The sequence below is a fragment of the uncultured Psychroserpens sp. genome, assembly GCF_947500255.1.
Lineage (GTDB): Bacteria > Bacteroidota > Bacteroidia > Flavobacteriales > Flavobacteriaceae > Psychroserpens.
This window is the reverse complement of sequence record NZ_CANMRL010000001.1, coordinates 980,418-1,038,088: the sequence shown is the minus strand read 5'-3', so window position 1 is coordinate 1,038,088 and position 57,671 is coordinate 980,418. Positions and strand designations below refer to the sequence as shown.

The 57,671-nt window shown below is 32.7% G+C and carries 60 protein-coding genes (2 of these 60 cut by a window edge); 55 read left to right on the top strand and 5 right to left on the bottom strand.

Translation table 11 applies throughout. From position 1 onward, the window contains the following. The 30 genes from rfbB to Q0783_RS04325 all read left to right on the top strand — a co-directional run. Positions 1-595: the 3' portion of a dTDP-glucose 4,6-dehydratase gene (gene rfbB, locus Q0783_RS04470; protein ID WP_298893593.1), read on the top strand. Its footprint begins 434 nt before the window's first position; 595 of the gene's 1,029 nt are visible here — the last part of the coding sequence; its start codon lies beyond the left edge, outside the window; it ends in the stop codon at positions 593-595. Then, positions 595-1,449 carry a glucose-1-phosphate thymidylyltransferase RfbA gene (gene rfbA, locus Q0783_RS04465; protein ID WP_298755443.1) on the top strand — a complete coding sequence of 285 codons (855 nt, stop codon included), beginning with the start codon at positions 595-597 and terminating at the stop codon, positions 1,447-1,449. The genes rfbB and rfbA overlap by 1 nt, the downstream gene beginning before the upstream one ends. 5 nt (positions 1,450-1,454) lie before the next feature. Beyond that, the gene (gene rfbC / locus Q0783_RS04460; RefSeq protein WP_298893592.1) at positions 1,455-2,006 is read left to right on the top strand and encodes a dTDP-4-dehydrorhamnose 3,5-epimerase; all 552 of its coding nucleotides are present in this window, start codon (positions 1,455-1,457) and stop codon (positions 2,004-2,006) included. Beyond that, positions 1,996-2,850 carry a dTDP-4-dehydrorhamnose reductase gene (gene rfbD, locus Q0783_RS04455; RefSeq protein WP_298893591.1) on the top strand — a complete coding sequence of 285 codons (855 nt, stop codon included), beginning with the start codon at positions 1,996-1,998 and terminating at the stop codon, positions 2,848-2,850. The genes rfbC and rfbD overlap by 11 nt, the downstream gene beginning before the upstream one ends. Positions 2,851-2,956: 106 nt before the next feature. Beyond that, on the top strand, positions 2,957-4,075 hold the full coding sequence (gene gmd / locus Q0783_RS04450) for a GDP-mannose 4,6-dehydratase (RefSeq protein ID WP_298893590.1): 1,119 nt from the start codon (positions 2,957-2,959) through the stop codon (positions 4,073-4,075). After that, on the top strand, positions 4,075-5,448 hold the full coding sequence (locus Q0783_RS04445; RefSeq protein WP_298893589.1) for an SGNH/GDSL hydrolase family protein: 1,374 nt from the start codon (positions 4,075-4,077) through the stop codon (positions 5,446-5,448). Before gmd ends, Q0783_RS04445 begins: the two co-directional genes overlap by 1 nt. Continuing rightward, entirely contained in the window at positions 5,441-6,487 is a 1,047-nt protein-coding gene (locus tag Q0783_RS04440) for a GDP-L-fucose synthase (protein WP_298893587.1), read from the top strand. The genes Q0783_RS04445 and Q0783_RS04440 overlap by 8 nt, the downstream gene beginning before the upstream one ends. 7 nt (positions 6,488-6,494) lie before the next feature. After that, the gene (locus tag Q0783_RS04435; protein WP_298893585.1) at positions 6,495-7,094 is read left to right on the top strand and encodes an inorganic diphosphatase; all 600 of its coding nucleotides are present in this window, start codon (positions 6,495-6,497) and stop codon (positions 7,092-7,094) included. Then, on the top strand, positions 7,094-7,957 hold the full coding sequence (locus tag Q0783_RS04430) for a metallophosphoesterase (RefSeq protein ID WP_298893583.1): 864 nt from the start codon (positions 7,094-7,096) through the stop codon (positions 7,955-7,957). The genes Q0783_RS04435 and Q0783_RS04430 overlap by 1 nt, the downstream gene beginning before the upstream one ends. Positions 7,958-7,973: 16 nt before the next feature. Further along, positions 7,974-10,532 (top strand): right-handed parallel beta-helix repeat-containing protein, encoded by a 2,559-nt coding sequence (locus Q0783_RS04425; protein ID WP_298893581.1) that lies wholly within the window; start codon positions 7,974-7,976, stop codon positions 10,530-10,532. Beyond that, positions 10,532-11,290 carry a VTC domain-containing protein gene (locus tag Q0783_RS04420; protein WP_298893578.1) on the top strand — a complete coding sequence of 253 codons (759 nt, stop codon included), beginning with the start codon at positions 10,532-10,534 and terminating at the stop codon, positions 11,288-11,290. Before Q0783_RS04425 ends, Q0783_RS04420 begins: the two co-directional genes overlap by 1 nt. 20 nt (positions 11,291-11,310) lie before the next feature. Next, positions 11,311-11,988, top strand: a complete 678-nt coding sequence (locus Q0783_RS04415; protein ID WP_298755420.1) for a DUF4956 domain-containing protein — start codon at positions 11,311-11,313, stop codon at positions 11,986-11,988. 4 nt (positions 11,989-11,992) lie between these two features. Then, on the top strand, positions 11,993-13,828 hold the full coding sequence (locus Q0783_RS04410) for a hypothetical protein (RefSeq protein WP_298893577.1): 1,836 nt from the start codon (positions 11,993-11,995) through the stop codon (positions 13,826-13,828). 1 nt (position 13,829) lies between these two features. After that, positions 13,830-14,633, top strand: coding sequence for a 3'(2'),5'-bisphosphate nucleotidase CysQ (gene cysQ, locus Q0783_RS04405; protein ID WP_298894163.1), 804 nt, complete (start codon positions 13,830-13,832; stop codon positions 14,631-14,633). A gap of 6 nt (positions 14,634-14,639) precedes the next feature. Further along, a complete protein-coding gene (locus Q0783_RS04400) occupies positions 14,640-15,095 on the top strand; it encodes a DUF2061 domain-containing protein (protein WP_298893576.1) in 456 nt (151 codons plus the stop codon). Position 15,096: 1 nt separating this feature from the next. Beyond that, positions 15,097-15,699, top strand: a complete 603-nt coding sequence (gene cysC, locus Q0783_RS04395; protein ID WP_298755412.1) for an adenylyl-sulfate kinase — start codon at positions 15,097-15,099, stop codon at positions 15,697-15,699. After that, positions 15,692-16,597: a sulfate adenylyltransferase subunit CysD gene (gene cysD / locus Q0783_RS04390; RefSeq protein WP_298893575.1), complete on the top strand. Its 906-nt coding sequence runs from the start codon at positions 15,692-15,694 to the stop codon at positions 16,595-16,597. The genes cysC and cysD overlap by 8 nt, the downstream gene beginning before the upstream one ends. A 15-nt stretch (positions 16,598-16,612) precedes the next feature. Continuing rightward, positions 16,613-17,866 carry a GTP-binding protein gene (locus Q0783_RS04385; protein ID WP_298893574.1) on the top strand — a complete coding sequence of 418 codons (1,254 nt, stop codon included), beginning with the start codon at positions 16,613-16,615 and terminating at the stop codon, positions 17,864-17,866. Positions 17,867-17,887: 21 nt separating this feature from the next. Beyond that, complete coding sequence (locus Q0783_RS04380; protein WP_298893573.1) at positions 17,888-18,790, top strand: DUF4296 domain-containing protein; 903 nt, start codon at positions 17,888-17,890, stop codon at positions 18,788-18,790. Positions 18,791-18,908: 118 nt separating this feature from the next. Continuing rightward, positions 18,909-19,808: a sulfotransferase gene (locus Q0783_RS04375; RefSeq protein WP_298893571.1), complete on the top strand. Its 900-nt coding sequence runs from the start codon at positions 18,909-18,911 to the stop codon at positions 19,806-19,808. A gap of 15 nt (positions 19,809-19,823) precedes the next feature. Beyond that, positions 19,824-21,131, top strand: coding sequence for an MATE family efflux transporter (locus Q0783_RS04370; RefSeq protein WP_298893569.1), 1,308 nt, complete (start codon positions 19,824-19,826; stop codon positions 21,129-21,131). 220 nt (positions 21,132-21,351) lie between these two features. After that, positions 21,352-22,785 (top strand): O-antigen polysaccharide polymerase Wzy, encoded by a 1,434-nt coding sequence (locus Q0783_RS04365; protein WP_298893567.1) that lies wholly within the window; start codon positions 21,352-21,354, stop codon positions 22,783-22,785. Then, positions 22,775-24,025: an O-antigen ligase family protein gene (locus Q0783_RS04360; protein ID WP_298893565.1), complete on the top strand. Its 1,251-nt coding sequence runs from the start codon at positions 22,775-22,777 to the stop codon at positions 24,023-24,025. Before Q0783_RS04365 ends, Q0783_RS04360 begins: the two co-directional genes overlap by 11 nt. 27 nt (positions 24,026-24,052) lie before the next feature. Then, a complete protein-coding gene (locus tag Q0783_RS04355; RefSeq protein ID WP_298893564.1) occupies positions 24,053-25,135 on the top strand; it encodes a glycosyltransferase in 1,083 nt (360 codons plus the stop codon). A gap of 99 nt (positions 25,136-25,234) precedes the next feature. After that, positions 25,235-26,197 carry an NAD(P)-dependent oxidoreductase gene (locus Q0783_RS04350; RefSeq protein WP_298893562.1) on the top strand — a complete coding sequence of 321 codons (963 nt, stop codon included), beginning with the start codon at positions 25,235-25,237 and terminating at the stop codon, positions 26,195-26,197. Continuing rightward, positions 26,197-26,751 (top strand): WcaF family extracellular polysaccharide biosynthesis acetyltransferase, encoded by a 555-nt coding sequence (locus Q0783_RS04345; RefSeq protein ID WP_298893560.1) that lies wholly within the window; start codon positions 26,197-26,199, stop codon positions 26,749-26,751. The genes Q0783_RS04350 and Q0783_RS04345 overlap by 1 nt, the downstream gene beginning before the upstream one ends. After that, positions 26,738-27,952: a WcaI family glycosyltransferase gene (locus Q0783_RS04340; protein ID WP_298893558.1), complete on the top strand. Its 1,215-nt coding sequence runs from the start codon at positions 26,738-26,740 to the stop codon at positions 27,950-27,952. The genes Q0783_RS04345 and Q0783_RS04340 overlap by 14 nt, the downstream gene beginning before the upstream one ends. A gap of 74 nt (positions 27,953-28,026) precedes the next feature. Further along, the gene (locus tag Q0783_RS04335; protein ID WP_298893556.1) at positions 28,027-29,337 is read left to right on the top strand and encodes a UDP-glucose/GDP-mannose dehydrogenase family protein; all 1,311 of its coding nucleotides are present in this window, start codon (positions 28,027-28,029) and stop codon (positions 29,335-29,337) included. Next, a complete protein-coding gene (locus tag Q0783_RS04330; protein WP_298893554.1) occupies positions 29,337-30,323 on the top strand; it encodes a UDP-glucuronic acid decarboxylase family protein in 987 nt (328 codons plus the stop codon). Before Q0783_RS04335 ends, Q0783_RS04330 begins: the two co-directional genes overlap by 1 nt. A gap of 1 nt (position 30,324) precedes the next feature. Next, a complete protein-coding gene (locus tag Q0783_RS04325; RefSeq protein WP_298893553.1) occupies positions 30,325-31,680 on the top strand; it encodes an undecaprenyl-phosphate glucose phosphotransferase in 1,356 nt (451 codons plus the stop codon). Here Q0783_RS04325 and Q0783_RS04320 read toward each other — a convergent pair. Further along, positions 31,677-32,831, bottom strand: coding sequence for a glycosyltransferase family 4 protein (locus Q0783_RS04320; RefSeq protein ID WP_298893552.1), 1,155 nt, complete (start codon positions 32,829-32,831; stop codon positions 31,677-31,679). The genes Q0783_RS04325 and Q0783_RS04320 overlap by 4 nt on opposite strands. A gap of 52 nt (positions 32,832-32,883) precedes the next feature. After that, positions 32,884-34,206, bottom strand: coding sequence for an AMP-binding protein (locus tag Q0783_RS04315; RefSeq protein ID WP_298893549.1), 1,323 nt, complete (start codon positions 34,204-34,206; stop codon positions 32,884-32,886). Positions 34,207-34,277: 71 nt separating this feature from the next. On the opposite strand from Q0783_RS04315, the gene purD reads away from it, so the two are divergent. Continuing rightward, the gene (gene purD, locus Q0783_RS04310) at positions 34,278-35,549 is read left to right on the top strand and encodes a phosphoribosylamine--glycine ligase (RefSeq protein WP_298893548.1); all 1,272 of its coding nucleotides are present in this window, start codon (positions 34,278-34,280) and stop codon (positions 35,547-35,549) included. A gap of 1 nt (position 35,550) precedes the next feature. Here the strand turns inward: purD and Q0783_RS04305 are convergent, their stop codons facing one another. After that, positions 35,551-35,778, bottom strand: a complete 228-nt coding sequence (locus Q0783_RS04305; RefSeq protein ID WP_298755374.1) for a uracil phosphoribosyltransferase — start codon at positions 35,776-35,778, stop codon at positions 35,551-35,553. 98 nt (positions 35,779-35,876) lie between these two features. Here Q0783_RS04305 and Q0783_RS04300 point away from each other — a divergent pair, with 98 nt between their 5' ends. After that, positions 35,877-36,800, top strand: coding sequence for a DUF6427 family protein (locus Q0783_RS04300; protein WP_298893545.1), 924 nt, complete (start codon positions 35,877-35,879; stop codon positions 36,798-36,800). Here the strand turns inward: Q0783_RS04300 and upp are convergent. Then, on the bottom strand, positions 36,789-37,448 hold the full coding sequence (gene upp / locus Q0783_RS04295) for a uracil phosphoribosyltransferase (protein ID WP_298893544.1): 660 nt from the start codon (positions 37,446-37,448) through the stop codon (positions 36,789-36,791). The two genes, Q0783_RS04300 and upp, sit on opposite strands and share 12 nt — an antisense overlap. Positions 37,449-37,519: 71 nt before the next feature. On the opposite strand from upp, the gene Q0783_RS04290 reads away from it, so the two are divergent. Both Q0783_RS04290 and Q0783_RS04285 read left to right on the top strand, forming a co-directional pair. Further along, entirely contained in the window at positions 37,520-38,128 is a 609-nt protein-coding gene (locus tag Q0783_RS04290; protein WP_298893542.1) for a DUF4254 domain-containing protein, read from the top strand. Between the two features lie 48 nt (positions 38,129-38,176). Then, positions 38,177-39,196, top strand: a complete 1,020-nt coding sequence (locus tag Q0783_RS04285; protein WP_298893540.1) for a glycosyltransferase family 9 protein — start codon at positions 38,177-38,179, stop codon at positions 39,194-39,196. A gap of 189 nt (positions 39,197-39,385) precedes the next feature. Here the strand turns inward: Q0783_RS04285 and Q0783_RS04280 are convergent, their stop codons facing one another. Continuing rightward, entirely contained in the window at positions 39,386-40,441 is a 1,056-nt protein-coding gene (locus Q0783_RS04280; protein WP_298893538.1) for a ferredoxin--NADP reductase, read from the bottom strand. 112 nt (positions 40,442-40,553) lie between these two features. Between Q0783_RS04280 and Q0783_RS04275 the strand changes: the two genes are divergently transcribed. From Q0783_RS04275 to Q0783_RS04180, 21 genes are all read left to right on the top strand, one after another. After that, positions 40,554-40,958 carry a DUF2059 domain-containing protein gene (locus Q0783_RS04275; protein WP_298893536.1) on the top strand — a complete coding sequence of 135 codons (405 nt, stop codon included), beginning with the start codon at positions 40,554-40,556 and terminating at the stop codon, positions 40,956-40,958. 27 nt (positions 40,959-40,985) lie between these two features. Next, the gene (locus tag Q0783_RS04270; RefSeq protein WP_298893534.1) at positions 40,986-42,467 is read left to right on the top strand and encodes a DUF5687 family protein; all 1,482 of its coding nucleotides are present in this window, start codon (positions 40,986-40,988) and stop codon (positions 42,465-42,467) included. 16 nt (positions 42,468-42,483) lie between these two features. After that, entirely contained in the window at positions 42,484-43,191 is a 708-nt protein-coding gene (locus Q0783_RS04265; protein ID WP_230934557.1) for an ABC transporter ATP-binding protein, read from the top strand. A 125-nt stretch (positions 43,192-43,316) separates the two neighbouring features. Next, positions 43,317-45,875: a tetratricopeptide repeat protein gene (locus Q0783_RS04260; RefSeq protein ID WP_298893532.1), complete on the top strand. Its 2,559-nt coding sequence runs from the start codon at positions 43,317-43,319 to the stop codon at positions 45,873-45,875. 10 nt (positions 45,876-45,885) lie between these two features. Then, positions 45,886-46,347, top strand: a complete 462-nt coding sequence (locus Q0783_RS04255; RefSeq protein WP_298893531.1) for a polymer-forming cytoskeletal protein — start codon at positions 45,886-45,888, stop codon at positions 46,345-46,347. Continuing rightward, positions 46,262-46,546 (top strand): AtpZ/AtpI family protein, encoded by a 285-nt coding sequence (locus Q0783_RS18365; protein WP_366915431.1) that lies wholly within the window; start codon positions 46,262-46,264, stop codon positions 46,544-46,546. The genes Q0783_RS04255 and Q0783_RS18365 overlap by 86 nt, the downstream gene beginning before the upstream one ends. Then, entirely contained in the window at positions 46,547-46,945 is a 399-nt protein-coding gene (locus Q0783_RS04250) for a hypothetical protein (RefSeq protein WP_230934554.1), read from the top strand. Positions 46,946-47,108: 163 nt separating this feature from the next. Next, a complete protein-coding gene (gene atpB, locus Q0783_RS04245; protein ID WP_298893530.1) occupies positions 47,109-48,158 on the top strand; it encodes a F0F1 ATP synthase subunit A in 1,050 nt (349 codons plus the stop codon). A gap of 19 nt (positions 48,159-48,177) precedes the next feature. Beyond that, the gene (gene atpE / locus Q0783_RS04240; RefSeq protein ID WP_230934552.1) at positions 48,178-48,387 is read left to right on the top strand and encodes an ATP synthase F0 subunit C; all 210 of its coding nucleotides are present in this window, start codon (positions 48,178-48,180) and stop codon (positions 48,385-48,387) included. A 77-nt stretch (positions 48,388-48,464) separates the two neighbouring features. Next, positions 48,465-48,959: a F0F1 ATP synthase subunit B gene (locus tag Q0783_RS04235; protein WP_230934551.1), complete on the top strand. Its 495-nt coding sequence runs from the start codon at positions 48,465-48,467 to the stop codon at positions 48,957-48,959. A 6-nt stretch (positions 48,960-48,965) separates the two neighbouring features. Next, positions 48,966-49,502, top strand: coding sequence for an ATP synthase F1 subunit delta (gene atpH, locus Q0783_RS04230; protein WP_298893529.1), 537 nt, complete (start codon positions 48,966-48,968; stop codon positions 49,500-49,502). Between the two features lie 39 nt (positions 49,503-49,541). After that, on the top strand, positions 49,542-51,122 hold the full coding sequence (gene atpA, locus Q0783_RS04225) for a F0F1 ATP synthase subunit alpha (RefSeq protein WP_298893528.1): 1,581 nt from the start codon (positions 49,542-49,544) through the stop codon (positions 51,120-51,122). 51 nt (positions 51,123-51,173) lie between these two features. After that, on the top strand, positions 51,174-52,034 hold the full coding sequence (gene atpG / locus Q0783_RS04220) for an ATP synthase F1 subunit gamma (protein WP_230934548.1): 861 nt from the start codon (positions 51,174-51,176) through the stop codon (positions 52,032-52,034). A gap of 149 nt (positions 52,035-52,183) precedes the next feature. Next, the gene (locus Q0783_RS04215; RefSeq protein ID WP_298893527.1) at positions 52,184-53,029 is read left to right on the top strand and encodes an alpha/beta hydrolase; all 846 of its coding nucleotides are present in this window, start codon (positions 52,184-52,186) and stop codon (positions 53,027-53,029) included. Next, positions 53,030-53,518 carry an RNA polymerase sigma factor gene (locus Q0783_RS04210; RefSeq protein WP_298893526.1) on the top strand — a complete coding sequence of 163 codons (489 nt, stop codon included), beginning with the start codon at positions 53,030-53,032 and terminating at the stop codon, positions 53,516-53,518. Next, positions 53,515-54,069 carry a hypothetical protein gene (locus tag Q0783_RS04205; protein WP_298893524.1) on the top strand — a complete coding sequence of 185 codons (555 nt, stop codon included), beginning with the start codon at positions 53,515-53,517 and terminating at the stop codon, positions 54,067-54,069. The genes Q0783_RS04210 and Q0783_RS04205 overlap by 4 nt, the downstream gene beginning before the upstream one ends. 143 nt (positions 54,070-54,212) lie before the next feature. Further along, positions 54,213-54,671: a hypothetical protein gene (locus Q0783_RS04200; protein WP_298893522.1), complete on the top strand. Its 459-nt coding sequence runs from the start codon at positions 54,213-54,215 to the stop codon at positions 54,669-54,671. Positions 54,672-54,698: 27 nt separating this feature from the next. Then, positions 54,699-55,160: a hypothetical protein gene (locus tag Q0783_RS04195; protein ID WP_298755338.1), complete on the top strand. Its 462-nt coding sequence runs from the start codon at positions 54,699-54,701 to the stop codon at positions 55,158-55,160. Between the two features lie 57 nt (positions 55,161-55,217). Further along, a complete protein-coding gene (locus Q0783_RS04190) occupies positions 55,218-56,648 on the top strand; it encodes an oligosaccharide flippase family protein (protein ID WP_298893521.1) in 1,431 nt (476 codons plus the stop codon). 26 nt (positions 56,649-56,674) lie between these two features. Beyond that, entirely contained in the window at positions 56,675-57,109 is a 435-nt protein-coding gene (gene dut / locus Q0783_RS04185) for a dUTP diphosphatase (RefSeq protein ID WP_298893518.1), read from the top strand. Positions 57,110-57,128: 19 nt separating this feature from the next. Beyond that, positions 57,129-57,671 carry the 5' portion of a sugar phosphate nucleotidyltransferase gene (locus Q0783_RS04180; protein ID WP_298893516.1) on the top strand. It continues 477 nt past the right edge of the window, so only the first 543 of its 1,020 coding nucleotides appear in the window; it begins with the start codon at positions 57,129-57,131; its stop codon lies beyond the right edge, outside the window.

The window sequence follows — 57,671 nt, the reverse complement described above, 5'->3', positions numbered from 1 at the left end:
TGAGGTTTATGGTACTTTAGGCGAAACAGGTTTATTTACTGAAGAAACATCATATGCTCCTAATAGTCCGTATAGTGCTTCTAAAGCGTCTTCTGATTTCATTGTAAGGAGTTATTTTCACACCTACGGAATGAATGTAGTTACCACTAATTGCTCTAACAATTATGGACCAAAACAACACAATGAAAAACTGATACCAACCATAATTAGAAAAGCTATAAGTGGAGAGCAAATTCCAATATATGGTGATGGAAAAAACATTAGAGATTGGTTGTATGTGCTTGATCATTGTAAAGGAATAGATTTAGTATTTCAAAAAGGGACTTCTGGAGAGACTTACAATATAGGAGGTCGTAACGAAAGAGATAATTTATATATCGCTCATAAAATATGTGAGATTCTAGATGAGTTACAGCCTAAAGAGCAATCTTACAAAGAGCAAATAGCATTTGTTAAAGATAGACCTGGACACGACTTTAGATATGCTATAGACGCATCTAAAATTGAAGATGAATTAGGATGGAAAGCCGATGAAAATTTTGAAACAGGAATCAAAAAAACAATTGATTGGTATCTAGATAAATACAACAACTAATGAAAGGAATTATTTTAGCAGGAGGTTCTGGTACACGATTACATCCATTAACAAGGGTCGTAAGCAAACAATTAATGCCAGTATATGATAAGCCAATGATTTACTATCCATTAACAACATTAATGTCGGCTGGTATTAGGGAGATTTTAATTATTTCAACATCAAAAGACACACCGAGATTTAAAGAATTACTTGGTAATGGAGAAGACTATGGTTGTGTTTTTAAATATGAGGTTCAAGAAAACCCAAATGGTCTTGCAGAAGCCTTTATTATTGGTGAGTCATTTGTAGGCGATGATAAAGTAGCACTAATTTTAGGAGACAATATTTTTTATGGCTCAGGATTAGAAGAAAAACTAAGACAACTCAACAATATTGATGGAGGTATTATTTTCGCCTACCATGTTCAAGACCCTCAACGTTATGGTGTGGTAGATTTTGATGAAAACAATAAAGCACTTTCAATAGAAGAAAAACCTACTCAACCTAAATCAAATTATGCAGTTCCAGGTATTTATTTTTACGATAATTCTGTGATTGAAATAGCTAAAAACATAAAACCAAGTGCACGAGGCGAATTAGAAATCACCGATGTAAATAAAACCTATCTAGAACAAGGAAATTTGAATGTTCAAATTTTAGATAAAGGTACTGCCTGGTTAGACACAGGAACATTTAACTCCTTGATGCAAGCATCTCAATTTGTACAGGTTATTGAAGAGCGACAAGGATTAAAAATAGGGTGTATCGAAGAAACTGCCTATAAAATGGGATTTATTGATAGGGCTCAACTTACTAAATTAGCCGAACCATTACTTAAAAGTGGTTATGGAGAATATTTACAAAATTTATAGCTGTAATGGTAGTAGAAGAAACACATCTGAAAGACTGTTATGTTATAAAACCTCAAGTATTTGAAGATAATAGAGGTTATTTTTTTGAAAGTTTTAATGCAAAAAAATTCCAAAAAGAAACAGGAATGACTATAGATTTTGTTCAAGATAATGAATCTAAATCATCTAAAAATGTCCTAAGAGGTCTGCATTTTCAGGTTGGGAATTATGAACAATCAAAACTTGTGCGTGTTGTTCAAGGAGCAGTCATTGATGTTTGCGTAGACCTTCGAGAAGAGTCACCAACTTTTGGTCAATCTTTTTCAATAGAATTAAACCAAGACAACAAAAAGCAATTATTCGTGCCTAAAGGTTTTGCTCATGGTTTTGTAGTATTGAAAGACAACACGATTATTAATTACAAATGTGATAATTTTTACCACCAACCTTCAGAAAGAGGACTTATATTTAATGATAAAGATTTAAATATTGACTGGGGAATTTCTGAAGACGATGCCATCCTCTCGGAAAAAGATAAAGAATTACCATCACTTTCAGAGTATTTAAATGAAAAGTAAAGTTTTAGTTACTGGTGCTAATGGTCAATTAGGTAAAACGATTAGAGATCTCTCAACTAATTTTACCAAATTAATTGACTTTGTTTTTGTTGAAAAGTCTGAATTAGATATTACTAACAGCAAAAGTCTAACGCTTTTTTTTGAAACGAATGACTTTGACTATTGTATTAATTGTGCAGCATATACAAATGTAGATCTAGCAGAAAGCGAAACGGAAATAGCAATAGATATTAATGCCAATGCAGTAAAAAGTTTGGCAGAGAATTGTAAAACCTATAACATAATACTCATTCATATATCTACAGATTATGTTTTTGATGGTCAAAGTACACGTCCTTATAATGAAGATGACCCAACGCACCCAATAAATAATTATGGTGCATCAAAACTTTTTGGAGAAGAGCATATCAGAAAACAGCTAGACAACCATTTTATTATCAGAACGTCTTGGCTGTATTCAAAATTCAACAAGAACTTTGTAAAGACAATTTTTAATAAGCTTAAAAACGATGAGAAGCTAACAGTGATCACTTCTCAAAAAGGGACACCTACTAGTTGTGTTGATTTATCAAATTTTATAACGTTTTTAATCATTAATAGAGTGAGCAATTTTGGAACCTATCATTTTTCTGCCGAAGGTGAAACAACATGGTATGGTCTTGCATTGCATATAGCGCAACTTTTAGATAAAACGTCAAATGTCTCTCCTATAAAAGATTATCCCTCTAAAGCTAAAAGGCCATTGTATAGTGTGCTTAGCACAAAAAAAGTAGAACAGGTCACTAAAAAACCACTTAATCACTGGAAAGTAAGTGTTGATGAGGTCATTAAAAGCTTATCTTAGGATTAAGCGTAGTTTATGGTGTGATAAATAGCAACAAAAATCATACATTTGCAGATTATTAAACCTATCCAAAAAAAGGATTAATTTAATGTTTTAAATAGAAGAAATGCAGAAAAAAATAGCATTAATTACAGGCGTAACAGGTCAAGATGGGGCTTATTTAAGTGAGTTCCTATTAAAGAAAGGATATATTGTTCATGGCGTTAAAAGAAGGTCATCTTTATTCAATACAGCTAGAATTGATCACTTGTATCAAGATCCTCATGAGGAAGATCAGAACTTTTTCTTACACTATGGTGATCTAACCGATAGTACAAACCTCATTAGAATCATTCAAGATGTAAAACCTGATGAGATATATAATTTAGCCGCAATGAGCCATGTTCATGTGTCTTTCGAAACACCAGAATATACAGCAAACGCCGATGGTTTAGGAACCCTTAGACTTTTAGAAGCGATTAGAATACTCGGTTTAGAGAAGTCGACAAGAATTTATCAGGCCTCTACGTCTGAACTATACGGTAAAGTTCAAGAAGTACCTCAAACAGAGACCACACCGTTTTACCCAAGGAGCCCATATGCAGTTGCAAAAATGTATGCGTATTGGATTACGGTTAACTATAGAGAAGCTTATGGTATTTATGCTTGTAATGGTATTTTGTTTAATCACGAATCTCCAATTAGAGGAGAAACATTTGTGACCCGAAAAATCACAAGAGCAACCTCAAGAATAGCTTTAGGCTTACAAGACAAAATTTACCTCGGAAACTTAAATGCTCAAAGAGATTGGGGACATGCTAAAGATTACATCAGAATGATGTGGATGATATTACAATCTGATACTCCAGAAGATTGGGTAATCGCTACAGGTAAAACCACTTCTGTAAGAGACTTTGTTAGAATGTGTTTTGATCACGTTGGAATCGAACTAGAATTTAAAGGAGAAGGATCAAACGAAAAAGGTTATATCAAAACATGTAATCATCCAGACTATCAAATAGAAATTGGTAAAGAAGTTATTGCAGTTGATGAAAAGTACTACAGACCAACAGAGGTTGACCTACTTGTAGGTGATGCAACAAAAGCTAGAGAAAAACTAGGATGGATTCCTAAATATGATCTTCCAGCTTTAGTAGAAGATATGATGTCTAGCGATATCAAATTAATGCAAAAACAACAGTACCTAAAAGACGGCGGTTACAGAATTAAAAATTACTTTGAGTAATGGGCTTTAAGCAACTTACATTTTGTTTTTCTATTGTGTTTTTTGTTGCTTTCTATTCTTATGGTTTTCAAAAAGAAAATGAAATAAGATATAAGGGAATTGAGAGAACGCTTGGTATTTTGCACAGTAGTTCTAAAGAAAACCCAAAAGAACTTAGTGTGCTTTTTTATGGTCAGTCGATTATAGGCGGAATGAAACCAGCTATTTTGATTGATTCCTTAGAGAAAACTTATCCATACACGACAATTAATTTTAAACAAAAAGCAATTGGAGGTTTTACGGTTCCTCTACTTATTAAAACAGCAGAACATGATCTTTTTCATGAAAACCCAGATTTGATCATATTCCATGCTTATGAAGGAATTAAAGATGGTTTACTCGATTCATTAGTGAGAAGAATTAGAGAGAAAATGACTTCTGAAATACTCTTACTTAATCATCATTATGTTTGGAGTACTCCTAGATCGCATTTAAAATTTGTTAATGAATCCCATGACCAAGATTCTAAAGAAATTGAGAAGATTGCTGAAAAATATCAATGTGGTTTCTTAGATGTAAGACGTTATTGGAGAGCATATTTAAAGCACAATAATATCAAAGCAAATAAGCTTGTTGGAAATACGGTTAAACCAGATGTGCATCCTAATGCTAAAGGAAATAAACTTTTAAGACAAATTATTTTATCTAAATTAAGAAGTAAACCTAAGTCTATATATAATCAGGAAAATGACGAGTTGAGAACAGACATATTGATTGACGATGAGTCAAAACAAATCAAAACAGAATTTGTTGGTAATAGGCTTGAACTGTTCATGGATGAACAAGAAGAAAAGACACCAATAGTTGTAGAAGTGCTAATAGATAAAAAGAAACCCTCAACATTTCGTGAGTTTTATTACGTCACAAGACCGTCAAAGGGGTTTAAAAGTCATATGCCTGCCATAAAAAGAGTGTCTTTAGGGCCTACTTTGCCTAGAGAAGAAGATTGGACCATTACTATTACTGATATTGACAGAGTCAATAAAACGTTTATCTATAGTTTATATGGAAGCCTTACAGGATTTGATGGGTCTGGACATTCAGATCTAAATTTTGTGTCCAATTCAAATCGTATTCATATTGAAAAGGGAGACTTTCATATTTTTAATATTGAAGACATCATCAAAAAACATACACCTCAAAATTTCAAAATAAAATTTTCGGTAAAAACACATACTAAAGATACCATTGTAATACCACATTATAAATCTAAATGTGTGTTATATCAGAGCAGATTAGTTGGTAACCACCAATTGGAATTAAACATATTGAAAGGTGATAGAAAAATTAAAAAATTAATTGCATTTAAACCCTTTTTAAGCAATAATGAATAAAGATTCAAAAATTTATATCGCAGGACACAGGGGACTTGTAGGTAGTGCTTTATTGGAAAACCTTCAACATAAAGGATATTCTAATATTATTACTAGAACTCATAAGGAGTTAGACCTTACAGATCAGCAAAAAGTTGCTGAGTTTTTTAAAATCGAAAAACCAGAATATGTATTCCTAGCTGCTGCTAAAGTTGGTGGTATCATTGCTAATAATGTTTATAGAGCAGATTTTATCTATGACAATATGATGATTCAAAATAATGTGATTCATCAAAGTTATGTCAATAAGGTCAAGAAGTTGTTATTTTTAGGTAGCACTTGTATATATCCTAAAATGGCTCCTCAGCCAATGAAAGAAGATTACCTTCTTACAGATACTTTAGAATACACAAATGAACCTTACGCTATTGCTAAGATAGCTGGAATTAAAATGTGTGAAAGCTATAATTTACAGTATAACACAAATTTTATTTCTGTTATGCCAACTAATCTCTATGGACCTAACGATAATTTCGATTTAGAAAAATCACATGTTCTTCCTGCGTTAATTAGAAAGATCCATCTGTCAAAATTACTAAGCGAAGGATGTTATGATGAGGTGTTAGCAGATACTGGATTATCAAACATAGAAGAAGCTAAAACGTATTTATCTTCTTTTGGAGTGTCTGAAACCAGTGTTGAAATTTGGGGAACAGGACAACCTCGAAGAGAGTTCCTGTGGTCTAAAGATATGGCAGATGCCTGCGTGTTTATTATGGAAAACAGAGACTTTAAAGACACGTTTTCCGAAAACCAAAAAGAAATTCGAAATACACATATTAACATAGGTACAGGGCAAGATATCTCTATAAAAGAACTGGCTGAATTGATAAAAGGTATTATTGGATATAAAGGAGAATTAGTTTTTAATACAAATAAACCAGATGGAACTTTAAGAAAACTAACCGATGTATCAAAGCTCAATGGTTTAGGATGGAAGCATAAAATGGAATTAAAAGAAGGAGTACAAACGATGTATAACTGGTATGTAAATCAATAAGTTGACTATGTTGGGAAGAACGTTAATTATTTTTTGTGCTGCTGTGCTTTTTATATCTTGTGAAGAACAAATAGATTATTATAATTTAGCTACATTCTCAGGCAATAATAAATTGAATGCAGTTATCGAAATCCCAGCAGGAACCAACAAAAAGTTTGAGTATAATAAGGAGACCAAATCTTTTGAAATAGATAAAAAAAATGGAAAGGATAGAGTCATTACATTTTTACCTTACTTAGGAAATTATGGCTTTATACCTTCTACTTTTTCAGACCCTAAAACAGGAGGCGATGGAGATGCATTAGATGTTTTGATACTCTCTGAGAGTGTAAAAACAGGTACAGTAATGGAAACCATTCCTATTGCTATGCTTAAACTAATTGATGATGGAGAAATTGATTATAAAATTATAGCTATTCCTAGCCTTAAGGAAGATCAAATTATAAATGCAGATACTTACAAAACGTTTGTTACAGATTTTCCTGAAATTAAAACCATGATCGAAACCTGGTTTTTAAATTATAACAAATCTGATGAAACGCAAATCGAAGGATGGGGAAATGAAAAAGAAGCAATGGAGGAGATAAACAAAAATAAAAGCCATTAATGAAAAAAATAGGAATCTTATTATTAATCTTTAGCCTTATAAGTTGTAAGGCAAGCAAAAATGAGAGCTATTCTTTTTTTATTGCTGGTCATGCCTATGGAAACCCTTTAGATAAAGCAGATAAAAAAGGACTATACGACTTATTTAAAGATAAAATCCCTTATGTAAACGAGCAAAAAAACATGAAGTTTGGTGTGTTGTTAGGAGATGTGGTTAGACAAGGGAGTTTTTGGCCTGAGGCACAAAAGGATATTTCAAATTTTGAAATGCCTATATATATCGCAAGGGGTAATCATGATGGACCATTAGAACAATTCGAACAAAAATTTGGAAAATCGTACCGTAGCTTTGTTCAAAATAAAAGTTTGTTCATTATCCTTGACCCAAACATTGATGAATGGAATATTTCTGGAGAACAATTAACGTTTTTAAAGAACGCGATTAAAACGAATGAAAAAACAGTACAAAAAATATTTATTTTTACGCATCAAATGATTTGGTGGCACAAAAGAAAGTATCCAGAACCATTTCCAAATTCATTGTTTAATAAATCGCCAGAAATTAATTATTGGTCTGAGATTGAACCTCTTTTAAAAGAGTTAAACAAACCAGTTTATCTATTTGCCGGAGATGTTGGGTCATTTTCTAAAGAGCATCGCAAAAAAGACCATATCATAGAATATGATTATTATAAAGACAAGAACCTTACCTATGTTAGTACCGGAATGGGTGGAGGTGTAAGAGATAATTTTGTTATCGTTGATGTAACAAAAGAAGGTAACGTTAGCTTTCGTTTAATTCATTTAAACGGAAATGACATCAATGGCTTAGGAAAGCTGCAAGATTACGTTAAAAGAAAATAGGGTTAAAAATCATTTAATGAAAAAGCACATTTCAAAATTAATTATTGGGATTCCCATAGTATTATTATTAATCGCATTAGCTTTATCTAATCGTGAACATAAGACTTACGCTTTATCTGAAGGGTTTAATTCGTATTTAAAACCAATACCTAGTGATTACGAAACGGCTCTTATAGCTAATACAGAGGTGAATGACTCTATTTTTTTTCCGTCGACGCTTGAAGACTTTGCGATACGAAAGCTATTGATTTTTAAAACCTTTCCCGATGAAAATGAAGTCAAAACAGATTTTACCATAGAACTTTATCCAACTAATAAGGCCTTATTAAAAGACAATAAAGCGTTTTTAACTTTTGAAATAGTAAATGACGCTGTGCTGTTTAATCATAAAAAAAAGACCTACGGTGTTTTTAAATTACCACTTCCGCTAATAGATATAGAGAAACTCGTAATTAAAAATAAGATTAAAAGAAAAATAGATAAACCATGGGAATCGGTTCTTTTATCGCCTTTTAAACCACTAGATGAATTAAAGACATTATCAAATGTCAAACAAAATGATATAGAGAAAAAACCAACACTTTTCACATCATTATTTACAAAGCAACTAAAAAAGTATGAGATAAAGTACTTACCAAGTTACCTCGAAGCAAATAACAATAAAGTGTCTCGTTTCTATGAATCGATCGATGATTTTATGTTAACAAACAAAGCTTCTTTGGTCAAAATAACCAGACCTAAAGGATTTTGGAATAAGTTCAATAAAAAAGATAAAACACTTTTAAAGCAGATTGAGTTTACTGGAGAAAGAAGCAAAGAAGCTGAAGCTCTTTTTGATAAGTACCTCAATGAAGATCTAGCTTTTGAGCTTGTTTTTGATATCGATAAGTTGGCACTTTACAATGCTTTAAAACCGATTTTTTCTGAAGATTGTCCAGCAGCAGCTTATTTTATATTTAATGAAGGCAATGGGGTTTTAGAACCTTTTCATACAACTTCAAATTGCCCTAAAGAAAAGACACTAACGTATTTAAAAGCGTCTGAAATAAAAGATCAAAATTATCTTCAGGTTTATGCTTCTGCGGTTGATGAGGTATCACAAATAGATCTAAAAGCAACACTTATCAAAGACAATATAGAGTTTAAAAATGAAATGGCTTTGATAAATAATAAAGACCCTAAACATGTGTTTGATTTTGATCTTATTAGAGCTAATCAAAGAGCGCTTAGTAAAAGCTTAAATCCTTCAACAGCATTGAAGTCTGAGTTGATTTCAATTGATAAAAACAGGATGATACTTTCTGTTTTTAACACCTCTAATTATGCAATTGATATTTTAGAGTTAAGTCATAAGAACAAGAAAACCATTACCAAATTAAACCCTGGTATTCAAATCGCAAGTAATGTAAAGGATACGATCGTAATTAACCTACCAAGAAGTTTTGAAAACTTGTTTGTTAGTAAAAAGAAAAAGGTTGTAGGTTTCATTTTGCCTAGACATATTTATGAACTTAATATGAAATATCGTATTTCAGGAGTTAATAAAACGTACGCGTCTTCAATTATTCCATATCAAAAAATGGATGAGGTGGATGACGATTTATTTAGAACTCCAGCGTATATTAACAATCATAAAAACATTGTTGTTGATGATGGAAAAAAGGAAATTAGTTTTTCTAAAGACTCTGTTGTTGTATCAGCACCTTTAGTCATACAAAAAAACTATACGTTTAAATTAAAGCCAGGTACTATTGTCAATATAATAGAAGGCGGCAAAATTATTTCGCATGCACCATTGCGTTTTATAGGTACTGCTGAAAATCCAATTAAAGTATACTCGTCTGATCAAAGAGGTCAAGGGCTTTTGGTACTAAGTGAACAAAGACAATCCACATTAAAGCATGTTGTTTTTGATCAATTGCGAAACCCTACACATGGAAGTTGGGGTGTAACAGGCGCTGTGACATTTTATGAGTCTCCTGTAGATTTAGAGTTTGTTGCAGTGAAAAATAATAAATGCGAAGACGCTTTAAATATTGTAAGAGCAAAATTCACCATGAATCAAGTGGCTATTTCCAATACACAATCTGATGCATTTGATGGCGACTTTGTTAAAGGAACCATATCAAACTGTCAATTTGATTATTTAGGAAACGATGCTATTGATGTTTCGGGATCAGACCTCATTATTAGAAATGTTATCATATCTAATGCTGGAGATAAAGGGTTGAGCGCAGGAGAAAACAGTAAAATGACTATAGATACCGTTGAAATTTCAAACAGTGAAATTGCTGTGGCAGGAAAAGATTTATCTGTAGTTGATGCTAAAAATTTAAAAATTTCAAACACCAAATTAGGGTTTACTGCTTTTCAAAAGAAACCCGAATTTGGTCCTTCCAAGATTACGGTTAATGGTATTTTAATGACAGGTATAGAGACAAAATACTTGATAGAAAGTTCATCGTCTCTTTTTGTTGACAATCAAAAAATAGAAACTACTCAAAATGTAAAAGACAGAATGTATGGTGTAGAGTTTGGAAGAAGTAGTGCCGAAACAAGAAATACGCCTCAATAATGATGACAAATGAATTTATAGAACAAGCTAAGGAAATCGCAAATAGCGAAGAGCTTCATTATATCGAAAAAGATCACAATTTTAGATATGAACGAAAGTTTACGGTTCCAGATAAGTTCTCTTTAAAAACAATAGAGCAATATATCAAGCGTAATAAAGCGCTTTTTAGAGAAGTCTTTCATTTGCGTCAAGTCAATAACATTTATTTTGATACAGCTGGTTATAATGATTATCTAGACAATGTGCTAGGTGTTTCAGATAGAAAGAAGATTAGAATTAGATGGTATGGCGAGACCTTTGGCGAAATAAAAAAACCAGTACTAGAAATTAAAATTAAAAAGGGTCATGTAGGTGATAAATGGTCTTATAAATTAAAGCCATTTGTACTGGACAACGATTTTGACAGCACTAAAATTCAAAATATTTTCAAAGCCTCCGAATTACCGCTTCCAATTTTAGAATCGGTTAAAATGGTAACACCAACATTACTCAATTCATATTCTAGACGTTACTTTATGTCTGCTGATAATAAATTTAGAGTGACATTAGATTATAAATTACTTTATCATAAAATTGATAAACGTTTTAATAATTTTAATTTTGCGCCAGCTTCTGATGAAAATAAAATAGTGGAGTTAAAATATGGCTTGTTAGATGACGACCGAGCTCATAAAATTTCAACACAGTTTCCTTTCAGATTAAATAAAAACTCGAAATACGTTAACGGAGTAAATACAATAAAACAATTTCCACAATAAAACTATTAATATTATACACGATGCAAGAACAATCTTTTTTAACCGATATCGCTAACCAATTTGGTTCTGGAGAATCATCAGTAGTTGATTTTTTAATAAACATTTTTATTACCATAATTCTCTCATACATAATTGGTATGGTCTATTCCAAATATGGAAACTCTTTATCTAATAGAAAGAAATTAATGCAAACATTTGTTCTAATTTCAGTCACAGTAATGCTTGTGATTTCTATTGTAAAGTCGTCGTTGGCATTATCTTTAGGACTTGTTGGTGCATTATCTATTGTGCGATTTAGAACTGCAATAAAAGAACCAGAAGAACTGGTATACTTTTTTGTAGCTATTGCCTTAGGACTCGGAATGGGAGCTAATCAAAGAATAGTAACATTAACAGGTGCTATTATCATTATACTATACATCGTAATTCAAAACATAAATACCGTAAAAAATGCGGTTCAGCAAAACTTAATTGTTACAATATCTAATACATCAGATAAAGGTTTAGACGAGAATAAAATATTGGAATTACTAAGAAATCACTGTTCTAAAATAGATTTAAGACGTCTTGATGATGTTAATAATTCTACAGAACTCTCACTTAATGTTGAGTTCAATGATTTTGAAAGTATCATAAAAGCTAAGAATGACCTCAAATCTGTTGGTGATATCCAATTTAGTTTTATTGAAAACTATTAAATAGATGAAGCTTAAATCTTCAAATAGATTTCCTAGGTTTTTTTTACTAGGCCTTATAGGCTTGGTCTTATTATTGGTGCTTTTTAATCCTATTAAAAAGAAGCAATCAAAATACCCTGAAGCGCCAAAAATTGAAAAGACGACTAGCTTAAATGCTTTACAACTCACATTTAATGAAAAGTCGTTTAAGAAAATAAAGGACAAAAGGTTTAAAGCTTTAAGCAAAGGGGTTTTAGAAACTAGTGACGAAGATTATGTACCAGCGACAGTTACATTTCAAGGGGAAAGTTATAAAGCCGAAGTAAGGCTAAAAGGAGACTGGACTGATCATCTCGTTGGAGATAAATGGTCATTTAGGGTCAAGTTGAAAGGAGATGAAACGATTTTAGGAATGCGTAAATTTTCAATTCATCATCCACAAACTAGAGGCTTTTTCTATACAGCAGAATGGTTGTACCTCAAAGCGATTAAACGCGAAGGTTTAATGGGATTGAGATATGATTATGTTGAAGGCTCAATTCATGTGAAAGGAAAAAACGCATCCAATTCGATAAATAAAAATGTAGGGATTTATGCACTTGAAGAAACGTTTGACAAAAGAACTATTGAAAGTAATAGTGGAAAAGAAAGTGTTATTTTAAAATTCTCTGAAGATAATTTTTGGAATGAAGTTGGAAAGAGCATTGAAGTAGGATCATCAATGGGATATAAATGGGGTGATTTTATGAATTATGATTTGGTGTCTAAAACCAAATATCAAATCCTTCCATTTTCCGAAGAAAAAATAGTGTTGGATAGTACCATGTTCAAGTACTTTAGGTTAAGCCGAAAATTACTAGAGGACGTGTATTTAAATAAACGACCAATTCACGAAGCATTTGACGTTAAAAAACTAGCCATGCAAAATGCTATTTTAAATCTTTTTGGAGCAGCACATGGGACTTACATTATCAATCTTAGGTTTTACTACAATCCTATTACTTCGAGGTTGGAACCTATAGCGTTTGATGGGAATTCTGGATTGAAACTAAAAAAATACGAACACTTCTTATTCTTAGATAAAGAAAAAGACACAGTTTATCTAAAGGAATTAGCCTATGCCTTAGATAAGGTGCGTCGCCCAGAATACTTGAACACCCTAGTTGCCCAATATAAAGATGAAATGGCTGCTTATGAAAAAACCCTGAAGAAGGAGTTTTTTAGTAAAGGTTTTCAAAAAGCTAACTTAGAGTATAATCAAGAGGTGATTAAAACGGAGCTACTTAGACTTAAAAACAAACTTGACTTAAATGATATTGTTATTGAAGCAGATGAACCTGTGGGTGACATAAAAATACCAGAACCATCGCAATGGGTTAATAATAAAACAATTTTGTCTGGACTGCCGCAAAAATTTCAGAAACAAAGCGTCTATAAGATCTCTAGGAATAGTACAACAGCACCATCGTATTCGGTTATTGCTAATAACAAGGTCAATAATGGGAAACAATACAGAACCAGTGTGATACTAAAAAAAGGTGATGTAGGGTCTTTATTTGGCTTGAGAGTTCAGGGTGATTTCCCTAATAGGTTAGATGCTATTTTCGATTTAGCCAATGGCAAAGTAAAACAAACTAGTACAGGAGGGAACTTTGATAATATAAATGCAACAATGAAACCTTTGGGAGATGGTTGGTACCAATGTGTTCTTAGTGGAACAATTAAAACAAGTAATGTTAAAATTATTTTAGGACCAACTTCTGGTGAACGTCAAAGTAAAAACTGGGAAGGAGTTACCAGTCAAAACGGTAATGTATATATTATACCGTCGAGTTTAAAACTTGAAGAAGTATCAGAATAATATGGATATAGATAAAAACCTACAAACAGCAATTGAAGCGTGTTTAAGTGCAGGAAAGGTAATCATGAACGTTTATGATACTACTTTTGATGTAGAATATAAAGATGATAAATCACCGCTTACTGAAGCCGATAAAAGAGCTAATGATGTTATTAATTCATATTTAGAGCCAACTTCAATCCCGATAATTAGTGAAGAAAATAAACAAACAGATTTTTCAGTAAGAAAAGCATGGTCTACATGTTGGGTCGTTGACCCTGTAGATGGGACCAAAGAGTTTATAAAGCGTAATGGAGAATTTACAGTCAATATTGCATTAGTAGACAACGGAAACCCTATCCAAGGTGTTATTTATGTCCCTGCTTTTAAAACGCTATATTTTGGAGATGTTAAACAACAAAAAGCCTACAAAGCTCAATTAAGTTCTCACGATGAATCAATAATGAGTGTCATTGAAAAGGCAGAACACCTTCAACCAAAAACGCAACCCTCACAAATGGTTCAAGTTGTTGGGAGTCGATCTCATATGAGTCAGGAAACTTTAGATTATGTAGAGGCAATCAAAGACGAAGGCAATGCAGTCGAAATTGTTTCTAAAGGGAGCTCATTAAAGTTTTGCTTAGTTGCCGAGGGAAGTGCAGATGTTTATCCTAGATTTGCGCCTACAATGGAATGGGATACAGCAGCTGGTCAAGCGATATGCAAAGCAGTTGGAGTCGATGTTATTTCAAAAGAAACAAACCAATCATTGCTTTACAACAAGGAAAACCTATTAAACCCTTGGTTTATTGTTTCTAAGCACTAAAGATTTATGACCACTTATAAGAAAGAGTCACATATTAGAAGTCTTCTAAAAGGCATTTCATGGCGAATTGTAGCAACATCAGATACCATACTGGTTGTATTACTTATTACATGTCTTAGCGGACACTGTAGTCTAGAAAACGCAATTAAGATAGGCTCTATTGAATTTTTTCTCAAGTTTTTAATCTATTATGTTCACGAAAGAGTTTGGCAAAGAGTATTAGTAAATAAAGCGGTTAGTCAAAAACAAACACTACAAAAGACTATTTCATGGCGAATTATTGCAACCACAATGACCTTCATTATTTCTGGTTCTGTGTTAAATGCATTTGATGAAATTGCTTTATATATTGCACTTACAGAATTATTTACGAAATTCGCACTTTATTATTTACATGAAAGATTGTGGCTAAAACTCCCGTTAGGTAGAATTAGACAATTTTTTTTCGGTAAAAAAAGATAACATGTCAAAACACATTATTCCACATAGCTACCAAATCTCTAAAAAAGACAGGATAGCTTCTAATAAACACAACTCGTTTTTAATTTGGTTTACTGGGCTCTCGGGTTCAGGAAAATCGACTATTGCAAATTTGGTTGAGAAAGCACTATTTGAAAACGGTGTAAATACGTATTCCCTTGATGGTGATAATATTAGAAAAGGGATTAATAACGATCTTTCTTTTGCACCAGAAGATAGAACCGAAAACATAAGACGAATTGCAGAAATTGCAAACCTTATGATCGATGCAGGTTTGGTCGTTTTAGCCGCTTTTGTATCTCCTTATAAAAAAGACAGAGAGAACATCAGAACTATCGTTAAAGATGTTAACTTTGTCGAAGTTTATATCAATACCAGTATTGAAGAATGTGAACGACGTGATGTGAAAGGGCTTTATAAAAAGGCGAGAGCAGGTGAAATCAAGAATATGACTGGCATCTCTGCACCTTATGAAGCACCAGAACAACCAGATATTGAGATTAAAACAGAGGATGAATCTATTGAAGATTCTGTAAAAAGAATAGTAGATTTTATAACACCAAAATTACAACTCAACAATGAGTAAGTATTATTTAAATTATTTAGACGAATTAGAGAGTGAAGCAATTTATGTTTTACGTGAAGTATGGGCACAATTTGACAATCCAGTTATTTTATTTTCTGGTGGTAAAGACTCTATTTTAGTAACACATTTGGCGAAAAAAGCCTTCTATCCTGCAAAGATCCCTTTTCCTCTAATGCATGTTGATACAGGTCATAATTTTCCTGAAACTATTAAGTTTAGAGATGATATCATTAAAGACTTAGGTGTCGAACTTATTGTTGGCTCTGTACAAGAATCTATTGACGAGGGAAGAGTAGCAGAGGAGCGAGGAAAGAATGCAACTAGAAATGCACTTCAAATAACTACTTTGCTAGATGCCATAGAATCGAATAAAATTGATTGTGCCATTGGTGGTGGAAGACGTGACGAAGAAAAAGCAAGAGCAAAAGAACGTTTCTTTTCGCACAGAGATGATTTTGGGCAATGGGATCCTAAAAATCAACGACCAGAATTATGGAATATTTTCAACGGAAAACATTTCGAAGGAGAACACTTTAGAGCGTTCCCAATAAGCAATTGGACAGAGATGGATGTATGGAACTATATCAAAAGAGAAAACATTGCTATTCCTTCTTTATACTTTGCTCACCAAAGAGAAGTGGTTTGGAGACAAGACAGTTGGATCCCAAATTCAGAATTTTTAATCCTTGAAGATCACGAAGAGATCGTGACTAAAAAAATACGATTTAGAACACTAGGAGATATTACCATTACAGGAGGTATCGAATCTGATGCTGATACTTTGGAAAAAATCGCAGATGAAGTTTCTGGAATGCGTCAAACAGAACGAGGAAATAGAAGTGACGATAAACGTTCCGAATCTGCAATGGAAGACAGAAAGCGTCAAGGATACTTTTAATAAGAAATTAAACTAATGTTAGACAATAATCAATTATTACGTTTTACAACCGCAGGAAGTGTAGATGATGGAAAGAGTACACTAATTGGTCGTTTATTATATGATTCAAAATCTATATTTGAAGATCAGCTTCAAGCTATAGAAAACACAAGTAAAAAGAAGGGACATGATGGTGTAGATTTAGCCCTTTTTACTGATGGTTTAAAAGATGAACGCGAACAAGGAATTACTATTGATGTCGCGTATAGATATTTTACAACTCCCAAGCGTAAATTTATAATTGCTGATACACCTGGTCATATTCAGTATACTAGAAATATGGTTACTGGAGCTTCAACAGCAAATGCCGCGATCATATTGGTCGATGCTAGACATGGTGTTATTGAGCAAACTAAAAGACACTCATTTATAGCGTCTTTATTACAAATTCCACATGTTATTGTGTGCATTAACAAAATGGATTTGGTTGATTATTCTGAAGAAGCTTACAATAAGGTCATTAATCAATTTGAAGAGTTTTCATCTAAGTTATTGGTTCATGATATTCGTTTTATTCCAATTAGTGCTCTAAATGGAGATAATGTTGTAAATAGATCTCAACACATGAGTTGGTATCAAGGCGCTCCGTTACTTCATACTTTAGAAACGATGCATATAAGTAGTGACATCAATAAAGTAGATGCACGATTCCCTGTTCAAACTGTTTTAAGACCTCAAAATGATACACACAGAGATTACAGAGGTTATGCTGGTAGAGTGGCTAGTGGGATTTTTAGAGTTGGCGATGAGGTGACGATAATGCCTTCAGGTTTTACTTCAAAAATAAAGTCAATTGACACCTTAAAAGAAACACTGGATGAAGTGTATGCACCTATGTCTGTTTCTATAACCTTAGAAGATGATATCGATATTAGTAGAGGCGATATGATTGTAAGGTCTAATAATAAACCGGAGCCTGTTCAAGATATTGAGGTCATGCTATGTTGGTTGCATAATAATCCTGCTAAACCAAGAGCAAAATACAGTATTCGCCATACAAGTAATGAGCAAAAGGCTATGATTAAAGACATTGTCTACAAAATAAATATCGAAACTTTAGATCGTAATACAGAAGATAAAGACCTTAAAATGAATGATATTTCTAAGGTAAAAATTAGAACGACTAAACCTCTAATGATTGATTCTTACAGAGAAAACAGAACGACAGGAAGTATTATACTTATAGATGATACAACTAACGAAACTGTGGCTGCAGGGATGATTGTTTAACTTGTGAAAACACCGATATCAATGAAAGTTTCAATAATAGGATGTCTTATCATACTACTTTTGTTTTCATGCTCTAATAAAGCACCAAAACCAGATAACCTTATTCCTGAAGGGAAAATGGTTGATATTATTTATGATGTCTCAATCTTAACTGCGGCAAAAGGAGTAAATAGGAAACTTATTGAAAACAATGGGATATTACCCGAAGAATTTATTTACAATAAGCATAATATAGATAGCTTACAATTTGTGTCCAGTCTTAATTATTATGCTTCTGATCCAGAAAAATATGACAATATTTATACAAGGGTCGACGAGAGAATCCAAGCCAAAAAGGAAAACATTGGAGGCGCAACAAAAAACGATAAAAAAGACGAGCCAATCACAGATAGGTCTAGAGTTCTTCTAACCAAAAAACAAATAGAAGACCTTAGTAAGGGACTTATATCAAGTAAAGTTGGTCTGAGTGTTGAAAAAGAGGCATATGACTTTAACAACAAAACAGTGTTGAAAATGTCAAGAAGCTCTATTACTAGTTCTTCTTATATGTTAATAAGAGACATAAAAATAAACAATGGCGATGAGGTCATTGTTTCTGTTCTTGTTAAAAACACTAACGATAAGAGTGCTTTCGGATTGAGAATTTCTGGGACTTATCCAAATAGAGTTGACGCCATATTTGATCTAAATAATGATAAAGTTATTGGTACAAAGGCTATAGGGTATTTTGAAAACGAAACAGCATCAATTATTTCGATGGAGAACGGCTGGTTTGAATGTAAACTGAAAACTAAAGCTAATATTGATGACGTTCAAATTTTATATGGACCAACTAATATAGACAAACCTATTGGTGTATGGACAGTAAAATCTGATACTCTTTCAAGTGTTCTTACAACAATTCCAATTATTAGTATCGAATAAATTGTACACTAAATCTTGCCTGCACATTTTGATATTGGATGAGTTTCGCCTATCATTGTCATTGAAATAAATTTATGATTAGAATTCGCATTAATACAGCAATTCTTAAGAAGAAAATATGAAAAAAAGCCTGCCCGACTTTTTAATTGTAGGAGCCGCAAAATGTGGCACGACGTCTTTAGGGGATTATTTAAATGAACATAAAGATATGTTTATTTGTAACCCCAAAGAACCAAAATATTTAACATACAGCTTTTTAAAAGATGCTTATAAAGGCGAAGGTGATGATTTCACAAAAAAGAAGGCGATTAAGACTTTAGATGGTTATAAAGACTTGTTTAAAAAAGCAAAATCACATCAGTTAAAAGGAGAATCAAGTGTTGATTTGCTATACTATTACGAAAAAACCATACCTATAATTAAAGAGACTTTAGGAGATCCTAAAATTATTATTATGCTCAGAAACCCTATTAAAAGAGCATTCTCTGCATATTCTCATTTGGTAAGAGATGGAAGAGAAAGCTTATCTTTTATTGAAGGATTAAAGCAAGAAGAGGAGAGGCTAAAACTAGATTACGAGTTTATTTGGGCCTATAAAAAAGCGAGTTTCTATGCTGATGCCACCAAAGCCTTTCAAGATAATTTCACGAATGTAAAAGTTATTATATTTGAAGACTTTGTTAAACATCAAGAAGAAAAAACGAAGGATGTTATAAAATTTTTGGGGATTGAAAACGAACCTAACAGTTTTAATGAAGTGCACAGAAATATTTCAGGAAAACCAAAATCACAGTTGTTAAATACTATTCTCTTGAAAGACAGCTTTGTTAAAACGATGTTTAAAAAACTATTTCCTAGTAGTTTTCGCGCAAGAATTAAGTATGTAATTCAAAAAAACAACTTAAACCCAATTGTGATGAATGAATCTGAAGCTAATTATCTTAAAGGCGTTTTTGATGAGGATATTGATAAACTTCAAGATTTATTAGACACAAACCTATCCATTTGGAAGAAATAAAATAAGCCATAGTAAGTGAAAGCGCTTAAATCATTAAAATCAGTTTTTCTAAAAAAGAGTATCAGTGTTCTTTTCATAAAAGTCTCTGGAATCATTTTACAGTTTGCAGCAATATTTATAATTACTAATAATGCTAGCGATGCGCTTTTTGGGAAATTTAATTTTATGACTTATGCTCTAATCCTATTTGGAGCTATTGGTTTACTTGGGATGAATAATTCCTTTTTACAGTTTTCTGGGAAGCTTCAAGCGCAAAAAAACTTTAATCAAGTCATTTCTTTATACAAAAGAATGCTTGTTATTTTATTTTCTAATTTTCTGGTTATCCTGCTGCTTTATGTTTGTTTAAGTGAATGGATTAACATCCCCTATTTTCAAGATGAGGAGGTCAAAAACCTATCTAATAAAGTTATTATTGTACTTCTGCCTTATACGATTTCAATGTTAAATTTTCAGGTTTTAAGAGGACTAAATTTGCTATATATGTCTGAGATAGCGTCTAATATCTTCCGTTTTGGCAGTTTGTTAGTTCTAGCAGTAACGCTTTATCTTCTAAAGGACTTTTCATATTTAATAGATGGATATATACTTATTTTTTATCTTATAGGTACCGTTACAACCTTTATTATATTTGCACAGCTATTAAAACTAAATAAGAATATACCGTTACTTAAAATAAGTTATAAAGAGATAATTAAAACATCATTCCCGATGTCTTTTAGTCTTATTACACTTCTAATGATGCAGAGTTTTGATGTGTTTATTTTAGAAAAATACTGGTCTTTTGAAAAAGTAGCTTATTATGGCGCTGCAGTTAAAATCACAACAGGAATAGGTATTATACTCACGACTATAAATGCAGTAATAGCTCCAGAGATATCTGAATTATATTTTTCAAAACAATTTAAAGCATTAAAGCAGCTAATTATAAAATCAACAATGTTAAATTTCTATTTAACGATTCCAGCAATACTCTTTATATTTTTCTTTTCTGAAAGAATTTTAGATTTATTTGGAGATAGTTATATTCTTGCAAACTCAGCATTAATCATAATGATCATTGCTCAAATGTTTAATGCGTTTTGTGGATCGGTTGGTGTCTATTTGAATATGACTGGAAGACAAAGAGTCTATCTGTATATTCTAATTGCAGCATTAGTAATAAATATTATCCTCAATTTAGTATTTATCCCAAAACATGGAATGTTTGGTGCAGCAGCAGCTACAGGAGTTAGTATGATTTTTTGGAATGTTGTAGGTGTTATTTATATTTATAAACAGGATAAGATAGGCGTGTTTATTTTGAGTAAATACTTAAAATAGAACACTCAACTTCTAATAGACACTTAGAGTTGTATCATTACATTCAAGTGAACATTCAATAATATAGTTTGCACTTGTCTATTTCATCTTTTGTTTATACTATATTTGCTTTATATTTATTGAAATTCTATTTCTAAATTGGATGTAAGCTAGACTAATGCTTTTTTATCTATAATGACCATAGTGAAATCTTTAAAAGCGCTTTGAAAATATTAATTAAATGAAAGGCAAGACTCTATTTTTATTACTTTTTGTAAGTATTTTTCTGCCTTTGTTAATTTTTACAGCAGTACCTGTTTATCTTAAATTATTATTTACGTTAAACTTCTCTGTCATTTTTATTATGACAATTCTGTATCTCTATAAAGATAGACGATACTCTCCAATATTGGCGGCATTTATTGTTTTTAACTTTTTGTTTTTCATTCTTGCGCCAATGCTTCAAATACATGATGTTTATAAGCTAAATGATTTAAAAATGCCAAATAAAATGATCTATAAAGATTATTTGATGGTAAAAACAAACATCTTCATTTTTATATTTAACATTGTGTTTTTTGTTGCCTATCGTTTTTTTGTTTCTAGGAAATCAAAACTAAAACCTTATAAAAAAGACAAATACTTACCAATCCATATATTGATCTTGTTTGGAATTAGCGTTCTAATTCTTATCGCTAATTTAGATTATATAAAAACGGAATATATCGAGCACAATTATCTCGTACTTGAAGGAACATCTAAGTCGGCCCTTTTGTTGAAGGAAAAAATTATTTTGATGGTGCCTTTTCCTGCGTTTATCTTAAGCGTGTACTATATTAAAAAATGCAAAAAGAAGAACTCAAACTATTATATAGTTATTCTTTTATCCTTATTGTTTTTTGTACTGTTGATGGCGATAAAAAACCCTTTAACAGAAAAAAGAAATGCACTTGGACCTATTTATTTAACTATAATTTTCTTTTTAATACCAAAATTGTTAAACACTAATTTCAAGTCGTTGTTGTTCCTGTTTTTTGCAATGGTCATTATTTTCCCCACAATTTCATTAATCACACATTCGGGCTACTCATTAAAGCAATTGAGGGAAAACCCAAAACTACTATTGTATCAGCTTAGAAATCATGGTGTTTCAAATACGTTTACCACATTAAACTATGATGCATTCATCAACTTTGCGGCAACAATTGAGCATGCAGAAAAAAATGACTTATCCTATGGAAGGCAACTTTCTGGAGGTGTCTTTTTCTTTGTACCCAGAAAAATATGGAACGACAAGCCAATTTCCACAGGTGAATATATAGGTGAATATCTTTCAAGTGAATATGGAGAGAAAGGAAAAAGAAGCTTTAATAACCTCTCCAATCCTTTTGTTTCAGAAGGCTACATCAATTTTGGAATCGTAGGAGTTATTTTATTTGCCATAACATTAGCCTATTTTTTATCAATAATGGTTGTATGGTTAAATGGTCTGGATCCTTTAAAAATTGCTGCTGCATTTTATGCCTCGATGCATATGATATTTTTTCTTAGAGGAGATTTCACTAACGGATATGCCTTTCTTGTAGCCAGTTTTGTGGTTATTTTGGCTATACCTAAAATTTATTTTATTCTATTTAGAACCGCATTAAAAAAACGACCGCAAAATGCCGAATAACAATACTAAAACTGCGACATTTTTATTAAAACTTTTTTTAATAATTAATAGCGCCATTATTTTAGTTCCAGATAAGTTCAAAGGAATTCCTGTTATTGGGCTTTTATTAAGTGCTATATTCTATTTCATAGTCAATAAATCAGATAAGAACCTTAATCTTAAACTATTTAGAGTAAGTACAAGCTTCTTTCTCGTTTTACTCATAAGTATTTCATATTCGGAAAACACAAGTTATGCTTTTAGAAAATTAGAGACAGGCTTATCGCTATTAGCATATCCACTGGTATTTATGTTATTGTATAATTGTAAAGAAAAACTAGACAAAAAACTCATAGAAACATTAAAATGGGTGTTTGTAATCACATTGGCTTTTTTCTTAATTTCAACCTTTACATATTATTTTCTAACCGAACCATACTATACGTTTAAAAGCACAATCATTCACTATCACACTCTGGTAGACTTACGAATTGTTGGTTACGAAATGCACTCTATCTATTTGTCAATGCATATTGGAGTAGGTATCCTATTTTTAATTAACAGTATGTCTAACACACAAAAAACCAAGATTTTATATCATTTGTTTTTACTTGTTTTGTTTTTTGTTTTTCTGGCAATATTGAATAAAAGAGGTCCAATAATAGCCTTAGGTATCGTTGGGATCATCTACCTTATTAGAAGTAAAATTAAAACCAAAGCCCTCATATATGTGTCAGCATTAACTGCTGTTTTTGTTTTAACAATGCTATTTATTCCAAAGTTTAATAACATAAATAGATTTAAAGAATTAATAGATATTGAAGGATTGAGAACAAACCCTAACTCTTCTACAGCCTTGCGACTAAGTATTTATAATTGTGCATTTAAACAAGCGATTAAATCTCCTGTTATTGGCTATGGTTGGGGAGATGTAAAAGGTGTTTTAGATGACTGTTATCAAGATGAAAATCCTAACTTACTATTAAAAAATTATAATACACACAATCAGTTTTTAAGTATTCTCTTATCTACAGGTATTATTGGTTTGATAGTATTCTTATTTTATTTTTATTATCTCTTTAAGTTTTCGAATAAAAATAGAAATCGCTTATTGTTTTTTCTATTATTGTATTTTGGATTAAATATGCTTTCGGAAAACATATTAGAACGTGAAGATGGGGTTATTTTCTTTTCGTTTTTTATTAATTTATTTTTGTTCAATTCTGAAAAGAATCCAGACAAAATAACTGAAGAGTTATAACATCAATTATTTTATTAAATTTTTATAATGAACGTTATACACGTATTAGAAGATTTTTCATTCCAAAGTGGTGGTATTAGGACGGTAGTTTTAGATCTGCATACAAGACTTTTAAATAATAATGTCAATTCTAAGATATTAAGCACACGAAAAGAAGAAGGAGATGAAATCATAAAAGTTGATGGCGACTTAACACCTTGGCGATATTCAAAAAACTTAAAAACCACTTTAAAGAATTTACATGCAAAAAATGAAATTGATGTTATTCATATTCATGGTGTTTGGATGTATCCTCAGTATGCAACTGCCAAGTTTGCAAAACAAAACAACATTCCTTTTTTAATAACATGTCATGGAATGTATGAACCATGGTTGTGGTCGCAAGGCACGCTAAAAAAGAAATTATATTTTAATTTGGTCGTGAAATCTGTGTTTTCAAAGGCTAATTACTTACATGCTATCACAAGTAATGAAGACAAAGAGATAAAAATGTTATTCCCTAATACGCCAACAGTAGAGATCCCAAACCTCATAGACTCAAATCTAGCAACTGAAAATAACTACGACCAAAAGGAAAAGTATGTTTTGTATGTTGGAAGATTAGATCCAAAAAAAGGAATAGATTTACTAATTAAAGCTTTTGCAAACCTAAACCCAAAAGATTTTAAACTAAAAATAGCTGGAGGTTTTAATGATTATAAACAGGAGCTTGACCAATTAGTATCATCATACCAATTAGAAGATAAGGTAGCGTTTTTAGGATTGATCACTGGAGAAGAAAAAGTAAAATTATTTAAAAATGCTTTTGTCTTTGTTGCACCTTCACATTCTGAAGTTGTTGGAATGGTTAACCTAGAAGCAGCTATATTTAAAACACCTGTTATAACAACCTTTCAAACAGGATTGAACGAAAAATGGTCCAGCAATGGAGGACTATTGGTTAATCCAAACGTCACTGAAATAGAATCTGCTTTAAAAACCGCACTTAGCTGGACATTAGAACAAAGAAATCAAAACGGACTTAATCTCTATAATTTTGTTCTAAAAGAGTATTCATGGCAATATCGATTTAACGATTGGCTCAAACTCTATGAAAGTATGCTAAAATAGACCTCTAAAAAGTCATTTCATCTAATAAAATGCGAGTTTTTTTATTTTGCTTAGAGATAAACAAAGGATAATTTTATCTTTGGGATTATTTTAAAGTTGATGAAGAAAAAAATATTAGTTACTGGTGGTTCGGGTTTTATAGGAACTAATCTTATTGAGTACTATAAAGATAATTATGAAGTGTTAAATTTAGATAACACTAAACCAAGAAATGAGTCCCATTCTACATATTGGAAAAACGTTGATATATTAGATCAAGAAAAGACAATACAACTCTTTAATGACTTCCAACCGCACTATGTTCTACATATGGCAGCAAGAACAGATTTAGACGGTAAAACACTAGAAGACTATGCGGCAAACACAACAGGTGTAGAGCATATTATAACTGCCATTAATCAAACACCATCAATTGAAAAAGTCATTTTTGCCTCAAGTAGACTTGTTTGTGAAATAGGCTATAATCCTAAAGACGAATTTGATTATAAACCCTCTACTATTTACGGTGAAAGTAAAATAATAGGTGAACAAATAGTTAGAGATTCTAAAAGTTTAGATGATAATTGGATTATTGTTAGACCAACATCACTTTGGGGACCTTGGTTCGATATTCCATATAAAAACTTTTTTGATTCAATAAAGCGCAAAGTATATGTTCACCCAAAAGGGAAGAACATTTATAAGAAATTTGGTTTTGTTGGAAACTGCGTACATATACTAGATAAACTACTATTTGATAAAAAATTGAATACACAGACGGTTTATTTATCAGATTTTGATACCTTAGAAGTGAAGCAATGGGCAAACATAATTTCAAATAAATTTCATGGCCATAATATCAAATCGGTGCCATTATTTGTATTGAAAACATTAGCAGTATCAGGAGATGTTCTTAAAACAATAGGCTTTAAATCACCTCCAATAACCTCTTTCAGGTTAGATAATATCCTAACAAACATGGATTATGATACAACCAAAGTAGAAGAAGTTGTTGGTAAGTTACCTTATAATTTAGAAGAAGGAACCACTATTACTTACAATTGGTATAAAGCGAATAATTAATGTATCAAAACTTAAAAACATTTAAGGTTCCAGGAGATTTTAGAGGAAAATCAAAAGTTGTTGTTCAGCTGTGGTGGATCGTTGAAAAAACACTTTTTGCATGGTCTCCTCAGTTTTTTTACGGATGGAGGCGGTTCTTATTAAGATCATTTGGAGCAACAATTGGAAAAGGTGTACTCATACGTCCTTCCGCTAAGTTCACTTACCCTTGGAAAATATCAATAGGCGATTACACATGGATTGGTGAAGACTGCATTTTATATAGTTTAGGTAACATATCAATAGGTAAACACGTCGCTGTTGCCCATGGTGTATATTTTAATACTGGGCTTCATGATTATACAAGAGAAAGCTTTGATATTGATCATAAGGAAGTTATTATAGAAGATGAGGCTTGGATCACAAACGATGTCTATATCGCTCCAGGCGTACGAATAGGTAAAGGTTGTGTGATAGGTGCAAGAAGCAATGTATTTAAAGATATGCCAGAAGGTTATATTTGCTACGGAAACCCAGCCACTGCAGTAAAAAAGAGAACATTTGAAGAAAAATAACGTAACAATTATTGGAGTCAACTATTCTCCCGAAGATAGTGCCATTGGTTTATACACAACTCAAAAAGCCGAATATTTAGTTTCAAAAGGATATAACGTGTCAATTATAACAGGTTTCCCTTATTACCCTCAGTGGAAAATACGATCAGATTATAAGGATAAAAAACGTTGGTATAAAGAGACTATTAATGAAGTGTCTGTTTATAGGTATAAACAATACGTTCCTTCTAATCCTTCGTTTTCCAAACGAATCATACATTTACTCAGCTTTACCTTCGGAAATATAATTAATCTGTTCAAAATTGCACGACCAGATCACGTTATCTGCATCGTTCCTTTTACATCTTCTATTCTACTCGGATGGTTTTTAAAATTGAGATATAGATCAAAATTGTGGATTCATATACAAGACTTCGAATTTGATGCTGCTATAGATTCTGGTTTATTGAGTAGCAATAAATCGGTTTTTATAAAGATGATTCTTTGGCTAGAAAGAACCTTATTAAAAAAGGCCGACACCATAAGTACCATAAGTAATGGGATGCTCAAAAAACTGAATTCTAAAGTTAAAAATAAAAAGACATATTACTTGACAAATTGGCTAGACACCTCAAAATTTAGAGTAAAAACAGATCAAATACATCCACATCTAACGTCTAAAAAATTTAAAATCTTATACTCAGGAAATATTGGAGCTAAACAAGACTGGAGTTTTTTCTTTAAGGTTTTAGATCAACTACAAACACTAAACGACATAGAAGTTGTAGTTGTTGGTGAAGGTGCCGAAAAAGAAAATGTTGTAGAGAAGATTAAAACATATGACTTCGTTAAACATTATAATTTAGTACCTTATGAAGAGCTTCCTTTACTTCTATATAGTGCAGATGTACATTTTCTATTTCAAAAAAGCGACGTTATAGATACCGTAATGCCATCTAAGCTACTGGGCATGATGGCAAGTTCAAAACCATCTATAGTTACGGGTAATAAAGATTCTGAAGTGGCTACGGTTTATAAAGATTCTCAAGGCGGATATTATTTTAGTGACGATTCGGTAGATCAAGTAGTAAACTGCATTAAACAGTTAAAAGACGATAAAAATCTTTGCAAACAATTAGGCGAAAATGCAGAGTCATATGTAGTGAAAAACTACTCAAAAGAAAACATCTTAGATCGCTTTATTATGGAGCTTGAAACCTAAACCGTTTTTTTAGATTAAATTATTATAATCTACCACCTTTATTTTTCTATTTTTGCCTTTAAATACTATAATTAATGAAAATATCAGTAATCGGCACTGGCTATGTAGGCTTAGTAACAGGTACATGTTTAGCCGAAACAGGAAATGAAGTACTTTGTATAGATATTGACCAAGATAAAGTAGAACAAATGCAAAAAGGTGTCGTTCCTATATACGAACCTCACTTAGACGTTCTATTTGAACGTAATATCAAAGCTAACAGACTTAAGTTTTCTACTTCACTTTCTGAAGGATTAGATCATGGAGACATCATTTTTTTAGCGTTACCAACTCCAGAAGATGAAGATGGGTCTGCCGATTTATCCTATGTTCTTGGTGTGGCTAAGGACATTGGAAAACATATAAAAGATTATAAAGTAATTGTCGATAAAAGTACGGTTCCTGTCGGAACTTCAGATAAAGTAAAAGCAACCATCTCCAATGAGACTACTGTAGAATTTGATGTGGTTTCAAACCCAGAATTCTTAAGAGAAGGATTTGCTGTCGATGATTTTCTAAAACCTGAACGAATTGTGGTTGGGTCAAGTTCTGATAGAGCCACAAAGCTTATGGAAAAATTGTACAAACCTTTTGTAAGATCAGGTAATCCAATTATTATCATGGACGAGCGCTCAGCTGAACTTACCAAATACGCAGCAAACTCATTTTTAGCAACTAAAATTACGTTTATGAATGAAATTGCTAATTTCTGCGAAAAAGTAGGTGCAGATGTTGATAAAGTTCGAGTTGGGATGGGTACAGATTCACGCATTGGAAAACGTTTTTTATTTCCAGGAATAGGATATGGAGGTTCTTGTTTTCCTAAAGATGTTAAAGCATTATTCAAGTCGGGTCAAGATAATGGCTATGAGTTTGACATCTTAAAATCTGTTATAAAAGTTAATGATACTCAAAAGAAAATATTGATGCCAAAAATCATGTCTCACTTTGATAGTTCTTTAAAAGGAAAGACATTTGGTATTTGGGGTCTGGCGTTTAAACCCGAAACCGATGATATTAGAGAAGCACCATCGTTATATATGATTGAAGAATTGTTAAGTCAAGGTGCTTCATTACGAGTTTTTGATCCTGAAGCCATGTCTAATGTGCAAAGAAAATTAGGAGACAAACTGTATTATGCAAAGAATATGTATGATGTTTTAGAAGATGTTGATGCTTTGATTATCTGTACAGAATGGAGTATATTTAGAACACCAGATTTTAATAAATTAAAATCAAAAATGAAAGCACTAAACATTTTTGATGGACGAAACTTATATGATGTAAACGATGTGAAAAGTGAAGGGTTTTTCTATGCATCAATAGGAAGAAATACAGAAGTTTAATGAAAAATGTACTTATAACTGGAGCCGCAGGTTTTTTAGGCTCGCACTTATGTGACCGATTCATAAAAGAGGGGTTTTATGTTATAGGTATGGACAACTTCATTACTGGTGATAAACGTAATTTAGAACACCTACAGTCTCACCCTAATTTTGAGTTTATAGAACATGATGTGACTCAGCATATTACTGTAGATAAGCCTCTTCATTACATTCTACATTTTGCGTCTCCTGCTAGTCCAATAGATTATTTAAAAATTCCAATCCAAACCTTAAAGGTTGGGTCACTTGGGACTCATAATTTACTTGGCTTAGCAAAGGCAAAAAAAGCAAGATTGTTAATTGCCTCTACTTCTGAGGTTTATGGAGATCCTCTGGTTCACCCGCAAACCGAATCCTATTATGGCAACGTAAATACTATAGGCCCACGAGGTGTTTATGATGAAGCTAAACGCTTTCAAGAGTCGATAACAATGGCATACCATAGGTTTCATGGATTAGAAACTAGAATTGTTCGTATTTTTAACACCTATGGTCCAAGAATGAGACTAAATGATGGAAGAGTTATTCCGGCTTTTATGGGTCAAGCTTTAAGAGGTGAAGATTTAACTGTTTTTGGAGATGGCTCCCAAACCAGATCCTTTTGTTACATAGATGATCAAATCGAAGGCATCTACAGGTTGTTATTTAGCGATTATGTATATCCAGTAAACATTGGAAATCCAAACGAAATTTCGATTCGAGATTTTGCAGAGGAAATTATAAAGCTTACAAATACATCTCAAAAAGTAATTTATAAGGATTTACCAGTAGATGACCCAATGCAAAGACAACCGGATATCTCTTTAGCAAAAAAGTTATTAAATTGGGAACCAAAAGTAAGTCGTGAAGAAGGAATGAAAAAAACCTATGCGTATTTTAAAAGCCTATCACAAGAGGACTTATTTAGAAGAGATCACAGAGATTTTTCAAAACACATAAAACCATAATTTGAGCTTATTTAAACAAGGACGGTACTCAGGGTATTTAAGACCAATTTCATATTTAATTGATTTAAGTATAGTGAATGGTCTTGCTATTTTTTATTTCTTTAAAAACATCGATCCGATTGTTTTTATTGTATTTACATCGATAGCCTGGATTACACTATCAGTGTATTCAAATTTTTATGAAGTCTACAGGTACACAAGAGAGGTTAAAATTTTCTCTTTAACCCTCACACAAATGGTGCTGTTTACTTTGGTAATGTTTTCTTTCTCTGGATATTATCATGATTTAAATATCTATCCTATAACCATTTTTAAGTATATTTTTTCGGTCTTTTTAGGGATTACATTTTTTAAGTTTACTATTTATTATTTACTTCAGAAATACCGTGTATCATTTGGCGGAAACTTTAGGCGAACAGTAATTTTTGGAGCCAATAAAAAAACACAAGCTCTAGAAACCTTCTTCAATAAAAACCCTGAATACGGTTACGTTCATGTCAATACATTCAGCATTAAAGAAAAGAAGGAATCACTAGAAGATTATTTCACCTATATTAAAAAAGAGGATATAGATGAAATCTACTGCTCTATTTCCGAACTGTCCAACCAACAAATTAGTGACATTGCTGATTTTGCAGATAACAACCTTAAAATCTTAAAGTTTTTACCAGACAATAAGGAGATTTATTCTAAAAAATTAAAATATGAGTATTATGATTACATTCCTATTTTATCGCTTAGAAATATTCCATTAGAAGACTCTTTCAATATGGTAATCAAAAGAACATTTGATATCATTTTTTCAAGTTTAGTAGTCATTTTTATCTTGTCATGGCTAACTCCAATAATTGCAATCTTGATTAAGTTAGAATCAAAAGGCCCTGTGTTTTTTAAGCAGTCTAGAAATGGTTTTAATTATAAGGAATTTGATTGTTATAAATTTAGATCAATGACACCTAATAAGGACGCTCACTTATACCAGGCAACACGCGGTGATCAACGAATTACTAAGATTGGGAAATTTATTAGAAAAACAAGTATCGATGAACTTCCTCAATTTTTTAATGTTCTATTTGGTGATATGTCTGTAGTTGGACCAAGACCTCATATGGTGAGTCACACAAATATGTATGCCAAAAAAATTGACAAGTTTATGGTACGCCATTTTGTTAAACCAGGAATTACTGGTTTAGCACAAATAAGTGGGTTTAGAGGAGAAATAGAAACGGATAAGGATATTATTGGTCGTGTAAAATACGATATCTTCTATATCGAGAATTGGTCAATTTTATTAGATTTAAAAATAATTACCCAAACATTTTTAAACGCTGTAAAGGGAGAAGACAAAGCCTACTAGAGATGTGGTTTAAGCTTTTCTAATTGATTATTAAAATTGAAATGGGCTAATGCCTCTTTTTGAATACTTCTTTTTTCTTCTACCGAAAATGTATTGATTTTAGAAATGACCTTGTTTAAATCATTATAATCTCCCGACTTTGCAACCCATCCAAGTTTATGGGCCTCAATAATGCTTTCACCTTCTCCACCACCAAAATAAAGCATTGGCAGACCCAAACGAGCATATTCAAATATTTTTGAAGGAACACTACCATAAATTCTATTTAATAGCGGAATAATCGCGACATCATATTGCATTAAAAGGTTATGTAACTCCTCCCTGGTGACATGGCCGTGATAAAAAACAGGCAACTCGGTATGACTAGATATAAAGTCCTCAATTTTAGATTGCTCAGCTCCAGAACCATAAATATGTAACTCAATATCATTATAATCTAATTCTTGACAGAGTTTATAGATGCCTTGAGCGATACCTAATAAGCCAGCATAAACGATTTTAAGTTTTTTGTGTGTTGTACCTTTTACAATTTCAGGAGGGTTAAATTCAGGGAAATTACGATATAGAAATATTGGTTTTTTTGAAAAAAGGGAAGTCACATGAGTCAATATTTCTTCGCTTTGCCCTAAAACTAAACTTGCTTTTTTGTAATTATAACGTTCTATTCTTTCAAGCATTTTATAGCTAAAGTTCTTTTTAAAAGCACCCAACTCTAGACCAGCTATTGGCCAAAGATCACTCACATTTAAAATGAGGTTTCTTTTCTTTTTTCTTAAAAAGAACAAACATGTAAATGCAACTAAGAGCGGAGGTGATTGTATAATAACTGTTTTTGGAATTTTATGCCACATAAAAAACCAAACCAAACTAAAACTATAAGATAGCATAGCCATTAGGCGCAATAATTTATTCTTAGAATTACTGGCATAAATCCAAAGACGATTAACGGTAATGCCATTTTCTAATGAAATATGCTTGAATTTCCCTTTGTATCCTTCAAAAATTTTACCTGTGGGGTAATTAGGTAAGGGAGTTAAAACATTGACATTAAAACCTCTTTTTTGCAGTCCGTCTGCTAACTGAAAAATTCGATTAGAAGCCGCTCCAATTTCTGGAGGAAAGTAACTTGTTATGATAAGAATATCTTTCACTATAATTAGGTCGTATAGAGGTTTTTAACTCAACAAAAAAAGCAACTAGTGTTTAAGTCTTTTTCAAGTTGGATTCTATAATCTGAGGTTTGCCAGACTTTGTTGGCTTAATCGTATCAACCTCTTCAAATACAATATCTAAACAGTTTTTAGTTAATTTTTGAAGCTTAGATTTAATCTCGTTTAGTATACTCATATCAAATGGCTTTGTTTTATCAACAATATATTCTATTCGAATACGCTCTAAGTCATTTTGAATAATTTTGTACTGTTCTATAGCTTGGTAATATTCTAAAACTCCCGTAAAGCTATGAATATTAAGCGTAACTCCTTGTGTTGTTTTTATGATATCAGTTTCCCTTCCAACAACTTTTTGCAATAAAGGATACTGTAATGATATATGTTCAGGATACTTGTCTTTAGGAAGTTTGATGGCTAGGTCACCCAAGCGATAACGTATTAAAGGCATTGCATAGTTTGTGAGGCAAGTAACTAATACATGTCCCATAACTCCATCATCAACAGGCTTTCCGTCATCATCAACCACTTCAATATAAACATGAGGAGACATGATACTGTAATAATCCGCTTCATGTTTACACGCCATTAATAAACCTTCAGCACAACCATAAGTGTCAACTAAAGAAATGTGTGATCCAAAGGCATTTTTAATGGTAGTTTTATAATGGTCAAATAATTTGTCACCAAAGCAGATCACTCCTTTTACGTTTGGCCGTATTTGATGAGATAGACTTACTTTTGCTAATTGATTTACAACAGAAGGGTAACCAGCTATATATATACTTTTTTTCTTTTTGACTTTGTGCAAAATAGCTTTTAATTCGGTTTCAGATAAACCAAAAGCTTTGACATAGGTCGTTCTAAAAAAAAGATCCTTTAGAGATTTCAAAACGTTTCGCTTTTGTGAAATTCCAAATTGGAGCAACGAATCCCCAAAACGATAACCACTCCATTGCCACCAATGTGTTTGTAGTGCTCGTAAATAAAACGTGTGATCTCTAGTCATATAAGTAAACGATTGCTGACCAGTACTTCCACTACTATGATGTTTATCTAATTTTGAAAGGTTGTATGATCTAGAGACTAAGTCTTCGGTATGTGTTCTTAAAACAGCCTTAGTTAAAATAGGGAAATCAGTTAAAACCGTTGACTTTTGATCTTTATAGAATGGAACATTGGTAACGGCATGATCTAAAATGCGTTGCAGGTTTTGATTTTGAATACTCCTGAGTTCTGTATTAGATTTAAGATCATTTGTTTTCCACTCTTTAATGTACTTTAAATAATTCCCATTAGTAAAAGCATCACCTATAGGTAAAATGAAATGCTTTAGTAACGAGTTGTAGAGTGTCATTAGATATTTTTTCAAAACTAATTATTTTTTAAGCGTAAAAGCAATTATTTTTGCGCAAACAAATTGAAAACATGACGATTTTAATTCTTGGTTCTGGAGGAAGAGAACATACGTTTGCTTGGAAAATAGCTCAAAGCCCATTATGTGATGCCCTTTTTGTGGCGCCTGGAAATTCTGGAACGGCCCAAATAGCAACAAATATAAATATTGGTGTTACCGATTTTGAAGCGATAAAAAGTTTGGTTTTAGAACATCATATTGACATGGTTGTCGTTGGCCCAGAAGACCCTTTAGTTCAAGGAATACATGATTTCTTTTTAAATGATGACCAATTAAAACATGTTGCGGTTATTGGTCCGCAAAAGGCCGCAGCAGAATTAGAAGGAAGTAAAGAATTTGCTAAAGAATTTTTATTTAGACACAATATTCCTACGGCTGCTTATCAAAGTTTTAATGCTAACAATGTCGAAGAAGGTTATAAATTCCTTGAAACATTAAACCCTCCATATGTTTTAAAAGCCGATGGTTTAGCAGCAGGAAAAGGGGTTTTAATTCTTAATGATCTAAATGAAGCAAAGGCTGAACTTAAAAACATGCTTGTAGATGCTAAGTTTGGTGATGCGAGTTCGAAAGTTGTTATTGAAGAATTTTTAGACGGTATCGAATTAAGTTGTTTTGTGTTAACCGATGGTAAACATTACAAAATCTTACCTACTGCTAAAGATTATAAAAGGATTGGAGAAGGTGACACTGGACTAAATACGGGAGGAATGGGAGCAGTATCTCCAGTTCCTTTTGCTACAGATGAGTTTTTAAATACCATTGAAGAACAAATTGTTAAACCTACAATTTCAGGGCTTCAAAAAGACAATTTGCCTTACAAAGGATTTGTATTTATTGGTTTGATCAAGGTTGGGAATGATCCAAAAGTGATTGAGTATAATGTAAGAATGGGTGATCCAGAAACCGAAGTTGTTTTACCAAGGTTGAAAAATGATATCGTTGAAATATTTAAAGCAATATCTGAAAACCGTTTAAATGATATCGATATTGACATTGATGATAGAGCAGCGACAACTGTAATGCTAGTATCTGGAGGTTACCCTGAAGCGTATGACAAAGGGAAGGAGATAACAGGCTTAGAACAGATTGATGGTTCTATACCATTTCATGCTGGAGCAACTATTAAAGATAATAAGATCGTGACCTCTGGAGGACGTGTTATGGCTATAACTTCTTACGGAAACACCTACCAAGAGGCCATAAAAAAATCTTATCAAAATATAGATAAACTACATTTTGATAAGATGAATTATCGAAAAGATATAGGTTTCGATTTATAAACTATAAGTAAGAATGAGAAGTAATACTCTTATCTTCTTCATTATTAGCATTAAATTTTTTGAGTTGTAGCATCCAGTATACCATGGCAACAATGCCTATGATAATGAAAACCCAAGACAGCAAGTTAGCCGTCCACCAATTTTCTAATTCTAATGCTCTTAACGCATCAAATGGAGCAAACAATACGTTTACGAATAAATCTTCTATAGCGTAAAAAAAGTCTTTCATTAAATTATATTTTTTTAGAATCTCTTTGTGAGCTTCGTTGGTATAATCATATATTTACAGTGCAAAATTACATATTTTTTTCATTTTAAACCAGACCAATGATTTCAAATTTTTTTAGCAAATCAAAACCAATTCACTACATCGTAGTTAGCATTATGCTATTACTGGTTTTTGTGCTTTCAAAATTTAAAATCTTAGCTAACGATATCGATCTTATCATCTTTTTTAAACAAACAGCTATATTTCTAGTATGCTTAATGTCTGTCTTTGTTTTTGATTTTCTAGTAACGCGTAACAGTTTAGCTAAGAACAACAGCTACCATATTGTCTTGTATGTGTTGTTTTTTGCCATTCTACCACCAACGATTTTAAACTCTCAAATACTTATAGCAAACTTTTTTATATTGCTAGCATTACGGCGTTTAATAAGTTTAAGATCTCAAAAAGCAATTAAAAAGAAGGTGTTCGACGCTTCTTTTTGGATCGCAATAGCCACTTTATTCTATTTTTGGTCTTCAGTGTTTTTTATATTGATTTTTACAGCATTAATAGTATATGCGATTATAGATGTGAAAAACTACATTATCCCGTTCATAGGCATAGCTACTGTTATTGTAATTACAGCATCGTGTTTTATCATACTTGAAATTGATGTGTTTAACTTTGCTAGTAACTTATTTGGTTTTAGCTTAGACTTTAGTGCCTTAAATTCTAAACAAATTATCATAGGGTCAACAATATTACTATCCTTTGGGCTTTGGGCTTTATTCTATTATATCAAGAATATAAAGTCTCAAATGAAAAGTTATAGACCATCATTTAAACTCGTCATATTAATGGCCGTATTAGGAATAGTCATCATAGCCGTAGCACCATCAAAAAATGGGAGTGAGTTTATCTTTCTATTTGCACCATTATCAATTATCATGACCAATTACCTTGAAGTTATTTCAGAGAAATGGTTTAGGGAAACACTGTTATGGATAATAATAGTGACGCCAATAGCACTATTATTGTTGTAGTTTTTTTCCGAAGGCTAAATCACCGGCGTCACCTAACCCAGGAATAATATAACCTTTGTTACTTAATGTATCATCAATGGCAGCAATCCAGAGATGTGTGTCTTTTCCAAAGTGATCATTCACAAAATCAACACCATCTTGTGCTCCTATAACACTTACTAAATGAATGTTTTTTGGAGTTCCAAAAGGCTTCAAGGCTTCAAAAGTAGCAACCATAGATTGTCCTGTAGCCAACATTGGATCTGCTAAGATAAGTGTTTTCCCTTCTAAGCTAGGACAAGCCAAATACTCAACAATAATTTCAAAAGTTTCAGGGTTGGCTTTATGGTGCCTGTAAGCAGATATAAATGCATTTTCGGCATCATCAAAGTAATTAAGAAGTCCGCTATGTAATGGCACGCCAGCTCTTAAAATAGAACACAATACGATATCGTCATTGTAGAGTTGTGTGTGGCTTTCACCTAAAGGTGTAGTAATAGTTTCTGGTTTATAATCTAATGTTTTGCTCATTTCATAACATAAAACTTCACCAATACGTTCGATATTTCGTCTAAAGCGCATGCGATCAGTTTGAATATGAGCATCTCTTATTTCAGAAATAAAAGAATTTAAAATAGAATTGTCTTGTGATAGATTATGGATATGCATGTTTTGAAGTCTTTTTTAAGGGAGATAAAGTTAATAATAACTTCTATATTTGCACTTTAAATTAAGAGATTATGTTTTCAGAAGACGCAAATAAAATATTTCAAGAAGTTATTGAAAAATACCACGTTATTAACACGGTTGACCAACCATTTACAAACGTGTATGATAAAGACGCTAATTTATTAGAACATTTATTATACAGAAAATGTTGGATAGATACTGTTCAATGGCATTATGAAGATATTATTCGCGACCCACAAATAGATCCTGTTGCTGCTTTAAAATTGAAACGTCAAATTGATGCTTCAAACCAAGATAGAACAGATATGGTAGAGTATATTGACAGTTATTTTCTAGAAAAATATAAAGAGGTGTCACCTAAAGGAGATGCAACAATTAATACCGAAAGTCCTGCTTGGGGAGTAGATAGATTATCTATTCTAGCTCTTAAGATCTATCACATGAATGAAGAAGCTACTCGTGAAGATGCTTCAGATGCGCATAGAGAGGCTTGCCAAAAGAAGCTTAATATCTTATTAGAGCAACGCGTAGATCTATCTACTGCTATTGATACGCTTCTTGATGATATTAGCAAAGGTGATAAGTACATGAAGGTCTATAAGCAGATGAAAATGTACAATGATGATGAGCTTAATCCAGTATTACGCTCTCAGAAGTAAGTAACAATTATCCTCAATTTAATCTAGAGGTTTATTTAAATTGTTGAGATGCCAAAGCCAAAGCACATTCTCGTTATTCGTCTCTCAGCAATGGGTGATGTTGCTATGAGTGTACCTGTATTGAGAGCTTTTGTATCACAATATCCAGATGTAAAACTTACCGTTTTAACCAAACCTTTTTTTAAACCTTTTTTTCGAGGCATTCTTAATGTTAATTGCATTGCAGCTGAGATCAAAGAGAAGCATAAAGGGGTTTTCGGACTATGGAAACTGTCACGTGAGTTATTGCAATTAGATATTGATCTTGTGGCCGATTTACACAATGTTCTGCGAAGCAAGATTTTAAAATTCTTTTTCTTCGGAAAAAAAGTAGTTCAAATAGATAAAGGTCGTGAAGAAAAAAAGAGATTAACCTCTGGTCAATATTTTAAACAGCTTAAAACAACACATCAACGTTATGCAGATGTATTTGAAAAATTGGGATATCCATTAGATTTATCTCAACCTGTTTTTCCAGAAAAGGTACAATTGAGTTCAAAACACTTAGATGTTATTGGGAATAATGAAAAACAATGGGTTGGGATTGCTCCATTTGCTGCTTTTCAAGGAAAGATGTATCCCATCGATTTAATGACCGAAGTAGTTGACACACTTTCGAAGACATATCAGGTATTTCTTTTTGGAGCAGGGAATGATGAAGCCCGACAATTAAATGCTATAGCTAGTCAGTTTGAAAACGTTATCAATCTTGCTGGTCGTTTTACATTGGACGAAGAATTGGATATCATATCAAATTTAGATGTCATGCTTGCTATGGATTCAGGAAACGCTCATCTTGCGGCTATGTTAGGTGTAAACGTAATTACAGTTTGGGGAGTAACACATCCATATGCCGGTTTTTTACCATTTCATCAAACTATAGATTCTGCCATCTTAGCTAATAGAGAACGTTACCCTAAAATCCCAACATCTGTATATGGAAATAAACTCCCAGAAGGATATGAGCAGGTGATGAGATTTATTGCTCCAGAGACCATTATTTCTAAAATCCATAACGCTCTAAAATAAAAAAGCCCCACTCCAAAAGAGTGAGGCAAGATTTAGAATTTTTAGATAATCCCTATGATTAAATTCTAATCGAGGACTAAGTTATTTTGATTAAAATTAGCCGTCAAGAATTTGTAAGAATATCTTAGGTTTTTTCGATAAAAGGCTGATTATTACGACTAAAGACAGTTTTAATAGGTGATGTGCATCTTAAACATCGTCATAATCTACAAAAAGTGTTGGTGTTGTGGGGTGTGCTTGACAAGTTAAAATGAGCCCATCTGCCAATTCCCCATCGGTTAAAATATTATTTTGTCGCATTGTTGCTTTACCTTCTGTAATTCTTGCAATACAACTACTACAAATACCACCTTGACAAGAGTATGGTGCATCAATATCTTCATCTAAAGCAGCTTCCAATACAGATTGCTTTTGAGACATTTCATAGGTTAGGGTTTCATCATCCAACAAAATGGTAACTTTCGTTCTACCATCTGGCACAGACGAATCATCTATGTCGACAGGTTTCGCCGCTTTAAACAACTCAAAATGCACACGGTTCTCATCGATGTTATGTTCGATTAGAACATCTTTCACAGTGTTTATCATGCCACCTGGACCACATAAATAATAGGCGTCAACTTTTACATCTTTGTACTTGTTTTTCATTACATAATTGACGGTACTTTTTTCAATACGACCAAAAATCGCATTCTCTTCTTCGGCTTGACTAAACACAAACTGTATTGAAAAACGTGAACTGTATTGATGCTGTAACTCTAATAGCTCATTTAAGAACATGGTGTCTCTTGTCGATCTATTTCCATACACCAGTATGACTTTACTTAATACTTCTTCTTCTAATGCACATTTAAGAATGCTTAAAATGGGAGTGATCCCACTTCCTGCAGCAAAAAGCGCAATGTTTTTTGTTTTAGAATCGTTAGGTTCAAATATAAACCGCCCTTTAGGTGGCGCAACATCTAGAGTGTCACCAACGTTAAGTTGATTGTTGGCATAGGCCGAAAAAGTACCATCCTGAACTTCTTTCACCGCAACCTTAAGTTCGTCGCTTTTAGGTGATGTACATAACGAATAATCACGTCTTACCTCATTACCATTAATCGTAGTTTTTAGAGTGATATACTGCCCTGCTTTAAAGCCAAAATCATCTTTTAGATGTTGAGGCACATCAAAACTAATGGTGACTGCTTTTTCGGTTTCTTTAGTGATTTCTTTTATAGTGAGTTTATGAAACTGTGACATAAATATTTTTTTTGTAAAAATAACAAATCGAACTAGGAATTGTATTTTAGTTGTAACAAAATCCAGTTTAGTAATACTAACATTTCTAAATAATCAAACATAAACACAAGCCATGAAAAAATTAATCTATGTTATTGCATTTCTATATGCCTTTACTATCCAAGCACAGGATAATACAGAATTTAAAACCCAAACTATAGAATTCATTAAACTCACAGGAACGGCAGATGCTTTTAACAATGCGATTTCTCAAATTGGAGCTATGGTTCCTGAAGATAAGAAGGAAGCCTACACCAAAGAAGCCAATGGCACCTTAGAGGACTTGTATAGTCAGTTGGCAGATGTTTACATGAAAGAATTTACAAAAGAAGACATTGCACAATTAGTCGTATTTTATAAGTCAGACCTAGGAAAAAAATTAGCATCAAAACAAACAGACCTGGCTCAAGCAGGTATGTCTATTGGTCAATCCTGGGGAATGGAATTATCTCAGATTGCTCAAAAATACTCTAACTAATTTAGAGACTAACTAACCAAGTTAAATATGAAACTCAAACATTTTTTAAACTTAGAATGGAAACAGTTTTTCCGTTCGGCAAGTTTCGGTAAGAGTATTGCTATCAATATTTTAATGGCTTTTTTGGCGCTTTATTTTATTGGGATATTTTTATTTATAGGTATCTTTTTATATAAAATATTAGGGAAGGTTAATCCAGATCAAGATGCATTAACTACGTTAAACAGCTTTTTGTTTTTTTATATATTATTTGACGTTGCGATTCGATTCTTTTTTCAAAAGCTACCAGTAATGTCTGTAAAACCTTTATTGCCTTTACCAGTAAAACGCAGTAAAGTGGTTAATTATGTCTTGAGAAAATCGGCATTTTCATTTTTTAATATTTTACCGTTATTCGCTTTTATTCCTTTTAGTATTACCCTAATCGTAAATGATTATCCAGTAATCTCGGTACTAGCGTGGTTGTTAGCTGCAATAGTAGTTGTACAGATCATTAACTTCTTAAACTTTATTTTAGAGAGTTTTTCTTCGGAAAGAGAATTGTCCTTTCTACCAGTAATTGTCCTTGTTGGAAGTTTGTTTGCATTAAATTACTTTAATGTTATTTCATTTTCAGATTTAATCGCACAAGGATTCACAGCTATCTACGACAATCCAATTTTTGTATTGATACCAATTGCTGTCTTGGTTGGATTATACGTGGTAAACTTCAAACAGTTAAAGTCTAAACTGTATCTCGATAGCTCTTTAAAAACAAAAGTTGCTGTAGTCAATGCCTCTAATATGGAATGGACCAAGCGTTTTGGAGATATTGCGCCTTTTATGCAATTGGATTTAAAATTGATATGGAGAAATAAGCGTACGAAGTCTATGACTATGCTTTTAGCAATTGGGTTGTTATATGGCTTATTCTTCTACCCACAGCCTTTATACAGAGATATGGAATTTATGTTCGCATTCATTGGAGTATTCTCTACTGGATTTTTTCTCATCAATTTTGGTCAATTTATTCCAGCATGGGATAGTGGATATTACAAAATGCTCATGAGTCAAAACATTAAATATGAACAGTACCTAAGATCCAAATTTGTACTCATGATCATGAGTGTTGTTATTCTATTTGTATTAGGAATACCATATGTGTATTTCGGTTGGAAAATTTTAATAGCGCATTTCGCAACAGCGATATACAACATAGGTGTTAATTCGCATGTGATTCTTTATGGAGGATCGTTTAATAGGAAAAAAATAGATCTAGATAAAAAAGCTGCATTTAATTATCAAGGAACTGGAGCTGTACAATGGATAATTGGAATTCCTTTAATGATATTGCCAATGGCGTTATTTGGCCTTACCAACTGGCTTGTTGGTTTTGAAGCTGCTGTAGGATTGTTAATTGCACTTGGTGTTTTAGGCATCGTACTTCATAAAAAATTAATGACGCTAATCACTCAGAAATACCTCGATTCAAAATATAAAATGATTGACGCTTTTAGTCAAGATAGTTAATACGATATAAAATATTATGATACATACAAAAGACCTTTCAAAAGCATATAGTGGAAAACGTGTTTTAAAAATTGATGAACTAGGCATTCCGAAAGGACAAAGTTTCGGGCTAGTTGGAAATAATGGAGCAGGTAAAACCACTTACTTTAGTTTATTATTAGACCTCATAAAACCAACTACTGGAAACATCACTAATAATAGTGTTGTTGTAGACCAAAGTGAAGATTGGAAACCATTTACATCAGCTTTTATTGATGAGAGTTTCCTAATTGGATATTTAACTCCTGAAGAATACTTTTACTTTATTGGTGAGCTTCGTGGGGAAAACAAAGCCGATGTAGATAGCTTAGTTGCTCAGTTTGAAGATTTTTTTCATGGTGAAATATTAGGTCAAAAAAAATACCTTAGAGATCTTAGTAAAGGAAATCAGAAAAAAGCTGGAATTGTTGCTGCACTAATTGGTAGTCCCGATGTGATTATTTTAGACGAGCCATTTGCAAATCTTGACCCAACGACACAAATACGACTCAAAGGGATTATTAAAGATTTAGCAGAAAAGCAAGGGGTTACCGTTCTTGTCTCTAGTCATGACTTAATGCATGTTACTGATGTTTGTGAACGTATTGTAGTACTTGAAAAAGGAGAAGTCGTTAAAGATCTTGAAACCAATGAGGCAACCCTCAAAGAATTGGAAGCACATTTTTCAGGATCTGAGCAGGTTTAAGACCTTACTGTACGTCTAAAAACCGACCATTTTTCGGTGATAATTCAAAAAGATGCTTATTTTTACAGCATTGCATAATATATGCAAGCGATTTTAGTTATAGTATTTACAAAAAACTAAACCACTTGAATACATCTTTTAAAGTTATTATATCACTGTTTTGCGTGACACTTTTTATCACAAGTTGTTCGCGTAAAAAAGACACGTTTATTAACCGAAATTTTCATGCTCTAGGAACAAAGTATAATATTCTTTACAACGGAAATATTGCATTAGAGAAAGGAAGAGAAACAGTTGATAATGCAGCAACAGACAACTACTGGGAATTATTACCAGTAGAACGCATGCAACTTTCAGAAGAGATTATCTTGCCGGGTCAATCTAAAAACCAAGATTTTGAACGTGCTGAGGAAAAAGCCATTAAAGCGGTTCAAAAACACGGTATGAACATCAAAGGGAAAGAATATAACCCTCAAATTGATGAAGCCTACCTTTTATTAGGTCAAGCCCGTTATTTCGATCAACGTTTTGTGCCTTCACTTGAGGCTTTTAATTACATTCTGTATAAATATCCGGCTAGTGATAAAATCAACACAGCTAAAGTTTGGAGAGAAAAGGCCAATATTAGAATGGAGAATAATGAACTGGCTATAAAAAATTTAAAACGCCTTTTAGAGCAAGAACAATTAGAAGATCAGGACTTAGCAGATGCAACATCAATGCTCGCTCAAGCTTATATCAATGTAAAATCTAAAGATAGTGCTCTGGTTGAATTAGGAATAGCGGTCGAATTCACTAAGAAGAATAAAGAAAAAGCACGTTTTAATTATATCATTGGGCAGCTCTACAATGAATTTGGCAAGAAAGACAGTGCCAATATTGCTTTTGATAAAGTGATTGATATGCACCGTAAAATACCAAGACCATACTATATTAATGCGCATTTAGCAAAATCCTATAATTTTGATATGGATGGTGGTAATAAGATCGAGTTTCTTGAGTATTTAACGACACTAGAAGAAGATAGGGAAAATCGCCCATTCTTAGATAAGATTTACTATCGAATTGCCGAATTCCATAGAGCAAACCAAAGTGATTCTTTAGCTGTTGCTTACTATAATAAGTCATTGCGCACAAACCTTGGAGATAAAGAACTTATGTCTAGAGATTATGCGACACTTGGAGACATGAGTTTTGATGACGCCCAATACAAAATGGCAGGTGCTTATTACGATAGTACTATGACCAACATGAAACTTAACTCAAAGCCTTATCGTGTAATTAAACGTAAACGTGAAAATTTAGAAGATGTTATTTACTACGAGGATATTGCTCAAGCCCATGACAGTATCTTAAAACTAGTTAATATGTCTGATGATGACCGATTGGCATATTTCACAACATATACGCAAGAACAGAAAGCAATAGCCGATGCCGAAAAAGAAAAGGCAGAGGCCGAAGAACGTCGTAAATCTGTCAATTCTGGTTCAGTAACAACTAACACTAAATCTGGAAAGTCACAAAGAGCAGATCCAACAGCAAACAATGCACAAAAGCAAGAATTCTATTTTTACAACTCAACAGCCGTTGCTTTTGGTAAAAATGAATTTGTTAAAGTTTGGGGAGATAGAGAATTAAAAGATAACTGGAGACTCTCCGATTCTAAATCTAGACCAGGAGCTACAACAGACGCTAATGACCTTGCTACAAATGCTTCAGAAGATGAACGATTTGATCCAGAATTTTACATTTCAAAAATTCCTACAGATCAAAAAGTTATTGATAGCTTAGCAAAAGATCGCAATTATGCCTACTACCAATTAGGTGTGATTTATAAGGAAAAATTTAAAGAATATGAATTAGCAATGGGTAAATTAGAAACCCTATTGCAAAACAATCCAGAAGAGCGTCTCATATTACCGTCTAAATATAATTTACAAAAGATTTATACCGAATTAGGATTAAGTGATAAAGCTAATGCGATGAAAACAGATATTGTTAGTAATTATCCTGATTCTCGATATGCAAAAATATTATTGAATCCACGTTCAGAATTTGCTAAAGACGAAAATAGTCCAGAGAGTCTCTATGAAGGCTTATTTGGTAAATTTGGTAATCAAGAATATACTGAAGTTATTTCAAAAGCAGATCAATATATCACAGAGTTTGAAGGAGATCCAATGGTGCCTAAATTTGAAATTTTAAAAGCTTCGGCCAATGGTCGATTAAATGGATTCGAAGCTTATAAGAAAGGGGTTAATTTTATTGCCCTTACTTATCCAAATTCAGAAGAAGGAAAACAGGCGCAAGAGATTATGAAGACAGTGATTCCTATTCTAGCAAAAAAAGAATTTGTGAGTAATGATACTGCGAAACACTTTAATGTACTATACCCTTTCAATATTAATGAGAAAGATCAAATAGAAGACTTTGTAAAAGAGCTTAACGAAGCTATTTCTAAAATCAACTATTTTGATTTATCGACCTCTATTGATGTCTATGACACTAATACACTTTTTGTAGTAGTTCATGGATTAACTAGCGCTCAAGGAGCTTCAGGTTTTGCTGAAATCCTAGAAGAGAGTAAACATAAAATTGACCGAAATTTCCATTCAATTTCTTCGCCAAACTACGAAATTGTACAGCGACACAAAAACTTAAACGAATACCTAGAATCTCAATAAACTTAGACCTATGTTTTCAGACAAAAAAACAGGACGTATGGCTTCAGAAACAATTTCACAACAGAACACGATTGCTAAAGGAACTGTCATTACAGGTGACATTATTAGCGAAGGCGATTTCAGAATTGAAGGCTCAATTCAAGGAAATATCAAAACACCTGGGAAGGTGGTTATTGGTAAAACAGGAATCATTAATGGAACTCTTAAAAGTGCCAATGCCGATATTGAAGGAAAATTCAAAGGCAAATTAATGCTTTCAGATACCTTGTCTTTAAAATCTTCTGCACATGTTGAAGGTGAAGTTATTGTTGGTAAACTGGCCGTTGAGCCTGGAGCTAATTTTAACGCAACATGTTCTATGAAAGGCAGCCTAAAAGAATCAAGTAATGCAGGAGCAGGACAACAAACAACAATCAAACCAACACCACCAACACCACCAACAAGACCACCAGAAAAAGGTCAAACCGCTTAACACCTATGCGCGGTTTTCGGGAATAGCAATTCAAATGTTTGCTATCATTGCAGTTGGGACATTCATTGGCTACAAGCTTGATGAACACTATCCTAATACTCATAATTTATATACACTTGCGGGCTCATTGTTGTCTGTAATACTATCTATTGTTTACATAATAAGACGTATTATTGCAATTTCAAAAGAAGATAAATAAATGAACGACGTTTTTAAAAAGAGAGAAACTAACTTTCTTATTCAACTCATTGCCCTAAGCGGTTTACTATTTGCTGTTCACAGTTATTTAAATTATCATTTTGCTGGAGAGGTTATCTTATTTTTTCCGCTCTGGCATATTTATTTATTTCATGTTGTTACAGTTATTATAATTTATACATTAATTAATTATCGTGAATCTGTAGGTAAGACCGAAGTATTCAACACTTTCATTTTTGGAATGCTTGTAAAGATGATACTTACTATGGTATTTTTATTGCCTTGGATATTATCTAAACCAGAACAAAAAGGTTATGATCTCGCTAATTTTTTCATTCCTTATTTTATTTTTCTTGCTTTTGAAGTCTATTCAGTTGTGAAAATTCTTCAGAAAAAGTAAGGAATACAAAGACTTGAACCTCTTTAAAATAAGTCATTAAATAATCATTGAATTATTGTTTGACAATTAATATAATGTGCGTACATTTGCACCGAATTTAAAGCAGCGTATTTTTAAGCAATACAGGATGATATTAAACACTTTTAAAAACGTATTATTTTCGATGTTATTTTTAGCAATTTCGTTTGCTGGATATGCATCAGAAGATAGTGATCCGAATAAGGATGAAGAGTTCAATGCAAAAGAGATGATTTTGCATCACGTCAAAGATGCTCATGAGTTTCACTTGTGGGATTGGAAAGGGAAGCCAGTTTCATTATCATTACCTATTATATTATGGACTGATAATGGATTAACTACATTTTCTTCAAGTAAGTTCCATCATGATGATCAAGGTAAAGAAATAGTAGAGGCCAATGGCGGAAAGTTCGTTAAGCTTCATGAAAAAATCTATCAACTTGATGCTAATGCAACCTCTGTTGCCTTTGATGAAGAGCACCACCCAACTAATGCGCACAGACCTTTAAATTTTTCAATCACTAGAAATGTGTTTATGATGTGGGTTTCTGTAGCTGTATTATTACTCATATTTATTACTGCTGCCAGAAGTTATAAAAAATCGAAAGATGGTGTTCCTACAGGAATAGCAGGGTTTATAGAGCCTCTTGTTGTATTTGTTAGAGATGAAATTGGAAAGCCAATGATTGGTGAGCACAAATACAAAAGATACATGCCATATCTTTTAACGATCTTTTTCTTTATATGGATCAATAACATATTTGGATTAATTCCAATTTTGAATGGAGCTAATCTTAGTGGAAATATTGCTTTTACTTGTACACTAGCAGTATTTACATTTATTATCACAACATTAAGTGGAAACTCTAATTACTGGAAGCATATTTTCTGGATGCCTGGAGTTCCTGTACCTATGAAAATATTTTTAATGCCAATTGAAATTATCGGAATGTTTGTAAAACCAATTTCGTTAATGATACGTTTGTTTGCTAACATTACAGCAGGACACGTTATTATTTTAGCATTAATGTCATTAATATTTGTATTCAAGTCTGTGGCAATAGCGCCTGTGTCTGTAGCATTCTCATTGTTTATTACAGTTATAGAAATTATTGTAACAGCAATACAAGCATATATATTTACAATATTGTCGGCCCTTTATTTTGGGATGGCAACTGAAGAAGCACATCATTAATTAATTTAAATTTTATATTATGACTATTACTGGAATTGCAGCTATTGGAGCTGGTTTAGCAGCTATTGGAGCTGGTGTTGGTATTGGTAAAATTGGTGGATCAGCTATGGATGCCATGGCACGTCAACCTGAAATGCACGGAAAGATTCAATCTTCTGCATTAATTTTAGCAGCCTTCGTAGAAGCGGTAGCACTATTTGGTGTTGTTGTTGCTTTCTTACAAGGGTAAAACAATCAAAGCACAGAAGTAACGGTTGGTTACTTCTGTGTCTTTAAAATTTAAGTTATTTAAAAAACAACAAAGAAATGGATTTAATTACACCAGAATTTGGTCTTGTATTTTGGACAGCAATAACATTTTTGTTTTTGCTTTTAATCTTAAGAAAATTTGCTTGGAAACCAATTCTTGGAGCGGTAAGCGACAGAGAAGAAGGTATTAAAAATGCGTTGGCTTCTGCTGAAAATGCTCGTAAAGAGATGGAAAATTTAACAGCAGATAATGAGCGTATCTTAAAAGAAGCAAGACTTGAAAGAGAAGCATTGCTAAAAGAAGCACGTGAGATCAAAGAACAAATGATCGCTAATGCCGAGACAGAAGCTCAAGAGAAAGCAAATAAAATCATTGAGAAAGCTCAAGCAGCTATCGAAAGTGAAAAGAAATCTGCAATGGCTGAATTAAAAAATCACGTCGCTGGATTATCTGTAGAAATTGCAGAAAAAGTAGTGCGTCAAGAATTATCAAACAAAGACAAGCAATTAGAATTAGTTGAGTCTATGTTAGGTGAAGCAACATTAAACTAAGAAAAAATGGCAGGAGCAAGAGCAGCACTACGTTACGCAAAGGCGGTTTTAAGATTAGCATCAGATCAAAATACAGCTGAAGTTGTTAATAATGATATGAAATTAATCGCAACTACTATTGCAGAAAGTAAAGACTTAAGCGATATGCTTCAAAGTCCTGTAGTTAGATCATCAGATAAAAAAGCAGTACTGTTAGAGGTTTTTAAAGGATCTGATAGTATGACAACAAATTTAATTGACACCTTAATTTCAAACAAAAGGTTAGCACTTTTAAATGATGTAGCAGCAAGCTATAACCAATTGTTTGATGAGTTAAAAGGAACACAAGTAGCAAAAGTAACTACTGCTGTGCCTTTAACTGACGACTTGAGAGTTAAAGTTTTAGCTAAGGTTAAAGAACTTACAGGCAAAGATGTTGAAGTTGAAAACATCATTGATGAAACTATTTTAGGAGGATTCATTTTGCGTGTTGGAGATATTCAATATAATGCTAGCGTAGCAAATAAATTAGATACATTAAAAAGAGAATTTACATTAAATTAAACTTGCCCTAAGTAAAACGAAGGGTCAAAATAGAATAAGATGGCAGAAGTAAAACCAGCTGAAATATCAGCAATCTTAAAACAACAACTTTCAGGTTTTGAAGCAAGTGCTTCATTAGACGAAGTTGGAACAGTATTAACTGTAGGTGACGGTATTGTGCGCGCTTACGGATTATCTAACGCTCAATACGGAGAATTAGTAGAATTCGATGGTGGATTAGAAGGTATCGTTCTTAACCTTGAAGAAGATAACGTAGGTATTGTATTATTAGGTGCTTCAGTAGGAGTAAGAGAAGGATCTACAGTAAAACGTACTGAACGTATCGCCTCTGTAAACGTAGGTGAAGGTATTGTTGGTCGTGTTGTAGACACTTTAGGTAACCCTATTGATGGTAAAGGGCCAATTGCTGGTGAAACTTACCAAATGCCTTTGGAGCGTAAAGCACCAGGTGTTATTTACAGAGAACCAGTAACAGAGCCGTTACAAACAGGAATTAAAGCGATTGATGCTATGATTCCAGTGGGTAGAGGTCAACGTGAGTTGGTAATTGGTGACCGTCAAACAGGTAAAACTACTGTTTGTATCGATGCGATCTTAAATCAAAAAGAATTTTATGATGCAGGTAATCCTGTATATTGTATATATGTTGCTGTTGGGCAAAAAGCCTCTACAGTAGCAAACATTGCTAAGACTTTAGAAGAAAAAGGAGCTTTAGCATATACGACAATAGTAGCTGCAAATGCATCAGATCCTGCTGCAATGCAAGTGTATGCACCAATGACTGGAGCATCTATTGGAGAGTATTTTAGAGATACTGGTAGACCTGCTTTAATTGTTTTTGATGATTTATCAAAGCAAGCCGTTGCATATCGTGAGATATCTTTATTATTACGTCGCCCTCCAGGACGTGAGGCGTATCCTGGTGATGTTTTCTACCTTCACTCAAGATTATTAGAGCGTTCTGCAAAAATCATCAATGACGATGCGATTGCAAAAGAAATGAATGATCTTCCTGAGGCATTAAAACCAATCGTAAAAGGTGGTGGTTCTTTAACAGCTTTACCAATCATTGAAACGCAAGCGGGTGACGTTTCTGCATATATCCCAACTAACGTAATTTCTATTACAGATGGGCAAATCTTCTTGGATGGAGATTTATTTAACTCTGGTGTTCGTCCAGCAATTAATGTAGGTATTTCTGTATCTCGTGTTGGTGGTAACGCTCAGATCAAATCGATGAAAAAAGTATCAGGTACATTAAAACTTGATCAAGCTCAGTTCCGTGAATTAGAAGCGTTTGCTAAGTTTGGATCAGATTTAGATGCTGTGACATTGAATGTAATTGAAAAAGGTAAGCGTAATGTTGAGATCTTAAAACAAGCACAAAACGATCCGTTTACTGTTGAAGATCAAGTAGCAATCATTTATGCTGGATCTAAAAACTTATTAAAAGACGTTCCTGTAAATAAGGTAAAAGAATTTGAAAGAGATTTCATTGAATTCTTAAGAGCTAAGCATGCAGATGTATTAAGCACTTTGAAAGCAGGAAAATTAACTGATGAGGTTACAGATACATTAACAACTGTAGCTAGTGACTTATCGGCTAAATATAGAGCATAATTAATAGTCCTACGTTCAATTTGAGCGTAGGATATTTTCATATTTTAAAATATGGCGAATCTAAAAGAAATACGTAATAGAATATCCTCAGTATCTTCAACGATGCAGATTACAAGTGCTATGAAAATGGTATCTGCTGCAAAATTGAAGAAAGCTCAAGATGCTATTACAGCAATGCGTCCTTATTCAGATAAATTGACAGAGCTTTTACAAAGCTTAAGTGCTACTTTAGATGGAGACTCAGGAAGTAAATTTGCATCACAACGTGAAGTTAAAAAAGTATTAATTGTAGCGGTGACATCTAATAGAGGTCTAGCTGGTGCTTTTAACTCTAACATTATTAAGGAAGTTACAAACCTTACTAATGATACTTATGCAAATCAAGAGGTGTCTTATTTAGCTATAGGTAAAAAGGCTAATGATGCATTTAAAAAAACGAACAATGTTATTGCTAATAAAAGTGAAGTCTATGATGATTTAACTTTTGATAATATTGCAGAAATTGCTCAGATGTTAATGGACAAGTTTGTTGCAGGTGATTTTGATAAAATTGAAATCGTTTACAATAAATTTAAAAATGCTGCTACACAAATTGTAATGACAGAGCAGTTTTTACCAATTGTGCCAATAGAAGGTGAAGCAAATACCAACGTTGACTATATTTTTGAACCGTCAAAAGTGGAAATCGTTGAACAACTTATACCTAAATCATTAAAAACACAATTGTATAAGTCTGTTAGAGACAGTTTTGCCTCAGAGCATGGTGCACGTATGACTGCAATGCACAAAGCAACTGATAACGCAACTGAATTAAGAGATCAGTTAAAATTAACGTATAACAAAGCACGTCAAGCTGCAATTACTAACGAAATCTTAGAAATTGTTGGTGGTGCAGAAGCACTAAATAATTAATAATTTTTTGTCATGCTGAACTTGTTTCAGCATCTCACATAAATCATAAACCCAACTCGTACGAGTTGGGTTTTTTTTATTTTCACATATAGCTTGTAACATTTTCATGGTTTTGTATCTAAAGGGAAAATCAATTAAAAAGATACAACATGAAAACATTTAAAATCATTGTACTATTAACTATTTCAATATTTAGTATAACCTTAGAAGCACAAAACAAGTCCTTCGATGTTAAGGTTGAAGGCAAAGGAGAACCAATATTATTATTCCCTGGATTTACATGCACAGGAGATGTTTGGAAAGACACTGTGAAAGAACTATCGAAAACAAATGAATGCCATGTGTTTACCTTTGCTGGGTTTGGTGATGTTCCCGCAATAGAGAAGCCTTGGCTCACCAAAATTAAAGAAGGAGTTAATAACTATATTGCTAAAAACAAATTACAAAAAGCAACTATAGTAGGACATAGCATGGGCGGAACTCTAGGCTTGTGGTTAGCAACAGACCAAAGTTCTAAATTCAAAAAGATTATTGTTGTAGATGCTTTGCCATCAGCAGGTGCTTTGATGATTCCAAATTTTAATAGTGAAACCATTTCGTATGATAACCCATACAACCAAAGGGTATTAGATATGGATGCTAATAGCTTTGAAGTTATGGCATCGCAAATGGCAGGAGGAATGTCTTTAAACAAGGAAAAGCATGCTTTAATTAAAGAGTGGATTATAAAAGCAGACCGAAAAACATATGTCTACGGTTATACAGATTTGCTTAAATTAGATCTAAGGACATCCATAGCTAAAATATCAATACCAGTAGTTGTACTTGCCGCAACTCAACCTTATGGAGAAAATGTTGTTAAGAAGACGTATGAAGAACAGTATAAAAACTTAAAAGGATATTCAATTAAATATGCTAAAGAATCTGCTCATTTTATAATGTTTGATCAGCCAAAATGGTTATTAAAAGCTATACATGAAGAGTTACAAGAGTAAATGAAATCATTAGATAAACAATTTAAAGAGGTCTATGAGGCTAATTACACTAAAGTAAATCGTCTATGCTTAGGTTATACTAATGGAGATGCAATGCTTTCAAAAGATTTAACTCAAGATGTTTTTATCAAAGTATGGCAGCATTTAGATTCATTTAGAAATGAGTCTAATATTACCACCTGGATTTATAGGATTGCTGTTAATACTTGCCTTTTGGAGCTAAGAAAGAAAAAACCTGTTAGGCTATCTAATCATCTTAATCATATAGAAGCATCTACGGAAAACCAAAACAACGATAAAGAGCTTGAAATCAATAAATTATATCATTGTATAGGACGCTTAAAACCTGAAAACAAAAGTATAATACTTCTAGAGTTGGAAGGTGTACCTCAAAAAGAAATAGCCGAAATTACTGGATTGTCTCATGAGACAATTAGAGTAAGGATATATAGAATTAAAAAAGAATTAACTAAATGCGTTAGAAAATGACAACATTTGAAGATCTAAAATCCCAATGGAAAAATCAACCACAACAAGATATACCTAGTGATGGTTCAGAATCAATACTAAAGAAGTTAAGCGGTATTAAAAGAAAACAAATAATAACTAATGTTATTTTGGGAGCTACTGTGCTTATTTTAATAGTCTTTTTTACATATATAGAAGCTTATAACAGCGGACTGATATCTTTTGCACTATCTCTAATGATTGGTTCTTTATTGGTTAGAATTGGTATAGAGTATTTTAGTATAAAAAAACTAAAAGCTATAGACATTACCTTAAGCGCCTCTGTTTTTAGTAAAAACATGGTTTCATATTATAAGAAGAGAATAAGAATACATTATATAGCTACGCCAATTATTATTTTGGCGTATTGTATAGGTTTTGTATTAATGCTTCCTTCTTTTGAGAAACACCTTTCGAGTGGGTTTTATACTTATATTGTGTTTTCATCGATAATTATCTTAGTTGTAATGGTGTTTTTTATTGGAAAACAAATCAAAAAAGAACTTTCTATATTAAAAGAAATAAGTAATTAAAATTGTAAGTTATTGTTAGATAGCATTCTACTTAATTTGCTTCTTTTTATGGCATTAATTTTGAAATTGTATATTTATAGCATGGAATAAATAAAATGAATGCCCTAAAACACATATCTACCTTACTACTAATGCTCGTCCTTATGGCTAGTTTCTCACAATGTTCAAGTGCACAAAAACTTCAAAAAGAAGCACCTGTACCCTTTGGTGAAGTGTATTGTCAAAACTGGAATGCTGGTGTTCAAGGTGGCGGATCTGGGTTGAATATATATATTCCTATTGGAGACCATACAATTGCGCTAGATAGTGTTTATTTTAGAGGCAGAGTCTCTAAGTTAGAAATAAAACAGAATTCACAATTGTTAGTTGGATCTTTTAGGACAGACAATAATTCGCCAAAAGATATAGTTATGAGTAGTGATTCAAAAGAAGAGTATGCTAATCAAATGCCAGGTGAAATGACACCAATTCCTTTTGAATTGAAAGACGACGAATGCGTTGTGAGTTACAAACAAAACAATAAAACATTATATTATAAAATTTTAAATGTGAAACAAAAGGAGCCACTAAATTATCCAAGTGCTCCACCAAATAAAAACTAGTTTAACCAAATCTAAAACTTAACCAAGATGAAAACTTCAAAATTTGCCCAGTTTTGTTGCCTCTTAATCGTTTTTTCCATGCTAGGATGCTCAAGTGCCTACAAGCTAGAAAAAACTGCACCAATCCAATATAGTCGTGCATATTATCAACATTGGACAGCTCCAATAAAAGTAGGGAGTTCAGGAATTAATTTTCATATTGCCAATCTTACACCTGCTAATAATGTAGTAATTGATAGTGTGTTTTTCAGAAACCTGAAAGGAAAGTTAGTTCCGAGTAGAGGAAAATATGTATCGCAATTAATAAAACGCAAGCCTATTTCCGAAGGACATGAGCTCAATACAATGAAAGAGTTTCCGTTTGAAATAACAAATAGAGAATGTGTAGTGAGTTATCGTGAAAATGGTGAGACCAAATATTTTAAAATAAGTAATCTTATTGAAAACGAAGGTATTTACTACAAGGATGGACCAATTGTAATGCAATAACTTATCTTTGGTTGGCGTTTGCTAAAAACGTAATTTTAGCAGAACAAAATAGAACTCTTGAGCGTACTAAAATCCTTTTTTAAAGATACTGTTATATATGGTTTGGCAATTGTTTTGCCGCGACTTATTAACTTTCTTTTGGTGCGACTGCATACCGATGTGCTTCCAAACGAAGGATATTCGGAAAATACTGAGTTTTACGTAGTTGCCGCTTTTTTTAATGTCATTTTAACCTATGGCATGGAAACCTCGTTTTTTAGGTTTTTTAGTAAAAACAAAGACAAAAACAAAGTATTGTCTACTGCAATGATAACCATTGTATTGAGTACTTTTATTTTTGGAGCATTACTACTTTTGTTTAGGATCCCTATTTCTGAAACACTAAGAATCAATACTGATTTCTATACATTACTTGTTGGAATTACGCTTATTGACACATTGATAGTCATTCCTTTTGCCTATTTAAGAGTAACAGGTAAACCAATTAAATTTGCTTTAATTAAGCTGTTAAATGTACTTGTTATTGTCGCATTAAATGTGCTTTTACTTTCTAAAGCCTACGGCTCAGAGCGTTTAAGGCAACTATTTAATGTTGATAATAATGTGGAGTATATTTTTATTGCAAACCTTATTGCAAGTGCTGTAGTGCTAGTATTAGTTTTACCTTATTTTTTTAAGGCCAAACTTCAATTTGATACTCATATTTTAAAACAATTATTAAACTATGGTTGGCCTATAATGGTTGCTGGCTTAGCATTTGTAATTAATGAGAATTTAGATAAATGGCTCTTACCGGAAATGGAAGGTGAATTTGTAAATGGAGCTTACAGCGCATGTTACAAGTTAGCTGTATTTATGACGCTCTTTATCCAAGCATTTAGAATGGGAGCAGAACCATTTTTCTTTAATCATTCAGATAAAGAAAATGCGACACAAACCTATGCAACTATATTAAAATACTTTACAATCGTTGGCGCTTTAGGGTTAATGATAGTAGTGATATATATTGATGTATTACGACCTGTTTTTATAAAGAAAGAAAGCTACTTATTAGCCTTGGATATAGTACCAATTGTATTATTGGCAAATTTATGCCTAGGTATTTACCATAACCTATCTATTTGGTATAAGTTAACAGATAGAACACGTTTTGGTATGTATATTTCTATTGTTGGTGCAGCAATAACCATTGCATTTAACCTCATTTTCATTCATAAAATAGGCTTTATGGCTTGTGCTTATGCAACACTAATAGCTTACGGTTTAATGATGCTTATATCATATGCCTTAGGTCAAAAATACTATCCTGTACCTTATGACATTAATCGAATTGGAATATACTTGTTATTGAGTGCTGGATTAAGTTTTATAACTTATTACTATTTTGATAGAGATATTTTAATAGGAACTGTATTTTTGTTATTCTACATAGCGTTAATCGCTTTTTTAGAAAAAAAAGAGTTACAATTATTACTTAAAAGAAGCTAGATTTTATAGCAGAAATAAATAAAAGCATGCAAATAAAGATTATTAATACATCTAATCACGATTTACCACACTACGAAACTATTGCGTCTGCTGGTATGGATTTACGAGCCAACTTATCTGAGTCTAGAACCCTTAAACCTCTTGAACGAAGTATTGTGGGTACAGGGTTATTTATAGAACTTCCTATTGGCTACGAAGCCCAGGTTAGACCTAGAAGTGGCTTAGCTGCCAAAAAAGGGATTACTGTACTCAATGCTCCAGGAACTGTAGATGCCGATTATAGAGGAGAAATAGGCGTGATTTTAGTCAACTTGTCTAGTGAAGATTTTACTATAAATAATGGTGAACGTATTGCACAATTAGTGATTGCTAAACATGAAAGAGCAGATTGGATTGAGGTTAGTGAACTTTCAGAAACATCACGAGGCGAAGGCGGATTTGGAAGTACAGGAGTAAAATAAAAATGAATCAACTTATAGAATGAAAATAATAGTACCCATGGCTGGTCGAGGTTCTCGATTAAGACCACATAGTTTAACAGTACCAAAACCATTAATACCAGTTGCAGGTCAGCCTATTGTTCATCGTTTAGTAAAAGATATTGCTAAGGTGTTGAAGCAACCCATTGATGAGATTGCATTTGTTTTGGGTGATCCAGCATGGTTTGGAGACGATGTTGTTGATAGTTTAAAAAGCTTAGCAACAAGCTTAGGTGCTAAACCTTCTATTTACCGTCAAGACCAACCATTAGGTACGGGTCATGCCATTATGTGTGCAAAGCCATCCTTATCTGGACCGGCTGTAGTTGCTTATGCCGATACACTTATTCGTGCAGAATTTGACTTAGATCCTAATGCAGATAGTGTGATATGGACAAAAAAAGTAGCAAACCCTGAAGCATATGGTGTTGTAAAACTTAATGATAATCAAGAGATTGTAGAACTTGTTGAAAAACCAGAGACCTTTGTAAGCGATCAAGCCGTTATAGGTATTTATTATTTTAAAGATGTAGCCGTTTTAAAG

Bases quoted from the DNA above. Each gene is read 5' to 3' on its own strand.
- Q0783_RS04270 (WP_298893534.1), top strand. From the start codon at position 40,986: ATGAAACTCAAACATTTTTTAAACTTAGAATGGAAACAGTTTTTCCGT.
- atpG (WP_230934548.1), top strand. From the start codon at position 51,174: ATGGCGAATCTAAAAGAAATACGTAATAGAATATCCTCAGTATCTTCA.
- Q0783_RS04280 (WP_298893538.1), bottom strand. From the start codon at position 40,441: ATGTCACAGTTTCATAAACTCACTATAAAAGAAATCACTAAAGAAACC.
- Q0783_RS04375 (WP_298893571.1), top strand. From the start codon at position 18,909: ATGAAAAAAAGCCTGCCCGACTTTTTAATTGTAGGAGCCGCAAAATGT.
- Q0783_RS04400 (WP_298893576.1), top strand. From the start codon at position 14,640: ATGACCACTTATAAGAAAGAGTCACATATTAGAAGTCTTCTAAAAGGC.
- Q0783_RS04365 (WP_298893567.1), top strand. From the start codon at position 21,352: ATGAAAGGCAAGACTCTATTTTTATTACTTTTTGTAAGTATTTTTCTG.
- Q0783_RS04415 (WP_298755420.1), top strand. From the start codon at position 11,311: ATGCAAGAACAATCTTTTTTAACCGATATCGCTAACCAATTTGGTTCT.
- Q0783_RS04305 (WP_298755374.1), bottom strand. From the start codon at position 35,778: ATGAAAGACTTTTTTTACGCTATAGAAGATTTATTCGTAAACGTATTG.
- atpH (WP_298893529.1), top strand. From the start codon at position 48,966: ATGGCAGGAGCAAGAGCAGCACTACGTTACGCAAAGGCGGTTTTAAGA.
- cysC (WP_298755412.1), top strand. From the start codon at position 15,097: ATGTCAAAACACATTATTCCACATAGCTACCAAATCTCTAAAAAAGAC.
- Q0783_RS04345 (WP_298893560.1), top strand. From the start codon at position 26,197: ATGTATCAAAACTTAAAAACATTTAAGGTTCCAGGAGATTTTAGAGGA.
- atpB (WP_298893530.1), top strand. From the start codon at position 47,109: ATGTTATTTTTAGCAATTTCGTTTGCTGGATATGCATCAGAAGATAGT.
- Q0783_RS04385 (WP_298893574.1), top strand. From the start codon at position 16,613: ATGTTAGACAATAATCAATTATTACGTTTTACAACCGCAGGAAGTGTA.
- Q0783_RS04300 (WP_298893545.1), top strand. From the start codon at position 35,877: ATGATTTCAAATTTTTTTAGCAAATCAAAACCAATTCACTACATCGTA.
- Q0783_RS04195 (WP_298755338.1), top strand. From the start codon at position 54,699: ATGAAAACTTCAAAATTTGCCCAGTTTTGTTGCCTCTTAATCGTTTTT.
- Q0783_RS04410 (WP_298893577.1), top strand. From the start codon at position 11,993: ATGAAGCTTAAATCTTCAAATAGATTTCCTAGGTTTTTTTTACTAGGC.
- Q0783_RS04255 (WP_298893531.1), top strand. From the start codon at position 45,886: ATGTTTTCAGACAAAAAAACAGGACGTATGGCTTCAGAAACAATTTCA.
- atpE (WP_230934552.1), top strand. From the start codon at position 48,178: ATGACTATTACTGGAATTGCAGCTATTGGAGCTGGTTTAGCAGCTATT.
- Q0783_RS04290 (WP_298893542.1), top strand. From the start codon at position 37,520: ATGTTTTCAGAAGACGCAAATAAAATATTTCAAGAAGTTATTGAAAAA.
- Q0783_RS04425 (WP_298893581.1), top strand. From the start codon at position 7,974: ATGAAAAAGCACATTTCAAAATTAATTATTGGGATTCCCATAGTATTA.
- Q0783_RS04205 (WP_298893524.1), top strand. From the start codon at position 53,515: ATGACAACATTTGAAGATCTAAAATCCCAATGGAAAAATCAACCACAA.
- Q0783_RS04435 (WP_298893585.1), top strand. From the start codon at position 6,495: ATGTTGGGAAGAACGTTAATTATTTTTTGTGCTGCTGTGCTTTTTATA.
- Q0783_RS04215 (WP_298893527.1), top strand. From the start codon at position 52,184: ATGAAAACATTTAAAATCATTGTACTATTAACTATTTCAATATTTAGT.
- dut (WP_298893518.1), top strand. From the start codon at position 56,675: ATGCAAATAAAGATTATTAATACATCTAATCACGATTTACCACACTAC.
- Q0783_RS18365 (WP_366915431.1), top strand. From the start codon at position 46,262: ATGCAGGAGCAGGACAACAAACAACAATCAAACCAACACCACCAACAC.
- Q0783_RS04315 (WP_298893549.1), bottom strand. From the start codon at position 34,206: ATGACACTCTACAACTCGTTACTAAAGCATTTCATTTTACCTATAGGT.
- Q0783_RS04360 (WP_298893565.1), top strand. From the start codon at position 22,775: ATGCCGAATAACAATACTAAAACTGCGACATTTTTATTAAAACTTTTT.
- Q0783_RS04380 (WP_298893573.1), top strand. From the start codon at position 17,888: ATGAAAGTTTCAATAATAGGATGTCTTATCATACTACTTTTGTTTTCA.
- gmd (WP_298893590.1), top strand. From the start codon at position 2,957: ATGCAGAAAAAAATAGCATTAATTACAGGCGTAACAGGTCAAGATGGG.
- Q0783_RS04440 (WP_298893587.1), top strand. From the start codon at position 5,441: ATGAATAAAGATTCAAAAATTTATATCGCAGGACACAGGGGACTTGTA.
- rfbC (WP_298893592.1), top strand. From the start codon at position 1,455: ATGGTAGTAGAAGAAACACATCTGAAAGACTGTTATGTTATAAAACCT.
- Q0783_RS04430 (WP_298893583.1), top strand. From the start codon at position 7,094: ATGAAAAAAATAGGAATCTTATTATTAATCTTTAGCCTTATAAGTTGT.
- purD (WP_298893548.1), top strand. From the start codon at position 34,278: ATGACGATTTTAATTCTTGGTTCTGGAGGAAGAGAACATACGTTTGCT.
- upp (WP_298893544.1), bottom strand. From the start codon at position 37,448: ATGCATATCCATAATCTATCACAAGACAATTCTATTTTAAATTCTTTT.
- atpA (WP_298893528.1), top strand. From the start codon at position 49,542: ATGGCAGAAGTAAAACCAGCTGAAATATCAGCAATCTTAAAACAACAA.
- cysD (WP_298893575.1), top strand. From the start codon at position 15,692: ATGAGTAAGTATTATTTAAATTATTTAGACGAATTAGAGAGTGAAGCA.
- rfbD (WP_298893591.1), top strand. From the start codon at position 1,996: ATGAAAAGTAAAGTTTTAGTTACTGGTGCTAATGGTCAATTAGGTAAA.
- Q0783_RS04285 (WP_298893540.1), top strand. From the start codon at position 38,177: ATGCCAAAGCCAAAGCACATTCTCGTTATTCGTCTCTCAGCAATGGGT.
- Q0783_RS04350 (WP_298893562.1), top strand. From the start codon at position 25,235: ATGAAGAAAAAAATATTAGTTACTGGTGGTTCGGGTTTTATAGGAACT.
- cysQ (WP_298894163.1), top strand. From the start codon at position 13,830: ATGGATATAGATAAAAACCTACAAACAGCAATTGAAGCGTGTTTAAGT.
- Q0783_RS04445 (WP_298893589.1), top strand. From the start codon at position 4,075: ATGGGCTTTAAGCAACTTACATTTTGTTTTTCTATTGTGTTTTTTGTT.
- Q0783_RS04275 (WP_298893536.1), top strand. From the start codon at position 40,554: ATGAAAAAATTAATCTATGTTATTGCATTTCTATATGCCTTTACTATC.
- Q0783_RS04335 (WP_298893556.1), top strand. From the start codon at position 28,027: ATGAAAATATCAGTAATCGGCACTGGCTATGTAGGCTTAGTAACAGGT.
- rfbA (WP_298755443.1), top strand. From the start codon at position 595: ATGAAAGGAATTATTTTAGCAGGAGGTTCTGGTACACGATTACATCCA.
- Q0783_RS04235 (WP_230934551.1), top strand. From the start codon at position 48,465: ATGGATTTAATTACACCAGAATTTGGTCTTGTATTTTGGACAGCAATA.
- Q0783_RS04200 (WP_298893522.1), top strand. From the start codon at position 54,213: ATGGCTAGTTTCTCACAATGTTCAAGTGCACAAAAACTTCAAAAAGAA.
- Q0783_RS04355 (WP_298893564.1), top strand. From the start codon at position 24,053: ATGAACGTTATACACGTATTAGAAGATTTTTCATTCCAAAGTGGTGGT.
- Q0783_RS04210 (WP_298893526.1), top strand. From the start codon at position 53,030: ATGAAATCATTAGATAAACAATTTAAAGAGGTCTATGAGGCTAATTAC.
- Q0783_RS04330 (WP_298893554.1), top strand. From the start codon at position 29,337: ATGAAAAATGTACTTATAACTGGAGCCGCAGGTTTTTTAGGCTCGCAC.
- Q0783_RS04420 (WP_298893578.1), top strand. From the start codon at position 10,532: ATGATGACAAATGAATTTATAGAACAAGCTAAGGAAATCGCAAATAGC.
- Q0783_RS04265 (WP_230934557.1), top strand. From the start codon at position 42,484: ATGATACATACAAAAGACCTTTCAAAAGCATATAGTGGAAAACGTGTT.
- Q0783_RS04250 (WP_230934554.1), top strand. From the start codon at position 46,547: ATGAACGACGTTTTTAAAAAGAGAGAAACTAACTTTCTTATTCAACTC.